The sequence below is a fragment of the Klebsiella sp. Shm-1 genome (assembly GCF_040804525.1).
In the GTDB taxonomy this organism is placed as follows: domain Bacteria; phylum Pseudomonadota; class Gammaproteobacteria; order Enterobacterales; family Enterobacteriaceae; genus Klebsiella; species Klebsiella pneumoniae.
In genome coordinates this window covers 853735-909524 of the sequence record NZ_CP161823.1, presented here as the reverse complement: position 1 = coordinate 909524, position 55790 = coordinate 853735, and the positions used below count along the sequence as shown (strand labels likewise).

55 protein-coding genes and 2 pseudogenes (2 of these 57 only partly in view) are annotated in these 55790 nt (G+C 57.7%); 24 read left to right on the top strand and 33 right to left on the bottom strand.

Features of this window, described 5'->3' with window-relative positions; translation table 11 throughout:
- From recC to rppH, 9 genes are all read right to left on the bottom strand, one after another.
- A protein-coding gene (recC, locus tag AB1E37_RS04520; RefSeq protein WP_004211885.1) for an exodeoxyribonuclease V subunit gamma crosses the window boundary here: on the bottom strand, positions 1-744 show its beginning. It extends 2634 nt beyond the left edge of the window; 744 of the gene's 3378 nt are visible here — the first part of the coding sequence; the start codon lies at positions 742-744; the stop codon falls past the left edge of the window.
- A 12-nt stretch (positions 745-756) separates the two neighbouring features.
- Positions 757-1080 carry a prepilin-type N-terminal cleavage/methylation domain-containing protein gene (locus tag AB1E37_RS04515; RefSeq protein WP_002915888.1) on the bottom strand — a complete coding sequence of 108 codons (324 nt, stop codon included), beginning with the start codon at positions 1078-1080 and terminating at the stop codon, positions 757-759.
- A complete protein-coding gene (locus AB1E37_RS04510; protein WP_004181182.1) occupies positions 1065-1472 on the bottom strand; it encodes a DUF2509 family protein in 408 nt (135 codons plus the stop codon). The genes AB1E37_RS04515 and AB1E37_RS04510 overlap by 16 nt, the downstream gene beginning before the upstream one ends.
- Entirely contained in the window at positions 1469-2026 is a 558-nt protein-coding gene (locus AB1E37_RS04505) for a prepilin peptidase-dependent protein (protein ID WP_004143963.1), read from the bottom strand. The genes AB1E37_RS04510 and AB1E37_RS04505 overlap by 4 nt, the downstream gene beginning before the upstream one ends.
- Positions 2023-2574, bottom strand: coding sequence for a prepilin peptidase-dependent protein (locus tag AB1E37_RS04500; RefSeq protein WP_002915932.1), 552 nt, complete (start codon positions 2572-2574; stop codon positions 2023-2025). Before AB1E37_RS04500 ends, AB1E37_RS04505 begins: the two co-directional genes overlap by 4 nt.
- Before the next feature lie 185 nt (positions 2575-2759).
- Positions 2760-3554 (bottom strand): thymidylate synthase, encoded by a 795-nt coding sequence (thyA, locus tag AB1E37_RS04495; RefSeq protein WP_002915933.1) that lies wholly within the window; start codon positions 3552-3554, stop codon positions 2760-2762.
- 6 nt (positions 3555-3560) lie between these two features.
- Entirely contained in the window at positions 3561-4436 is an 876-nt protein-coding gene (gene lgt, locus AB1E37_RS04490) for a prolipoprotein diacylglyceryl transferase (protein WP_020804182.1), read from the bottom strand.
- 245 nt (positions 4437-4681) lie between these two features.
- The gene (gene ptsP / locus AB1E37_RS04485; RefSeq protein WP_002915935.1) at positions 4682-6928 is read right to left on the bottom strand and encodes a phosphoenolpyruvate--protein phosphotransferase; all 2247 of its coding nucleotides are present in this window, start codon (positions 6926-6928) and stop codon (positions 4682-4684) included.
- Between the two features lie 12 nt (positions 6929-6940).
- Positions 6941-7471: an RNA pyrophosphohydrolase gene (gene rppH / locus AB1E37_RS04480; protein ID WP_002915936.1), complete on the bottom strand. Its 531-nt coding sequence runs from the start codon at positions 7469-7471 to the stop codon at positions 6941-6943.
- 453 nt (positions 7472-7924) lie between these two features.
- Here rppH and AB1E37_RS04475 point away from each other — a divergent pair.
- The 5 genes and pseudogenes from AB1E37_RS04475 to AB1E37_RS04455 form a co-directional block, all read left to right on the top strand.
- Positions 7925-8065, top strand: a pseudogene (locus AB1E37_RS04475) (hypothetical protein); the annotation flags it as partial.
- Between the two features lie 88 nt (positions 8066-8153).
- On the top strand, positions 8154-8849 hold the full coding sequence (gene mutH / locus AB1E37_RS04470; RefSeq protein WP_004143967.1) for a DNA mismatch repair endonuclease MutH: 696 nt from the start codon (positions 8154-8156) through the stop codon (positions 8847-8849).
- Between the two features lie 63 nt (positions 8850-8912).
- Entirely contained in the window at positions 8913-9626 is a 714-nt protein-coding gene (locus AB1E37_RS04465; protein ID WP_002915973.1) for a TerC family protein, read from the top strand.
- 123 nt (positions 9627-9749) lie between these two features.
- Entirely contained in the window at positions 9750-9968 is a 219-nt protein-coding gene (locus AB1E37_RS04460; protein WP_002915974.1) for a YgdI/YgdR family lipoprotein, read from the top strand.
- 220 nt (positions 9969-10188) lie between these two features.
- Complete coding sequence (locus tag AB1E37_RS04455; RefSeq protein ID WP_002915975.1) at positions 10189-11229, top strand: NADP(H)-dependent aldo-keto reductase; 1041 nt, start codon at positions 10189-10191, stop codon at positions 11227-11229.
- 102 nt (positions 11230-11331) lie between these two features.
- Here the strand turns inward: AB1E37_RS04455 and lplT are convergent, their stop codons facing one another.
- The 3 genes and pseudogenes from lplT to AB1E37_RS04440 all read right to left on the bottom strand — a co-directional run bounded on the left by lplT (position 11332) and on the right by AB1E37_RS04440 (position 15205).
- Positions 11332-12525, bottom strand: a complete 1194-nt coding sequence (lplT, locus tag AB1E37_RS04450) for a lysophospholipid transporter LplT (RefSeq protein WP_032448081.1) — start codon at positions 12523-12525, stop codon at positions 11332-11334.
- Positions 12518-14677 carry a bifunctional acyl-ACP--phospholipid O-acyltransferase/long-chain-fatty-acid--ACP ligase gene (gene aas, locus AB1E37_RS04445; protein ID WP_002915977.1) on the bottom strand — a complete coding sequence of 720 codons (2160 nt, stop codon included), beginning with the start codon at positions 14675-14677 and terminating at the stop codon, positions 12518-12520. The genes lplT and aas overlap by 8 nt, the downstream gene beginning before the upstream one ends.
- 263 nt (positions 14678-14940) lie before the next feature.
- Positions 14941-15205 (bottom strand): annotated as a pseudogene (locus AB1E37_RS04440) (hypothetical protein).
- 93 nt (positions 15206-15298) lie between these two features.
- Between AB1E37_RS04440 and galR the strand changes: the two are divergent.
- Entirely contained in the window at positions 15299-16315 is a 1017-nt protein-coding gene (gene galR, locus AB1E37_RS04435; protein ID WP_002915981.1) for an HTH-type transcriptional regulator GalR, read from the top strand.
- On the opposite strand, the gene AB1E37_RS04430 is transcribed toward galR, so the two are convergent.
- The 4 genes from AB1E37_RS04430 to AB1E37_RS04415 all read right to left on the bottom strand — a co-directional run bounded on the left by AB1E37_RS04430 (position 16276) and on the right by AB1E37_RS04415 (position 20365).
- A complete protein-coding gene (locus AB1E37_RS04430) occupies positions 16276-16755 on the bottom strand; it encodes a GNAT family N-acetyltransferase (RefSeq protein WP_004174522.1) in 480 nt (159 codons plus the stop codon). The two genes, galR and AB1E37_RS04430, sit on opposite strands and share 40 nt — an antisense overlap.
- Positions 16752-17525: a GntR family transcriptional regulator gene (locus AB1E37_RS04425; RefSeq protein ID WP_002915985.1), complete on the bottom strand. Its 774-nt coding sequence runs from the start codon at positions 17523-17525 to the stop codon at positions 16752-16754. Before AB1E37_RS04425 ends, AB1E37_RS04430 begins: the two co-directional genes overlap by 4 nt.
- 67 nt (positions 17526-17592) lie before the next feature.
- Positions 17593-19020 (bottom strand): glycoside hydrolase family 1 protein, encoded by a 1428-nt coding sequence (locus tag AB1E37_RS04420; RefSeq protein ID WP_004149636.1) that lies wholly within the window; start codon positions 19018-19020, stop codon positions 17593-17595.
- A 7-nt stretch (positions 19021-19027) separates the two neighbouring features.
- A complete protein-coding gene (locus tag AB1E37_RS04415; protein ID WP_004174520.1) occupies positions 19028-20365 on the bottom strand; it encodes a PTS sugar transporter subunit IIC in 1338 nt (445 codons plus the stop codon).
- Positions 20366-20664: 299 nt separating this feature from the next.
- Between AB1E37_RS04415 and AB1E37_RS04410 the strand changes: the two genes are divergently transcribed.
- Positions 20665-21666, top strand: a complete 1002-nt coding sequence (locus tag AB1E37_RS04410) for a LacI family DNA-binding transcriptional regulator (RefSeq protein WP_004229436.1) — start codon at positions 20665-20667, stop codon at positions 21664-21666.
- Here the strand turns inward: AB1E37_RS04410 and lysA are convergent.
- Complete coding sequence (gene lysA / locus AB1E37_RS04405) at positions 21659-22921, bottom strand: diaminopimelate decarboxylase (RefSeq protein WP_002915990.1); 1263 nt, start codon at positions 22919-22921, stop codon at positions 21659-21661. The two genes, AB1E37_RS04410 and lysA, sit on opposite strands and share 8 nt — an antisense overlap.
- A 136-nt stretch (positions 22922-23057) precedes the next feature.
- Here lysA and AB1E37_RS04400 point away from each other — a divergent pair, with 136 nt between their 5' ends.
- Entirely contained in the window at positions 23058-23984 is a 927-nt protein-coding gene (locus AB1E37_RS04400; protein WP_002915991.1) for a LysR family transcriptional regulator, read from the top strand.
- Here AB1E37_RS04400 and AB1E37_RS04395 read toward each other — a convergent pair.
- A complete protein-coding gene (locus AB1E37_RS04395) occupies positions 23950-24663 on the bottom strand; it encodes an aspartate/glutamate racemase (RefSeq protein ID WP_032448082.1) in 714 nt (237 codons plus the stop codon). The two genes, AB1E37_RS04400 and AB1E37_RS04395, sit on opposite strands and share 35 nt — an antisense overlap.
- 139 nt (positions 24664-24802) lie before the next feature.
- Between AB1E37_RS04395 and AB1E37_RS04390 the strand changes: the two genes are divergently transcribed.
- The 5 genes from AB1E37_RS04390 (at position 24803) to AB1E37_RS04370 (ending at position 29810) form a co-directional block, all read left to right on the top strand.
- Positions 24803-25129: a cupin domain-containing protein gene (locus AB1E37_RS04390; protein WP_002915993.1), complete on the top strand. Its 327-nt coding sequence runs from the start codon at positions 24803-24805 to the stop codon at positions 25127-25129.
- A 452-nt stretch (positions 25130-25581) separates the two neighbouring features.
- Positions 25582-26472 (top strand): carbohydrate ABC transporter permease, encoded by an 891-nt coding sequence (locus AB1E37_RS04385; protein ID WP_002915995.1) that lies wholly within the window; start codon positions 25582-25584, stop codon positions 26470-26472.
- Entirely contained in the window at positions 26465-27367 is a 903-nt protein-coding gene (locus tag AB1E37_RS04380) for a carbohydrate ABC transporter permease (RefSeq protein ID WP_002915996.1), read from the top strand. Before AB1E37_RS04385 ends, AB1E37_RS04380 begins: the two co-directional genes overlap by 8 nt.
- Positions 27368-27379: 12 nt before the next feature.
- On the top strand, positions 27380-28507 hold the full coding sequence (locus AB1E37_RS04375; protein WP_004149643.1) for an ABC transporter ATP-binding protein: 1128 nt from the start codon (positions 27380-27382) through the stop codon (positions 28505-28507).
- Between the two features lie 16 nt (positions 28508-28523).
- Entirely contained in the window at positions 28524-29810 is a 1287-nt protein-coding gene (locus AB1E37_RS04370; RefSeq protein ID WP_002915998.1) for an ABC transporter substrate-binding protein, read from the top strand.
- 59 nt (positions 29811-29869) lie between these two features.
- Here AB1E37_RS04370 and AB1E37_RS04365 read toward each other — a convergent pair whose 3' ends face one another.
- From AB1E37_RS04365 to AB1E37_RS04350, 4 genes are all read right to left on the bottom strand, one after another.
- Positions 29870-31213 carry a carbohydrate porin gene (locus AB1E37_RS04365; protein ID WP_004149644.1) on the bottom strand — a complete coding sequence of 448 codons (1344 nt, stop codon included), beginning with the start codon at positions 31211-31213 and terminating at the stop codon, positions 29870-29872.
- Positions 31214-31334: 121 nt separating this feature from the next.
- Entirely contained in the window at positions 31335-32768 is a 1434-nt protein-coding gene (locus tag AB1E37_RS04360) for a glycoside hydrolase family 32 protein (RefSeq protein ID WP_032448084.1), read from the bottom strand.
- 19 nt (positions 32769-32787) lie between these two features.
- Entirely contained in the window at positions 32788-34029 is a 1242-nt protein-coding gene (locus AB1E37_RS04355) for an MFS transporter (RefSeq protein ID WP_002916000.1), read from the bottom strand.
- Positions 34030-34041: 12 nt separating this feature from the next.
- The gene (locus AB1E37_RS04350; protein WP_004143987.1) at positions 34042-34176 is read right to left on the bottom strand and encodes a hypothetical protein; all 135 of its coding nucleotides are present in this window, start codon (positions 34174-34176) and stop codon (positions 34042-34044) included.
- Positions 34177-34270: 94 nt separating this feature from the next.
- Here AB1E37_RS04350 and AB1E37_RS04345 point away from each other — a divergent pair, with 94 nt between their 5' ends.
- Positions 34271-35266 carry a LacI family DNA-binding transcriptional regulator gene (locus tag AB1E37_RS04345; protein WP_004181200.1) on the top strand — a complete coding sequence of 332 codons (996 nt, stop codon included), beginning with the start codon at positions 34271-34273 and terminating at the stop codon, positions 35264-35266.
- Here the strand turns inward: AB1E37_RS04345 and AB1E37_RS04340 are convergent.
- Together AB1E37_RS04340 and kduD are read right to left on the bottom strand one after the other, a co-directional pair.
- Positions 35263-36684, bottom strand: coding sequence for a sugar porter family MFS transporter (locus tag AB1E37_RS04340; protein ID WP_002916001.1), 1422 nt, complete (start codon positions 36682-36684; stop codon positions 35263-35265). The genes AB1E37_RS04345 and AB1E37_RS04340 overlap by 4 nt on opposite strands.
- 295 nt (positions 36685-36979) lie before the next feature.
- Entirely contained in the window at positions 36980-37741 is a 762-nt protein-coding gene (kduD, locus tag AB1E37_RS04335; protein WP_002916003.1) for a 2-dehydro-3-deoxy-D-gluconate 5-dehydrogenase KduD, read from the bottom strand.
- 210 nt (positions 37742-37951) lie between these two features.
- Here kduD and AB1E37_RS04330 point away from each other — a divergent pair, with 210 nt between their 5' ends.
- On the top strand, positions 37952-38083 hold the full coding sequence (locus AB1E37_RS04330) for a hypothetical protein (RefSeq protein WP_004154563.1): 132 nt from the start codon (positions 37952-37954) through the stop codon (positions 38081-38083).
- A 143-nt stretch (positions 38084-38226) separates the two neighbouring features.
- Positions 38227-39402 (top strand): oligogalacturonate lyase family protein, encoded by a 1176-nt coding sequence (locus tag AB1E37_RS04325; protein ID WP_023287970.1) that lies wholly within the window; start codon positions 38227-38229, stop codon positions 39400-39402.
- A gap of 135 nt (positions 39403-39537) precedes the next feature.
- Here AB1E37_RS04325 and ompK26 read toward each other — a convergent pair whose 3' ends face one another.
- From ompK26 to AB1E37_RS04310, 3 genes are all read right to left on the bottom strand, one after another.
- Positions 39538-40233 carry a KdgM family porin OmpK26 gene (ompK26, locus tag AB1E37_RS04320; protein ID WP_002916050.1) on the bottom strand — a complete coding sequence of 232 codons (696 nt, stop codon included), beginning with the start codon at positions 40231-40233 and terminating at the stop codon, positions 39538-39540.
- 248 nt (positions 40234-40481) lie between these two features.
- Positions 40482-41660 carry an acetyl-CoA C-acetyltransferase gene (locus tag AB1E37_RS04315; protein ID WP_002916052.1) on the bottom strand — a complete coding sequence of 393 codons (1179 nt, stop codon included), beginning with the start codon at positions 41658-41660 and terminating at the stop codon, positions 40482-40484.
- 118 nt (positions 41661-41778) lie between these two features.
- Positions 41779-42648, bottom strand: a complete 870-nt coding sequence (locus AB1E37_RS04310) for a LysR family transcriptional regulator (protein ID WP_032448086.1) — start codon at positions 42646-42648, stop codon at positions 41779-41781.
- 102 nt (positions 42649-42750) lie between these two features.
- Here AB1E37_RS04310 and AB1E37_RS04305 point away from each other — a divergent pair, with 102 nt between their 5' ends.
- The 6 genes from AB1E37_RS04305 (at position 42751) to mkrJ (ending at position 48099) form a co-directional block, all read left to right on the top strand.
- Positions 42751-43212: a multidrug/biocide efflux PACE transporter gene (locus AB1E37_RS04305; RefSeq protein WP_002916056.1), complete on the top strand. Its 462-nt coding sequence runs from the start codon at positions 42751-42753 to the stop codon at positions 43210-43212.
- Positions 43213-43335: 123 nt separating this feature from the next.
- A complete protein-coding gene (locus tag AB1E37_RS04300) occupies positions 43336-44565 on the top strand; it encodes an amino acid permease (protein ID WP_002916058.1) in 1230 nt (409 codons plus the stop codon).
- 118 nt (positions 44566-44683) lie between these two features.
- The gene (locus AB1E37_RS04295) at positions 44684-45562 is read left to right on the top strand and encodes an aldo/keto reductase family oxidoreductase (protein ID WP_032440306.1); all 879 of its coding nucleotides are present in this window, start codon (positions 44684-44686) and stop codon (positions 45560-45562) included.
- A gap of 382 nt (positions 45563-45944) precedes the next feature.
- Complete coding sequence (gene mrkH / locus AB1E37_RS04290; RefSeq protein ID WP_004152886.1) at positions 45945-46649, top strand: transcriptional activator MrkH; 705 nt, start codon at positions 45945-45947, stop codon at positions 46647-46649.
- Positions 46650-46666: 17 nt separating this feature from the next.
- Positions 46667-47239, top strand: coding sequence for a transcriptional regulator MrkI (mrkI, locus tag AB1E37_RS04285; RefSeq protein ID WP_002916079.1), 573 nt, complete (start codon positions 46667-46669; stop codon positions 47237-47239).
- 143 nt (positions 47240-47382) lie between these two features.
- Positions 47383-48099, top strand: coding sequence for a phosphodiesterase MrkJ (mkrJ, locus tag AB1E37_RS04280; protein ID WP_004149658.1), 717 nt, complete (start codon positions 47383-47385; stop codon positions 48097-48099).
- 34 nt (positions 48100-48133) lie between these two features.
- Here mkrJ and mrkF read toward each other — a convergent pair whose 3' ends face one another.
- The 5 genes from mrkF to mrkA all read right to left on the bottom strand — a co-directional run bounded on the left by mrkF (position 48134) and on the right by mrkA (position 53672).
- Positions 48134-48769: a type 3 fimbria minor subunit MrkF gene (gene mrkF, locus AB1E37_RS04275; RefSeq protein ID WP_002916122.1), complete on the bottom strand. Its 636-nt coding sequence runs from the start codon at positions 48767-48769 to the stop codon at positions 48134-48136.
- 13 nt (positions 48770-48782) lie between these two features.
- Positions 48783-49778, bottom strand: a complete 996-nt coding sequence (gene mrkD, locus AB1E37_RS04270) for a type 3 fimbria adhesin subunit MrkD (protein ID WP_002916123.1) — start codon at positions 49776-49778, stop codon at positions 48783-48785.
- Positions 49769-52255, bottom strand: coding sequence for a type 3 fimbria usher protein MrkC (gene mrkC / locus AB1E37_RS04265; protein WP_000813718.1), 2487 nt, complete (start codon positions 52253-52255; stop codon positions 49769-49771). The genes mrkD and mrkC overlap by 10 nt, the downstream gene beginning before the upstream one ends.
- An 11-nt stretch (positions 52256-52266) precedes the next feature.
- Positions 52267-52968, bottom strand: coding sequence for a type 3 fimbria chaperone MrkB (gene mrkB, locus AB1E37_RS04260; protein ID WP_014599251.1), 702 nt, complete (start codon positions 52966-52968; stop codon positions 52267-52269).
- Positions 52969-53063: 95 nt separating this feature from the next.
- On the bottom strand, positions 53064-53672 hold the full coding sequence (gene mrkA, locus AB1E37_RS04255; RefSeq protein ID WP_002916128.1) for a type 3 fimbria major subunit MrkA: 609 nt from the start codon (positions 53670-53672) through the stop codon (positions 53064-53066).
- A gap of 705 nt (positions 53673-54377) precedes the next feature.
- Between mrkA and AB1E37_RS04250 the strand changes: the two genes are divergently transcribed.
- Positions 54378-54587, top strand: coding sequence for a DUF1471 domain-containing protein (locus AB1E37_RS04250; RefSeq protein ID WP_002916131.1), 210 nt, complete (start codon positions 54378-54380; stop codon positions 54585-54587).
- Positions 54588-54682: 95 nt separating this feature from the next.
- Here AB1E37_RS04250 and AB1E37_RS04245 read toward each other — a convergent pair whose 3' ends face one another.
- Entirely contained in the window at positions 54683-55579 is an 897-nt protein-coding gene (locus AB1E37_RS04245) for an EamA family transporter (RefSeq protein ID WP_004900391.1), read from the bottom strand.
- Between the two features lie 81 nt (positions 55580-55660).
- On the opposite strand from AB1E37_RS04245, the gene AB1E37_RS04240 reads away from it, so the two are divergent.
- Positions 55661-55790, top strand: partial view of a MarR family winged helix-turn-helix transcriptional regulator gene (locus AB1E37_RS04240; protein WP_002916184.1) — the 5' end (the start) only. The gene runs 377 nt beyond the window's last position; only the first 130 of its 507 coding nucleotides appear in the window; it begins with the start codon at positions 55661-55663; its stop codon lies beyond the right edge, outside the window.

Genomic DNA, 55790 nt, shown 5'->3' with positions numbered 1-55790 from the left:
CCAGTAGTAGCGGCAGGGGTTGGTAAACAAGACATAGACATCGACATGCTTACCCAGCGCCTGCAGCGCCTGAAGATAGACCGGCGGCAGCGCGGAAATCCCGCAGATGAAGACGCGCGACGGCAGCCCGGCGGGCGGTTCGTCCGCTTTTTCCAGGGTACTGATAAAGCGCTGGTAGAGATTGGCGCGGTGCCACTGCGGCTGCCCCAGCTCGGCGGTATAGCTCACCAGCGCCTGCCACAGCGGCGCCTGCCACTGCTGGGCATCGCCGAGACCTTCCACCCGCTGGCCGGCCTCCCAGCGCATCAGCCACTCCGGGCGATAGACGAGGTACTGGTCATAGAGGTCCGCCACCCGGGCGGCCAGCTGAAACAGCTTGCGCTTGTCGCCGTCATCACTCAGATACTGGCGCAGCAGGATAAAATCGTCTTCCTCCAGGTGCTGCGGCAGGAGGGTCATCAGCTTCCAGCTCATGCTCTGCTTGCTGAAGGCGCTTTCGCCCGGAATATCTTTCAGGACGCGCACGAACATATCCCAGATAAAGCTCGCCGGCAGCGGGAACTCGATATTGGCGGCAATCCCGAAGCGCGCGGCCAGGGTCATCTGCAGCCACTGCGCCATGCCGGTACTCTGCACCAGCACCATTTCGGCCTGAAAAGGGTCATCCAGCCGCTGGCGCTCGACGATAAACTCCATCAACGCCTCGAGAACATCCAGCCGGTTTGAGTGGTATACCCTTAACATAATTGCTCCTGACTACTGGCTGACCGGGCAATGCAGCCGGGTCATCTGCACCCGCTTTGCAACGGGTCTACTGATCGTTACCGTGATGCTGACACATCTTTGCCTCGATGTCTGCATACGGCTTACCTGCCCGCGTGCCGGCGACGGCGGCGCGGAGAGCTGACTATAGCGCCACGCGTCGCGCCACAGTTGACGGGTCTGGTTCAACTGGACAATTCCTTGCGCCATTCCGCGCTGATAGCCGCCCAGCGCGGTGACCGTCAGCACCATCAGCGCCATCGCCAGCACGGTCTCCGGCAGGCTAAACCCCCGCTGACGCTTCAGGGCATTTGACATAAGCTCGCCTCCCTGAGCGGGCAAAAATCGCTCCAGCCGTGGGCGGAAAAACGCACCTGCCCGCCGCGCACCTCGCCGGACTGCCAGACCTGCACCTCGCCGCTGGCGCTGCTGAGCACCAGTGAACCGTCGCCGAAGATACGCAGACAGGCGCGCCAGCCCTGCGGCGCCTGCTCCCGGCAGGCCAGCGCCACCTGCGCCGACCAGACCTGCTGTTTTCCCCACTGCAGCGCGGAATGGGCTATCGCCGTATCGCGGATCGCCTGCGTTTCGCTGGCGGTTTGCGCCAGCAGCGCCCGCTGCTGCAGGTTAAGCCCCTCGAGTAACAGGCTGCCGAGGGTCAGCAACAGGAGCACCATCAGCAGCGACGACATTCCACGCTGGCGGATCACAGGTTATACCCCGTCACCCGCTGCTCAACCTCGCTCGTCAGGCCCGTCTGTTGCGCGGAGCGCGCCGCCAGCGTCACGCTCAGCTCCGGCGCGAAGCCCGGGGTGACCTGACGTTGTACCGAGAAGCGCGTCACCACGATGGCGGCCGGGTTGGTGATTTTCTCCCATCCGCCGCCGCGGCAGTCGCTGGCCCCGCGCAGGGTCTCCAGCGCGCCGTCGCGCAGGCGAAAGCCGGTGCTCTCCGCCGCTGCCGCGGGGGAAGTTTCCCATCTCCCGTTGCTGTTCGCATCCCAGCGCACAATCAGACACTCCCCGCCAGCGGCTAGCTCCAGCCCGGCTCCGCCGCACGCTCCCCGGCAGTACCCGGCGCGCTGGAGATGTTTTCCCACGGCATGCACACGCTGCCACAGCTCGTTCTCCAGGGCCAGCTGTTCGCCCTGGCGCAGAATATGACGCTGCAGGGCAGGCAGAAAGCGGCAGGCCCCCATCAGCAGCAGCGAGCCGATGGCCATGGCGATAAGCGCCTCCGCCAGGGAAAATCCGCGGCGGCTCACTGACACCCTCCTGCGCTGTCGCTGCGGCATAAACGAATCCGCCCCCAGTGTGAGATCACAATGCTCCAGCTGCCGGCCGCGCTCTGCAGCCGCAGATTCCCCGCCCAGGCGGTGCTGCGCAGACCATAAAACCCCAGACCAGGCGTAACGCCAGCCAGCGTGATCCCCGGCCAGCGCGGGCGCAGCGTGAAGGATGTCCCCGAGGCGCAGTCAGGCCCCTCCCCCTCCGCGCTCAGGCACCAGCCCACTTCGTCCTGGCCGACGCGAAGCACGCGATCCCGGTTGTAGGCGTTGGCGTCATCGCGCAGAAAGAGCAGAAAATCCCGCACCTGGACGGCGGTTTGCCACAGTCGTTGCTGCTGCTGCCAGCGCTGCCAGCCGTACAGGCCGCCGACGCTGAGGATCATCATCAGTGTCAGCGTTACCAGGGTTTCCATCAGGGTGTAGCCATGTTCTCTGTTCATGGCGTCGAGTATGCCGCGGCGATTAGCCCTGGCGCGACGACGGAAAATAGCTTTCCCGGCCAGATACGCAAAAAAGCTTTGCATACTCGACAGAAGGACATTTTTTTGCGAACGTCTACCCAACTTCGCCCACCGCAACCACCTGTGGCCTGGGGGGCAGGTGAAAACAACCTTCTCCCGGTGGTAACGGAAAGCGCTCCCATCGGGTGGTGCGAAGGGCATAAAAAAACCGGCGCCATCGGGCGCCGGTTGGTTATCTCTGCTGGGGATTAAATCGCCACCGGCGCTTTAATGCCCGGGTGCGGATCGTAACCTTCAATCTCGAAGTCTTCAAAGCGGTAGTCGAAGATCGACGCCGGCTTGCGTTTGATGACCAGCTTCGGCAGCGGACGCGGTTCGCGGCTTAGCTGCAGGTTGGTCTGCTCAAGATGGTTGCTGTACAGATGGGTGTCTCCGCCGGTCCAGACGAAATCACCGACCTGCAGATCGCACTGCTGCGCCACCATATGCACCAGCAGCGCATAGCTGGCGATATTGAACGGCAGGCCGAGGAACACATCGCAGGAACGCTGATACAGCTGGCAGGAGAGCTTGCCGTCGGCGACGTAGAACTGGAAGAAGGCGTGGCACGGCGCCAGCGCCATTTTATCCAGCTCGCCGACGTTCCATGCCGAGACGATGATCCGGCGGGAGTCCGGGTCGTTTTTCAGTTGGTTCATCACCGTGCTGATCTGGTCGATATGACGACCGTCCGGCGCAGGCCAGGAACGCCACTGTTTGCCGTAGACCGGCCCCAGGTCGCCATTCTCATCCGCCCACTCGTCCCAGATGGTGACGTTGTTCTCGTGCAGATAGGCGATGTTGGTGTCGCCCTGCAGGAACCACAGCAGTTCATGGATGATGGAGCGTAAATGACAGCGCTTGGTGGTCACCAGCGGGAAGCCTTCCTGCAGGTTAAAACGCATCTGATGGCCGAAAATGGAGATCGTGCCAGTGCCGGTGCGGTCATTTTTTGGCGTGCCCTCGGTGAGCACTTTCTGCATCAAATCAAGATACTGTTTCATGGTTCCTCAAGAATTCTGTGGCTGCGGACGGTGGCGGTAAGCCCAAACCATCATAATGATACCCGCAAGCACCATCGGGATCGAAAGAATCTGCCCCATGCTGATGTACTGCACCCAGCCGCCGGTGAACTGGGCGTCGGGCTGGCGGAAGAATTCCACGATGATGCGGAACAGGCCGTAGCCAATCAGGAACAGACCGGAAACGGAGCCGGTCGGGCGCGGTTTACGGATAAACAGGTTGAGGATCAGGAACAGTACCACGCCTTCCAGCGCCAGCTCGTACAGCTGCGACGCGTGACGCGGCAGCGCGCCGTAGGCATCGAACAGCGATTGCCATTCCGGATGCGTCGGCAGCAGCGCCAGGTCTTCGGCACGGGAGCCCGGGAAAATCATCGTGTAGTGGAAGCTCGGGTCTACGCGGCCCCACAGCTCGCCGTTGATAAAGTTGCCCAGACGCCCGGCGCCAAGACCAAACGGGATCAGCGGCGCGATAAAATCGGAGACCTGGAAGAAGGTGCGTTTGGTGCGTCTGGCGAAGATAATCATCACCAGGATCACGCCGATCAGGCCGCCGTGGAACGACATGCCGCCGTCCCAGACGCGGAACAGATACAGCGGATCGGCAAGAAATACCGGCAGGTTGTAAAACAGCACGTAGCCGATACGGCCGCCCAGGAAGACGCCGAGGAAGCCCGCGTAGAGCAGGTTTTCCACTTCATTTTTCGTCCAGCCGCTGCCCGGACGATTCGCCCGACGGGTGGCCAGCCACATCGCAAAGACAAAGCCCACCAGGTACATCAAACCGTACCAGTGGAGGGAGACCGGGCCTAGAGAAAAAATGACCGGATCGAACTCCGGAAAATGCAGGTAGCCACTATTCATCTGTCACCATAAAGACTTGTTATTCCGCCGAAAGTGGACAGCGGTGATGATCCATGCCCGAACAAAACGGGCACGCCGAAGGAGGCGAATCATAGCATAAGCCACAAGAGCGATCCGCGCCGAACGTGTAAAAGATATGTATACGGATGCTAACAGAATGCCGTTTTCCCGGCGGTACCCTATTTTGCCGGAGGGGGCGAGCAGAGGATCCCCGGGTTACGGCTTACGCCTCACCCGGGCTGGCGCTACCGCCCGCCGCGGATCAGGCCGCCGAGACCGCGACGCTCCATAAAGGCCGCCACCTGATGGCGCACCTCGGCGGTCATCTGCGCATCGAGGCTGCGACGCGACAGCTCCTGCGCCTCTTCGATATCAATGCGGCGCAGCAGATACTTCACCCTCGCCACCGAGCGGCCGTTCATCGACAGATGGCGGTAACCGAGGCCGATAAGGATCGTCACGCACATCGGGTCGCCCGCCATCTCGCCGCACAGGCGCAGATCGATGCCAAAGCGCTCCGCGTCATGGGCGATCATCGCCAGCGCCCGCAATACCGCAGGATGCAGGCTGTCATACATGCTGGCGACCCGGGTATTGTTGCGGTCGACGGCCAGCAGGTACTGGGTCAGGTCGTTCGTCCCTACCGAGATAAAATCGATCCGGCTGGCCAGCTGCGGCAGCATAAAGACCATCGACGGGACCTCCAGCATCACCCCCAGGCGCGGACGTGGGATGGCGTAGCCGATCATCTCTTCCACTTCCCGGCTGGCGCGATCGATCAGCCGACGGGCCTCATCCACTTCCTCCAGACTGGTCACCATCGGCAGCAAAATGCTGAGGTTGCCGGTGGCGGCGTTGGCGCGCAGCATCGCCCGCACCTGGATCAAAAAGATCTCCGGCTGATCGAGGGTGATGCGGATCCCGCGCCAGCCGAGGCACGGGTTCTCTTCGCTGATCGGCATATACGGCAGCTGTTTATCCGCGCCGATGTCCAGGGTACGCAGGGTCACCGGTTTGCTGTTAAACATCTGCAGCATGCCCTGATACTGGGCGACCTGCTCCTCTTCTGAGGGGAAGCCGCTCTGCAGCATAAAGGGAATTTCGGTGCGGTAGAGGCCAATGCCGTCAACAAAGCTGCCGAGCTTCTCTTCGTGCTCCGGGCTTAAGCCGGCGTTGAGCATGACTTTCACCCGCTCGCCGCTTTTCAGCTCCGACGCGCGCTGGAGATCGTCCTCCGCCAGGCGGCTGAGTTCGTTCTCTTCGCTGATAAGGCGCTGATACTCCTGCAACAGGACAGGTTCAGGATCCACCAGCAGTTCACCGCGATAGCCATCGACAATCAGCGTATGGCCATGCAGCAGCGAGGGCTGAATATCGGCGCCCATCACCGTTGGGATGCCGAGGGCCCGCACCATAATAGCGGCATGGGAGTTGGCGGCGCCATCGCGCACCACCACGCCGGCCAGGCGATCCTGCGGCACTTCGGCGAGGGTGGTGGCCGACAGCTCGTCCGCCACGAGGATAATGCGCGCCGGCCAGGTGTTGGGCCCCTGAATACTGTCGTCGAGATGGAACAGCAGACGCTGGCCCAGGGTACGCAGATCGCCGGCCCGCTCTTTCAAATAGCCGTCGCTCAGCGCGGCAAACTGTTCGGCGAACTTCTCAATGATCTTTTTGACGGCCCACTCGGCGACGGCGCCTTTGTCAACTTCGGCAAACAGCTCGCGACGCAGGCGGGCGTCAGAGAGCAGGTGCGAGTAGAGATCGAAGATCGCCGCCGTCTCTTTTTGCGCCCCGGCGGCGTAGCGTTTGCTGTAGCGACGAAACTCGTTGGCCGCCTCTTCCAGCGCACCGGTCAGGCGTTCGCGTTCCGAGGCGGTGTCCAGCGTCGAGGCTTCATACACCTGCTCCATCAGCGGCAGGCTGACGTCCATCCAGCCCTCGGCGATCGCCACCCCGGAAGAGGCCGGCAGAGCGCGAATGCGCGTTTGACGATACTGGCCGAACAGGGCGTTCAGCTGGGACTGGGAGAGGATCGCCGCCATCTGGGTGGCGAGGGTGACGAGGAAAGACTCTTCGCTTTCATCAAACTGACGCAGCTCGCGCTGCTGGACCACCAGCACGCCCAGCAGCTGGCGGCGCTGAATGATCGGCACGCCAAGGAAGGCGCGGAAGCGGTCCTCTTTGACGGCGGGGATATATTTGAAGCTGGGGTGTTTTTGCGCATCGGCGAGGTTGATGGGTTCCGCCAGGCGGCCAACCAGCCCCACCAGGCCTTCATCGAACGCCAGCGCAACGGTGCGCCCGCGAGGTTTTTTTAACCCGCGGGTGGCCATCAGGTAATAGCAGCGTCGGTCATTGTCAGCCAGGTAAACCGAGCAGACTTCCGTCTCCATCGCCTGGCAGACATCCGTCACCAGAATATCCAGCGCCTCGTTTAAACGCGGCGCGCTCGCGACCTTCTCGACTATTTCTCGCAACCGAGTGAGCATAATGTGCGTGGCTTAACCTCTTTTACGTCGATAAGCAGGCGCGTTTTGCGGCTTAGGTGCGCTCTCCGCCAGCGACATGGTCACGCTGGCGAACTCTTTCATCACCCGGCGGTAGACGTCGCGCTTAAACGACACCACCTGGCGAACCGGGTACCAGTAACTCACCCAGCGCCAACCATCAAATTCAGGTGTACTGCTGGTTTGCATATTGATGTCCGCATCGTTGCCGATCAACTGCAAAAGAAACCACTTTTGTTTCTGGCCGATACAAACCGGCTTTGTGTCCCAACGCACCAAACGTTTAGGCAACTTGTAACGCAGCCAGTTACGGGTTGAGGCCAGGATCCGCACATCTTTACGGCTTAACCCGACCTCTTCAAACAATTCCCGATACATCGCCTGCTCTGCGGATTCTCCTGGATTAATGCCCCCTTGCGGGAACTGCCACGAGTGCTGACCATAGCGCCGGGCCCACATCACCTGGCCCTGACGATTACAGATTACAATACCGACATTTGGGCGGTAGCCATCGTCATCAATCACCGGACTACCTCAAGATAAGCTTCAATGTGAATGATTGTTTCACACTCGCCGGAAACGGTAAACCACTCTGTTCGCACACTGAGAACGGATAACATTTGAATAACTCACAGTAATTGCCAGAGTTATAAACAATGAAAGCGCGTGACAGCCGATTTTATTCACTTTTTCTGTGGATAGAGTTGTGAAGAAGTACGGAATTAACCCGGGAAAACCCAGAGTAATCCGAACATCGCATCGCTAGCATCTGAAAATAATAGTATAATATTCATAAAGTTAGAATATATTCCTTTCACACATTACAGCATAACGTGACGATCATCACACATGCGATCCGCCGACTGATGAAAGATCGAGCAATGTCGATTTTATCCACAGATTACGCGCAGGCCACCGGCAGATTTTCTCTAAAAATTCGATTTTCGTCGCACGTCAAGGCTGTAAATCGAACCAGTAGTGAGTCTTTTCCCCAGTTATCCCACTTTTCTGTGGATAACATGGTGTAAGATCCTGTTTATTGTCAGTGACCAGTTCTGGAAAACCCGTTTACACCGTTTTCATAAGCCGCATGATGAGTTTAAAAAGCCATATAAATCATGGGATTGGTATAGTTACTCAGAAAACGGTAAACTCTATCCACAACGCGCAAAATTAGCGCTCACTTTTTAACCAAAGGTATTGCCCTATGCCCGCTATCGCTCCGCTCGCCTCACCGCCGCAAAGTCAGGAACAGCTGCTGGCCCAGGCCCGCCAGCTGGCCGGCTATTCGCTGGGCGAGCTGGCGGCGCTGGCGGGGATCCCCATTCCGCGCGATCTGAAGCGCGATAAAGGCTGGACGGGCATTCTGCTGGAGCTGTGGCTGGGCGCCAGCGCAGGCAGTAAACCCGAGCAGGATTTCGCCGCGCTGGGGGTCGAGCTCAAAACGATCCCCATCGACAGCCGGGGACGCCCGCTGGAGACCACCTTCGTCTGCGTCGCCCCGTTAACCGGCAATAGCGGCGTCACCTGGGAGAGCAGCCATGTACGGCATAAGCTGCAGCGCGTCCTGTGGATCCCGGTGGAGGGTGAACGCACCATCCCGCTGGCGGCGCGGCGCGTCGGCGCACCGCTGCTGTGGAGCCCGGATGAAGACGAGGAGCGCCAGCTGCGCATGGACTGGGAAGAGCTGATGGATCTCATTGTTCTCGGTGAGGTCGAGCGCATTACCGCCCGCCACGGCGAGGTGCTGCAGTTAAGACCGAAAGCCGCCAACAGCAAGGCGCTGACCGAAGCCATCGGCGCCCGCGGGGAGACAATCCTCACGCTGCCGCGCGGTTTCTATCTGAAAAAGAATTTTACCGCCGCTCTGCTTGCCCGCCATTTCTTGTTACAACACGATTAATTTTTTGTTCTGCGTTGGGGGTTGCATATAATTGCTGCTTTCTATTTTGCAGGACTTTGAACAATGTTATTTGCATGGATAACCGATCCTAACGCCTGGCTGGCGCTGGGCACATTGACGCTGCTGGAGATCGTGCTCGGGATCGACAATATTATTTTCCTCTCTCTGGTCGTGGCTAAGCTCCCCACCGCCCAGCGCGCCCATGCGCGCCGGATCGGTTTGATGGGCGCGATGGTCATGCGTCTGGCGCTGCTGGCCTCAATCGCCTGGGTCGTTAAGCTTACCAACCCGCTCTTTACCGTTTTCGGTCAGGAGATCTCGTTTCGCGATCTGATCTTGCTGCTCGGCGGGCTATTCCTTATCTGGAAAGCCAGTAAAGAGATCCATGAATCTATCGAAGGTGAAGAGGAGGGGCTGAAGACCAACGTCCACTCCTTCCTCGGCGCCATCGTGCAGATCATGCTGCTGGATATCATCTTTAGCCTCGATTCAGTGATCACCGCCGTCGGCCTGTCGGATCATCTGTTCATCATGATGGCGGCAGTGGTGATCGCGGTGGGGGTGATGATGTTCGCCGCGCGACCCATCGGCGATTTTGTTGACCGTCATCCTTCGGTGAAAATGCTGGCGCTGTCGTTTCTGATCCTCGTCGGCTTTACCCTGATGCTGGAAAGCTTCGACGTCCATGTGCCGAAGGGATACATCTATTTCGCCATGTTCTTCTCTATCGCGGTGGAGAGCCTTAACCTGCTGCGTAATAAGAAAAACCCGCTGTAAACCACAAAATTGCAGCCTGGTCACAGGCTGCAACCCTTTTTCAGACTTTACTGCTTTTTATGTCTCACAAATCAGGCTATTAATAGACGGGTATGGGGTGCAGCTACTGAAGAGGTGTTGACGATGAAGAAATGGGCAGTATTGATTTCCGCCGTAGGACTGGCGTTCTCGGTTTCCGGTTGCAGCAGCGATTACGTCATGGCGACCAAAGATGGGCGAATGATCCTGACCGACGGTAAACCTACCGTGGATGACGATACCGGTTTAATCAGTTACGAAGATCAGCAGGGTAATAAAATGCAGATCAATCGTGACGACGTTTCGCAAATCATTAAGCGTTAATCTTTCCCTGTCGGCCCCAGCTTCTGTTGACGCTGCGCTTACCGACCACCAGTCTTTTGAGAAGAGTCGGGATATACCAGGACGCCGCGGGTTTCACCCACCGCCCCTCCTCGTCACCCGGCTTTTTTGATTTTTTACTTCCTCTTTTTCTCACCCTCTGCCATGTTGATACTCCTTTGTCGGGGAATGCCTGACCTTATAAATAAAAAGGAAGCTGGCTATGCAGTATCACCGTATCCCACACAGTTCTCTTGAAATCAGCACCCTCGGGCTGGGAACCATGACTTTTGGCGAACAGAATAGCGAGGCCGATGCCCACCAGCAGCTCGATTACGCGGTTGCCAACGGCATCAACCTGATCGATGTCGCTGAAATGTACCCGGTCCCGCCGCGCCCGGAAACCCAGGGGCTGACTGAAACCTACGTCGGCAACTGGCTGGCGAAACGCGGCAATCGCGAAAAGCTGGTGCTCGCCTCGAAAGTCAGCGGGCCCGCGCGCAATAACGACAGCAGCATTCGGCCCAATCACGTTCTGGACCGCAAAAATATCCGCGAGGCGCTGCACGCCAGCCTGAAGCGGCTGCAGACCGATTATCTCGATTTATATCAGGTTCACTGGCCGCAGCGGCCAACCAACTGCTTTGGCAAGCTGGGCTATACCTGGGCCGACGCCGCGCCCGCCGTGACGCTGCTGGATACCCTCGAAGCGCTGACCGAGTTCCAGCGCGCCGGGAAGATCCGCTACATCGGGGTGTCGAACGAAACCGCCTTCGGCGTGATGCGTTATCTGCACCTGGCGGATAAGCACGACCTCCCGCGGATCGTGACTATTCAGAATCCTTACAGCCTGCTGAACCGCAGCTTTGAAGTCGGCCTCGCGGAAGTGAGTCAGTTCGAAGGCGTGGAGCTGCTGGCCTACTCTTGCCTGGCTTTCGGCACACTGACCGGCAAGTATCTCAACGGTGCGAAGCCGGCGGGGGCGCGCAATACGCTGTTCAGCCGCTTTACGCGCTACAGCAGCGAGCAGTCGCAGAAAGCGGTAGCGGCCTATGTGGATATCGCCAAACGCCACGGCCTCGATCCGGCGCAAATGGCGCTGGCCTTTGTGCGTCGGCAGCCGTTTGTCGCCAGCACCCTGCTGGGGGCGACGACCATGACGCAGCTGCAGGCCAACGTGGAAAGTTTGCAGCTTGAGCTGAGCGAAGAGGTATTAGCGGAGATTGAGGCGGTGCATCAGGTTTATACCTACCCGGCGCCGTAAGAAAGCAAAGCCCCGGGTAAGGCGTATACGCCTTACCCGGGCTACCGAAGAGCAGATATTGGCGACCCCCTCGCCCAGTCAAGCGCAGCGCAAGCCGGGAGGTTATTTACGCCGCCCCCAGACCCACAGCGCGGCAATGGCCACGGCGAATACCGCGCCAAAGCCTATCCCCACGGCGACCGGTGGAACGCCCACGCTCACCGCCAGGGAATAGAGCCCCAGCATCAGCAGCATCGCCACGTTCTCACCGAGGTTCTGTACTGCAATGGCGTTACCTGCCCCGACCGAATGTTTCCCACGCTCCTGCAGCAGCGCGTTCAGCGGTACGATAAAGAACCCGCCGAACACCCCGAGCAGCAGCAGCAGACCGAACGCCGGCAGCAGCGACTGCTGCACCGCAAAGGCTATCACCGCGATACCGATCAAAATCCCGGCCGGCATACAGCGCGACACCGTCTCCAGGGTCACCAGCTTCGCCGCCGCCCCGGCACCCAGCACAATCCCCACCGCCACCATCGCATTAAGATAGGTGGGCATGGCGTTGCTGGTAATGCCCAGCGCCTCCGGCACCCAGATCACCAGCAGGAAACGCAAGGTCACGCCAGCGCCCCAGAACAGGCTGGTGCCCATCAGCGAAAAGCGGGTTTCGCCGTTGCGCCACAGCGTCCGGCAGGCGCTGAAGAAGCTGTGCGTCATTGGCTTAAAACGCCACGACTGCCCCGGACGCGCCGCCGGCAGCCTGGGTATCCACAGGTTAGCCACTACCGCCCCGCCGTAGACCAGCGCGCAGACGATCAGCGCCGCCAGCACGTGCCAGTCGGCGAGGATCCCGCCGGCCATGGAGCCCAGCAGGATCGCCGCGATGGTCGAGGACTCCATCAGTCCGTTAGCCTTCACTAACTTATCGCCGGTGGTGAGTTCGCCGAGAATGCCATACTTGGCCGGCGAATAGGCGGCGGCGCCAATCCCCACCAGCGTATAGCCGATAAACGGATTGACGCCGAAGCAGATGCAGCCGGCGCCGAGCAGTTTCAGGCCGTTGGCCACCATCATCACCCGGCCTTTGGCAAAGCTATCGGCGAACTGGCCGACAAAGGGGGCAAAGAGGATGTAAGCGCCCACAAACAACATCTGCAAGACCGGCTGGCTCCACTCCGGATAATAGAGCTGCTTCATCAGCGCCAGGGTGGCGAAGAGAAGCGCATTGTCGCCGAAGGCCGACAGGAACTGGGCGCAGATCACCGCCACCATCCCTTTGGAGTACAGCGAAGGGTTAGTATGTACTGACTCACTCATGGGTTGTTTCCGCCTCGTCGACCATATTTTTCAGGGTGACATAGTCTGGCTTGCCGCTGCCGAGCACCGGTAGCTGTTTCAGCCAGCGTATATCTCGCGGCACCGCCAGCTCCGGTACGCCGTGCTGGCGAGCGTAGCGCAGCAGGGCTTCACGAGTCAGTTCATTATCGGTGGTAAACAGCACCAACGCCTCGCCTTTGCTGGCGTCCTGTTTAATCGCCGTGGCGTGCATTTTGTCCGGCGACGCGCCGAGGGCCACCTGCTCCACCATCTCGAGGGAGATCATCTCGCCGGCGATTTTGGCGAAGCGCTTCGCGCGGCCCTGAATGCGGACATAGCCCTGCTCGTCGAAGGTAACGATATCCCCGGTGTCATACCAGCCCGCTTCCATCTCGCCGTGCTGGTTTTCCGCCGCAGGCGCTTCCAGCACGCCGGGGTTTTCCACCCGCAGGTAGCCTTTCATGATGTTCGGCCCTTTCAGCTGCAGCCGCCCCCCTTGATCAATGCCTGGCATCGCCAGCAGGCGGGCGTCCATTCCCGGCAGGATGCGGCCCACGGTGCCGACCTTCGCCGCCATCGGCACGTTAATCGAGACCACAGGTGCGCACTCGGTCACGCCATAGCCTTCGAGAATGCGCAGGCCGAATTTATCCTGCCACAGCTGTTTGGTGCTCTCCTGCAGCTTCTCCGCCCCGGCGACCACGTAGCGCAGGCGGTAGAAATCGTACGGATTGGCGAAACGGGCATAGTTGGCGAGGAAGGTCGAAGTGCCGAACAGCACCGTACAGTTGCGATCGTAGACCAGCTCCGGCACCACGCGATAGTGCAGCGGGCTGGGATAGAGAAACACTTCCGCCCCGGTAAGCAGCGGCGTCAGCAGGCCGACGGTGAGGCCAAAAGAGTGGAACAGCGGCAGCGCCGACATAAAGCGGTCATTGGCGGTAAAGTCGGCGATAGTTTTGATCTGCTCGACGTTGGACAGCAGACTCTTATGGCTGTGCACCACCCCTTTCGGATTGCCCTCGGAACCGGAGGTGAAGAGGATCATCGCCGCGTCTTCCGGCTGCTGCTTAACCTGCGCCAGACGCGGCGCCAGCAGATGAGCAAAAATCCACAGTTTGTCAGCGAGGGTGATATCGCCTTTAAGATCTTCCAGGAATACCCAGCGCACCTGGGTCAGCTGCTCCGGCAGGTGCCAGAGTTTGCCTTTATCGAGGAAGGTGCGCGAGGTGAAAATGGTGTTGAGCTCCGCGGCGGCTATCGCGCTGCTGAGCCCTTTCACCCCGGCGGTATAGTTCATCATCGCCGGAATACGCCCGCGGGCGATAGCGCCGAAAATCACCGCCGCGCTGATGCCGGCGTTAGGCAGCATCAGGCCGATCTTCTCGCCCGGCTGGCTGTATTTTTCCAGAATGCGGGCGACAAACAGGGTTTTGGTCAGCAGCTTGCGATAGGTATCCGGCTGGAAGTTGATATCCTCCACGCAGGGTTTGCGCGCGCCGAAGCGGTCCTGCGCCGCCAGCAGCGACTCATACAGGGTTTCCCGCGGGCGCACCGCCATCCGGGCTTCCATCATGATCTGGTGCAGCATCTCCCCGGCGATCTTCCGCCGGTCGCGGGCGCGCGGCGCCTCGGGCATCGGCAGATGGGTGGGCGGCAGGAGATGCAGCTGAATACGCGGGAACAGGCGACGTTTCACCAGCCCCTTCAGCCGGCTGAAGGGTGTCAGTTCGGCGCCTTCAATACGCAGCGGCACAATGGTCGCCTGCGATTTGGCGGCGACAAAGGCGGCGCCGTCATAAATTTTCATCAGCGAGCCGCTGACCGAAATTCGCCCTTCCGGGAAAATAACCACCGGCCGCCCCTGCTCAATCAGGCGCACCAGATGTTTGATCGACATCGGCTTGGTCGGGTCCAGCGGCACAAAATCGATAATCGGCGTCAGCGCGCGCATAAACCAGCGCTGGCTGATTGAGGTATAGACCGCAAAAACCGGTCGGACCGGCAAAAACAGCGCCAGCAGAATGCCGTCGAGGAAAGAGACGTGGTTCGGGGTGATTAAGACCTTTTGCTGGTATAAAGCCTGCGTGTCGCCGGTCAGTCTGACCCGGTATAACCCCTTGAACAGCAGTCTGAAAAATCCCAAAAGCATAACAACTCCATGTGACCGGTTGATGAGTCAAAGCAGGTTACACGAGAAGGCATGGGAAAGCAGTGCAGCGGGGGGATTTTCGGAATAAAAAAAACCTGCGCATCCGCGCAGGTCGGTGTAAGACGTTCAGTACGAAGAGCGTACCTGAGAAACTCACCTATCAATACCTCTGGGATCTCGATTGTCACGTTTTTTGGCCGTAACGGGCCAGCGGGAAAACGCAAGGGAGTGAGCCTAAGTGCAACGAGGTATTACGATTTTCGCTATCTGTAACAACGCCGATAGCGGGCAAAAAAAAACCTGCGCATCTGCGCAGGCTGGTGTAAGTAAAGTGGTCAACGTGACGTTGACTCCACCTATCAATACCTCTGGGATAGCCAGAATATCAACCGGATCCGCGAACAAACCAGCGAACATTCGCAACAGCGCATCGCAAAGTGTAAGCAAAGGTTTGTATTTTCCTGCGCCGGTTTCAATTACCGATCGCGTCAATGTAAACAGGTCACCGATAAGCCCGCGCTGAATCACATTTGCGCCATTCCTTCGCCGCCGCGCCTTGAATCTGCCGCTCTTTCCCGTAACATAGCAGTATGTAAACGCTTACCCTAGAAAAGGCATGGTATGGCGACTATTAAGGATGTAGCCCGACTCGCAGGAGTCTCCGTCGCTACCGTCTCCCGCGTCATCAACAACTCTCCCAAAGCCAGCGAAGCTTCGCGTCAGTCCGTGGGCGCGGCGATGGAAACCCTGAACTATCACCCCAACGCGAACGCCCGGGCGCTAGCCCAGCAGTCAACGGAAACCGTCGGTCTGGTGGTGGGCGATGTCTCCGACCCCTTCTTCGGCGCAATGGTCAAAGCCGTCGAACAGGTGGCCTACCGCACCGGCAACTTTTTGCTGATTGGCAATGGCTACCACAACGTGCAGAAGGAGCGCCAGGCGATAGAGCAGCTGATCCGCCATCGCTGCGCGGCGTTGGTGGTGCACGCCAAAATGATCCCCGATGAGGAACTCGCCGGGCTGATGAAACAGATCCCGGGTATGGTGCTGATCAACCGCATCCTGCCCGGATATGAAACCCGCTGCGTCGCGCTGGACGACCGCTACGGCGCCTGGCTGGCGACCCGCCATTTGATCCAGCAGGGGCACACGCGTATCGGCTATCTGTGCTCAAACCACGATATCTCCGATGCGGAAGATCGGCTGCAGGGGTACTACGCGGCGCTGGAGGAGAGCGGCCTGCCGTGCAACGACCGGCTGGTCACGTTTGCCGAGCCGGATGAAAGCGGCGGCGAACAGGCGATGACCGAACTGCTTGGCCGCGGTCGCCACTTTAGCGCCGTCGCCTGCTATAACGACTCGATGGCCGCCGGCGCGATGGGGGTGCTGAATGACAACGGCATCGACGTTCCGCGGGAGATTTCGCTGATTGGCTTCGACGATGTCCTGATTTCGCGCTATGTCCGCCCGCGGTTGACTACCGTCCGCTATCCGATCGTCACGATGGCGACCCAGGCGGCCGAGCTGGCTTTAGCCCTGGCGGAGCAGCGGCCGGCGCCGGAGATCACCCATCTGTTCAGCCCGACGCTGGTCCGTCGTCACTCGGTGGTCGCCCCGCAGGAAGGCGATAAGTCATAGCGATAGAGGTGCACGGCGGTGGCCGGGTAATCCAGCCCCTCGCCGATGTAGCGCCAGCCGAAGCGTTCATAGAAATCCCGGCAGGCGGAGTAGAGATAGAGCTCCCGAAAGCCCGCGCGGCGGGCATAATCGATCACATGCCGCTGCAGTTTTCCGGCCAGCCCCTGACCGCGGGCGGCGGGCGCGACGAACAGCGCCGCCAGCCAGGGAAACAGATCCTGGCGGCTGATCAAATCGCAGCGCCAGAGGCCAATCGTGCCGAGCAACTGCTCGCCTTCCACCGCAATAAAGGTCAACGGCAGCGCCTCCGCCGTCTGGCTATGCTGCACGATGCTGGCGAAGAATTGCCGCGGCAGCGTCTCGCCGCCAAAGGCCTGCCACAGCCAGTCGGTCACCTGCGGGGCGAACTGCGGCGCAGCGTACAGCGGCAGGATCGTCATACCAGCTTCCCCTGAAAAATCGGCACTGAGTCGAACAGATAGCCGTCAAAGTCGGGGGCGTCCTCATCGGACAGCTCCAGCAGGCTGTTTTTGACGTTTTCCAGATGCTGCCACATCGCCTGCCAGGCGCCCATCACATCGCGACGCCGCAGCGCGGCGAGCAGAGTCTGCCGGTCGCCGAGCCATTTCAGCCGCCAGGCGCGGCTGGCAATATGCACATTGAACTGCTGCCACAGCGGGCTGCTGTCCATCTGCAGCCAGATCCGCTCTACCGTCGCCAACAGCATCTGGTTCTGCGTCGCCCCGGCGAGCACCAGATGGAACAGACGAGCGTTATCCTGCGCGGTGTCGTTGAGAGCGATTGCCCGCTGCTCCTGTTCAATAATCCGCTTCAGATTGTCGATATCGGCGCGGGTGGCCATTTTCGCGGCAAAGGCGGCGATGTTGCTCTCCAGCAGCTGGCGCGCCTGGAGAATTTCAAACGGGCCGACGTCGCTGCTGAGCAGCTGCTCCTCTTCGCTGTCGTTCTCGTGGGGAATGCGCATGACATACACCCCGGATCCCTGACGAATATCCACCGTCCCCTGCAGCTCCAGCATCAGCAGCGCTTCGCGCACGATGGTCCGGCTGACGCCATAGGTTTCGGCAATATGGCGTTCCGGCGGCAAACGCGACCCGACCGGGTAGCGCCCCTGCGCGATCTGGGCGCGCAGGTCATCACCAATCTCCTGATAGGGCTTCTTTTCCGGCGGAACTATCGCTTTTTCCACAAAATCACCTGTGCGTTACATGCCTGCGAGTCAAATACGCCGCTATCTTAGCAAATATTGCCCCCGGCTAGCGGTATTCATCATCGATATCCAGCACCAGTTCACGCCGTTCGCCCAGTTGACGAAACCAGTGCGCCGAGGCTTTGGCTCGCCGGGCGCGATGGTTTTGCAGATCGATTTCGATAAGCCCGTAGCGGTTTTTAAAGGCGTTCATCGGCGATACATTGTCGGTAAACGCCCACAGCATATAGCCCTGGCAGTTGGCCCCTGCCTCGCGGGCGCGCAGGGTGTGCCACAGATGTTCGCTGATAAAACGAATGCGGTAGCTGTCATCGATGACGCCTTCGCGGTTACGGAACTGGCCTTCGTTTTCCACCCCCATCCCGCTCTCCGCCACGAACCACGGGATGTTGCGATAGTCATTTTTTATCCGCATCGCCATATCAAAGATGATTTGCGGGTAGATTTCCCAGCCGCGGGAGGCGTTCATCCGCCGGCCGGGCAGCTCAAACGGCTCATAATACCAGGCCGGATGGAACGGGGTGTGCGGATGCCAGGCCCGCGACGGGGCTTTGACCCGGTGCGGGTAGTAAAGATTAATCCCCAGCTCATCGACGGTGTGCTCGCGGATAACCGCCAGATCCTCCTCGCTGGTCTCCCACGTCACCTGATGCTGCTCAAGCAGCGCGAGAAGCTCCGGCGGCCAGACGCCGTGCACCAGCGGGTCGAGGAACATGCGGTTGTAGAACAGATCGTAGATCTCCGCCGCGCGCAGGTCATGGGGGGCGCGTGAGCGTGGGTAGGTCACCTCCGGATTGAGGATGCAGCCGACGGTCCCGGGATAGCCGAGCTCGCGAAACCGCTTCACGACGCTGGCGGTCGCCAGCACCTTATGATAGTTCCACTGCATCCAGGTGCTGGTGTTCTGCTCATAGGGCCAGCGCAGAGCATCCAGATAGACCCGAGTCTGCACCACAATTGGCTCATTAAAGGTAAACCAGCGCGTCACCTTCGGGTGGTAGCGGGCAAACACCTTCTCCGCGTAGCGCACAAACAGCTCAACCACCGTTTTCGACCCCCAGCCGCCATACTTTTCCAGCAGATAGCCGGGCAATTCATAATGCTCAAGGCAGATCATCGGCGTGATGCCGTTAGCCAGCAGCGCATCGAACAGCTGGTCGTAATAGGCCGCATACTCCTCATCCACCGTGACGTTTTCATAGTCGGTCAGAAAGCGCGACCAGTTGATTGAGGTGCGGTAGTGGGTCAGCCCGGCCAGCTTCATCAGCTGCACATCTTCCTGAAAGCGGTTGATAAAATCGGTGGCCACCGCCGGGCCATAGCCGTTATGCCAGACGTGGCGATCGTTTTTGTACCAGAGATCGGGCCAGGAGTCCTGCCCTGGTTTTTTCCCGCTCCAGCCTTCGGTCTGCCAGGCGGAAGCCGCCGCGCCAAGGATAAAATCATCGGGAATGGTCATCCGTACGGTAGTCATAGGCTCCTCAGACAGGGTTGGCGGTTTGTTGATTGTCTACCTGACGCTGCGCGGCATCGGCACGGCGGGAGGCGATTTTGACGAAAGGCAGATAGATAAGCACCGCGACGACGATGCAGATAAGCTGGGTCACCACCGCCCCCATCGAGCCGGCGGTGGAGAGCCAGGCGTTGATCAGCGGCGGCGTGGTCCAGGGCACCATCACCACCGCCTTGCCGGCGAAGCCGGTCAGGGTGGCGAAATAGCCGATGCTGCCGGTCACCAGCGGGGTGATGATAAACGGGATGGCGAGGATCGGGTTGAGCATGATCGGCATCCCGAAGATCACCGGCTCGTTAATATTGAACAGCCCCGGGCCTATCGACAGCTTGGCGATCTCTTTCATCTCTTTGCGCCTGGTGGCGATCATCACCGCAATCAGCAGGCCGATGGTCAGCCCCGAGCCGCCGATGCTCATGTAGACATCCCAGAAGGGCATCGTGATGATGTTCGGTACCTCTTTCCCCTGCTCAAAAGCGCTCATATTGACAGTGATCGCTCCCAGCAGCAGCGGCTCGCGGATCGGCTTGATCATCTGGTTGCCGTGAATGCCGATCACCCAGAACAGCTGGGCGACGAACATCAGCAGCAGGATCCCCGGCAGGCTCTGCACCACCCGCTCCAGCGGCTGCTGCACCACCTGGTAGACCGCATCGTAGAGATACATTCCCGTCAGCTGGTGAAAGAGAAAACCAAAGGTGGCGATCGCGGTGGTGGTGATGATCGCCGGGATCAGCGCGGAAAAAGAGGCAGAGACGTTCGGCGGCACGGTATCCGGCATTTTGATCTTCAGTCCCTTGCGCCCCTCCAGCCAGCAGTAAATCTCCACTGACAGAATGGCGATGAACATCCCAAGGAACAGACTTCGGGTATCGGAAAACTGGCGCAGCAGGACATCTTTCACCACGTGCATCTGGCCATCGACCATCATCTCCACCGTGGTCGGCGTGACGCAGATAAAGCAGATCACCGCCAACAGGCCGGGAAACAGGCTTTTGATGCCGTTGATCCGCCCCAGCTCAATACCGATCAGAAACACGGCGCCGATATTGAGGAAGTTGAGCGTAGCGTAGTTAAGCGCGCTGGTGATCGGCTTCAGCGCCGCAAGAAAGGAGAGCGAGGAAAAGCTGGCGAGCCCATTCTTCGGATCCAGCACCATATTGGAGATCAGCACCGAAAAGGCCCCGACGATGATCACCGGCATCAGGGTAATAAACGCCGATTTGATCGCCATAATGTAGCGATAGCTGTTGAATGTCGTCGCGAAACGCCCCAGCGCGTCGATCAGTTTGTCCTGTAATGCCATAAAAGAGTACCTCAGAGTAAAGGGCTTATTGCGGCCAGGTGAACAGCCAGAGACTTTTGGCATACCAAAACATAGTCGCCAGGCAAAAATAGTTCTGTGACAGCGCTCGCAACGCGCACAGTGGTATCCCAAATATCCGATAAAATCGACATTGGCATACCAGAGTCTGTCGGCTCGTCAGTTCCTGCCAAAAGCGTGATCGCGATGGTTTTTCCGCCCCGCCCCGTCGATATGTCCCTTTTCGGTCTGTGATAAACTGCGCTTTACCACGTGAAATCAGGAATCGATGAATGGCTACAATGCTGGATGTCTCAATTCGCGCAGGCGTCTCGAAAGCGACGGTTTCCCGCGTGTTGAACGGCACAGGTCAGGTGAAAGAGAGCACCCGCCAACAGGTCTTTAAAGCGATGGAAGAGCTGGGCTACCGGCCCAATTTCCTTGCCCGCTCGCTGGCCAATCAGACCAGCAATAGTATCGGGCTGGTCGTCTCCACCTTTGACGGCTTTTACTTTGGCCGTCTGCTGCAGCAGGCGTCACGCCAGACCGAAGCCTGGGGAAAGCAGCTTATCGTCACCGACGGCCATGATACGCCGGAGCGCGAAGAGGAAGCGGTGCAGATGCTCGCCGACCGGCAGTGCGATGCGATCATCCTCTATACCCGGCACATGAGCGAGAAGGCGATCATGTCGCTGATTAACTCGATCGCCATGCCGCTGGTGGTGATTAACCGCGATGTGGCGCAGGCCCGCGAACGCTGCGTGTTCTTCGAACAGCAGGAAGCCGCCTTCCAGGCCGTGGAGTATCTGATTACCCAGGGCCACCGCGATATCGCCTGCATCACCGTCCCGATGCATACCCCTACCGGCCAGGCTCGCCTGCAGGGCTACCGCAACGCGCTGATAAAACATGGTATTGAGTGGGATCCGAGCCGGGTGAAGTATGGGGACTCGACGATGACCCGCGGCTACGAACTGTGCCGGGAACTGCTGGACGAGAAAGCCCGCTTCAGCGCGCTGTTTTCCTGTAACGATGATATGGCGCTGGGGGCGTCAAAGGCGCTGCATCAGGCGGGGCTGCGTATTCCACAGGATGTGTCGCTGTTTGGCTTCGACGATGCGCCAAGCGCGAAATGGCTGGAGCCGGGGCTGTCGACGGTTTATCTGCCGATCGACAACATGATCACTACGGCTATCGACCAGGCGATCAAGCTTGCCAATCAGCAGCCGATAGAAACGATCCCGCCGTTTACCGGCACGCTGGTGCTTCGCGAGTCGGTGACGACGGGACCTTTTTTTAAATAAGCTCTAAGGCCAGCAGCTCCTGGATGGTCTGGCGACGGCGGATCAGCCGCGCCTTGCCGCCATCAAACAGCACCTCCGGCAGCAGCGGACGGCTGTTATAGTTGGACGACATCGAAGCCCCGTAGGCGCCGGTGTCATGGAGCACCAGATAATCCCCAGGCGCCACCGCCGGCAGCAGGCGGGTCTCGACTTTGCCCCCCTCCTGCTGGGTAAACACATCCCCGGATTCGCACAGCGGCCCGGCCACCACGGTTTCGACCTGCGGCGCGGCGCTGAGATCCCGGCCATCCCCCGCCAGAGCGGTGATATGGTGGTAGCTACCGTACATTGCCGGGCGCATCAGGTCGTTAAAGCCGGCGTCAATCAGCACGAAGTGACGGCTGCCCATCTCTTTCACGCTGCGCACCTGCGACACCAGCACGCCGGACTCGGCCACCAGGAAGCGTCCTGGCTCAATCTCCAGTTTCACCGGGTGCCCCAGATGGGCCGCGATCTGCTCCCGGGCGCGGTTCCACAGGCCATAATAGTGGGCGGTGTCGATGGCCTCTTCACCTTCGCGGTAAGGAATCGACAGACCGCCGCCGGCGGAGATGGCCTGCAGATCCTGGCCAAAGTCGACGACCTGGCGCACCATCGCGCCGCACACCTGCTCCAGGTGACCATAGTCAACGCCAGAGCCGATATGCATATGGATCCCGACCAGCTGCAGCTGATAGCGACGCATCACTTCCAGCGCCGCCGGCAGGTGGCTGTACCAGATGCCATGCTTGCTATTCTCACCGCCGGTATTGGTTTTCTGGCTGTGGCCGTGACCAAATCCCGGGTTGACGCGCAGCCAGACGCGATGGCCCGGCGACACCTCGCCCAGCTGGCTCAGCATGTCGATCGAGCCGGCGTTCACCGGGATCTGTAACGCCTTCACCCGATCGAGGGTGGCGTCGTCGATCAGATCGGCGGTAAAGACGATATCCTCTGGATTCTGCTGCGGATCGTAGCCTGCCGCCAGCGCCCGCTCGATCTCCCCCAGCGACACCGAGTCCACCTTCACCCCCTGCTCACGCATCAGACGCAGAATATGAATGTTAGAGCAGGCTTTTTGCGCAAAACGCACCACGTCGAACTGGCTGAGCTGGGCTATCTGGCGGCGAATAATCTGCGCATCATAGACCCAGACCGGGCAGCCAAATTCCGCCGGCAGGCGCAGCAGGTTGTCCGCGGTCAGGTCAGTATCGGTGGCGTAAAGCGAGTGTGGCATAAGAACTCCGGTGCAGTGCGTGTGTTGGTCGCTGTTTTTTCTGATTACGCCACAGTGACAGACGAATAAAAAATATCGTTTTATCGCGACTCTATGCAAAAATGATATGGTTCCAGCCGAGCCTCACGGAGACCGCATGCCAGCCGTCAATTTGCGTCATATCGAAATCTTTCACGCGGTGATGACCACCGGCAACCTGACCGAAGCGGCGCGGATGCTGCACACCTCGCAACCCACGGTCAGTCGCGAGCTGGCGCGCTTTGAGAAGGTGCTCGGCCTGCAACTGTTTGAGCGGACCCGCGGTCGCCTGCAGCCGACGGTGCAGGGCCTGCGTTTGTTTGAGGAGGTTCAGCGCTCCTGGTATGGCCTGGACCGTATCGTCAGCGCCGCCGAGAGCCTGCGCGAGTTCCGCCAGGGCGAGCTGTCGATCGCCTGTCTGCCGGTGTTTTCCCAGTCCTTTCTGCCGCTGCTGTTGCCGCCGTTTCTCGCTCGCTACCCGGAGGTCAGCCTGCAGATCGTCCCCCAGGAGTCGCCGCTGCTGGAGGAGTGGCTCTCCGCCCAGCGCCATGACCTTGGCCTGACGGAGACCCTGCATACCCCCGCGGGCACCGAACGCACCCCGCTGCTGACGCTGAATGAAGTCTGCGTGCTGCCCGCCGGCCATCCGCTGGCGGCGCAGGCGACGCTGACCCCCGCCGATTTTCAGGGCGAAAACTACATCAGCCTGTCGCGCACCGACAGCTATCGCCAGCTGCTCGACGCCCTGTTCCTTGAGCATCAGGTTAAACGGCGGATGGTGGTCGAAACCCACAGCGCGGCCTCGATCTGCGCCATGGTGCGCGCCGGCGCCGGGATCTCGGTGGTGAATCCGTTAACCGCCCTGGACTATGCCGATAGCGGCGTGGTGGTGCGCCGCTTCAGCGTCGAGGTGCCGTTTACCGTCAGCCTGATCCGCCCTCTCCACCGCCCGCGCTCGGCGCTGGTCGACGCCTTTGTTGCCCACCTGCAGCAGAGTCTGCCGCAGATCCTCACGCCGCTGGCGTCGGTCCTGCAGAGAGCATAAAGTTGACCGCGTCTTCCGCGTGGATCGCCGCGGTGTCAAAGACCGGCAGCGGGCTGAGCTCGGCAGGCACCAGCAGGCCAATCTCCGTACAGCCGAAAATAACCCCTTCCGCCCCCTGCTCCGCCAGGGCGGCGATCGTCTGCAGATAATAATCCCGCGACGCCTCGCTGAAGGTGCCGAGACAAAGTTCGTCGAAGATGATCTGATTGATCTGCGCCCGATCGTCAGCCTCAGGGATCAGCGTCTCGATGGCAAACTGCTCCTGCAGACGACCGCGGTAAAAGGTCTGCTCCATGGTATAGCGGGTGCCCAGCAGCGCGACCCGGCGCTGACCTTTGGCGGCAATCGCCCGTCCGGTGGCATCGGCAATATGCAGGAAGGGAACCTGGCAGCGGGCGGCGATGGCATCTGCGACTTTATGCATAGTGTTGGTGCACAGGACAATGCCTTCGGCCCCCGCCTGCTGCAGCCCGACCGCGGCCTCAGCAAGGATCTCCCCGGCGCGATCCCAGTCGCCGGCGGACTGGCAGGCTTCGATGTCGTGAAAATCGACGCTGTGCAGCACCAGGTTGGCAGAGTGCAGGCCGCCCAGTCGCGCCTTAACGCCCTCATTGATCAACCGATAATAGGGGATCGTGGACTCCCAGCTCATGCCGCCTAACAGGCCAATGGTTTTCATCTTCTGCTCCTTATGTCGTTTCTGCCAGTGAAGCAAACTTGTGATCAACTTTCCACTTCTCTGGCCGCGTATTTCTTTTTCATGAAGAGTGGGATAAGTTAAATGAAACAATATTTCACTTTAACAACAGGATCGCCCGATGTTTATTTTTCATAAAGACACCACCCTTGAAGACCTCGGCAATGGCGTAACCCGCCGCATTCTGGCCCACGACGGCAAAATGATGGCCGTGGAGGTGAATTTTGCCGCCGGCGCCGTCGGCCCGATGCATAACCATCCTCACGAACAGCTCACCTATGTGCTTTCCGGCGAGTTCGAGTTCACCATCGGCGAGGAGACGCGCGTCGTCAGCGCCGGCGATACGTTGTATAAGCGGCCGGGGATTATGCACGGTTGCGTCTGCCTGCAGCCCGGCACGCTGCTCGATACCTTTACTCCCATTCGCGAAGATTTTCTTGAAGGCTAATCCATAACGGGGGCGTTCGCCGTCCCCGGTTACTGCCCGGCGCCCTTCAATAAAAAGATGCTGTCACAATCATTATCCTGGTAATAATATTTCCCGCTCAGTTAAGCCTAATTTTTCATTCCTTTCAGGCGCCCTTTACGGCCAAAATGCTTACCACCTCACCTTTTTGAAACATCGTTTCGACTTTGATCACATTTCCATCCTGATCTGCATGACGCAGAAACAAATCGCAATAAAATGAAATTAAAACGGTGTTTTATAAAAAACAGTTCAGCATAAAAAAAGGGGCTGACAGCCCTTACCTGCTAGACCAGTTAAAGAATAACCCATTAATTAACAAGGACATGTTAAGCAGAGGAAGCGTTCAGACATTTTTGCGTTGTCAGGCGTAAAAGGCCGACAGCGCGGTGTCACCGGATCCGTATTACAACTCGTAAGCCAGGTAGGTATGTATGAATGAAAACAAGCTGCTGGGATTGGCATGGATATCGCCCTATATCATCGGGCTGATCGTCTTTACCGCTTTTCCCTTTGTTTCATCTTTCTTTCTCAGTTTTACCGAGTACGACTTGATGAGCCCGCCGGTATTTAACGGCATCGAAAACTATCGCTATATGTTGACCGAGGATAGCCTGTTCTGGAAATCGATGGGGGTGACCTTTGCCTACGTCTTTTTAACCATCCCCTTAAAACTGGCTTTCGCCCTCGGCATTGCTTTTGTGCTCAATTTCAAACTGCGCGGCATCGGCTTTTTCCGCACCGCCTACTACATTCCGTCGATCCTCGGCAGCTCGGTGGCGATTGCCGTGCTGTGGCGCGCCCTGTTCGCCATTGACGGCCTGCTGAACAGTTTTCTCGCCGTCTTTGGCATCGATGCCATCAACTGGCTGGGGGAACCCTCCCTGGCGCTGATGTCGGTCACCCTGCTGCGCGTCTGGCAGTTTGGCTCCGCGATGGTCATCTTCCTCGCCGCGCTGCAGAACGTTCCGCAGTCGCAGTATGAGGCGGCAATGATTGACGGCGCCTCAAAGTGGCAGATGTTCATGAAGGTCACCGTGCCGCTGATCACCCCGGTGATTTTCTTCAACTTTATTATGCAGACCACCCAGGCGTTCCAGGAGTTTACCGGCCCGTACGTGATAACCGGCGGCGGTCCGACCTATTACACCTACCTCTTCTCACTCTATATCTACGATACCGCCTTTAAGTACTTCGACATGGGCTATGGCGCCGCGCTGGCGTGGGTGCTGTTCCTCGTCGTGGCGGTCTTTGCGTCGATCGCCTTTAAGTCATCGAAATACTGGGTCTTCTACTCCGCCGATAAGGGAGGCAAAAATGGCTGATATTCAACAGATGGCGCCGGTGATGAGCGACGCCGATCGTGAGGTCGCCCGTACGCTGCGCCGGGAAAAGGTGAGCCGGGTGGTGCGCTACGTCGTGCTGATATTCGTCGGCCTGCTGATGCTCTACCCGCTGGCGTGGATGTTCTCCGCCTCGTTCAAGCCGAACCATGAGATCTTCACCACCCTCGGGCTGTGGCCTGCCCACGCCACCTGGGACGGGTTTATCAACGGCTGGAAGACCGGCACCGAATACCATTTCGGCCACTATATGCTGAACACCTTTAAGTATGTGATCCCGAAAGTGGTGTTAACGATCATTTCCTCCACCATCGTGGCGTACGGCTTCGCACGCTTTGAGATCCCGTGGAAGAAGTTCTGGTTCGCAACGCTTATCACCACCATGTTGCTGCCGAGCACCGTCCTGCTGATCCCGCAGTACCTGATGTTCCGCGAAATGGGGATGCTGAACAGCTATCTGCCGCTGTACTTGCCGCTGGCCTTCGCCACCCAGGGATTCTTCGTCTTCATGCTGATCCAGTTTCTGCGCGGCGTGCCGCGCGATATGGAAGAGGCGGCGCAGATCGACGGCTGCAACTCCATCCAGGTGCTGTGGTATGTGGTGGTGCCGATCCTCAAGCCGGCCATTATCTCGGTGGCGCTGTTCCAGTTTATGTGGTCGATGAACGACTTTATCGGTCCGCTGATCTACGTCTACAGCGTCGATAAGTATCCCATCGCGCTGGCGCTAAAAATGTCTATCGACGTCACGGAAGGCGCGCCGTGGAACGAAATTCTGGCAATGGCGAGCATCTCCATTCTGCCGTCCATCATTGTCTTCTTCCTGGCTCAACGCTACTTCGTGCAGGGCGTGACCAGCAGCGGAATCAAAGGTTAAGAGGGAAATATCATGGCTGAAGTGATTTTCAACAAACTGGAAAAAGTCTACTCCAACGGGTTTAAAGCGGTGCATGGTATCGACCTGAAGATTGCCGATGGCGAATTTATGGTGATCGTCGGCCCCTCCGGCTGCGCCAAATCGACCACCCTGCGCATGCTGGCGGGCCTGGAGACCATCAGCGGCGGCGAGGTGCGGATTGGGGACAAAATCGTCAACAACCTGGCGCCTAAATCCCGTGGCATCGCGATGGTGTTCCAGAACTACGCCCTCTATCCGCATATGACGGTGCGCGAAAACCTCGCCTTCGGCCTGAAGCTGAGCAAGCTGCCGAAAGCGCAAATCGACAGACAGGTGGAAGAAGCGGCGAAAATTCTCGAACTGGAAGAACTGCTCGATCGCCTGCCGCGCCAGCTCTCCGGTGGCCAGGCGCAGCGCGTGGCGGTGGGCCGGGCGATCGTCAAAAAACCGGACGTCTTCCTGTTCGACGAACCGCTCTCCAACCTTGACGCCAAGTTGCGCGCCTCGATGCGGATCCGCATTTCCGATCTGCATAAGCAGTTGAAAAAATCTGGCAAACCGGCGACCACCGTCTACGTCACCCACGATCAGACGGAAGCGATGACCATGGGCGACCGCATCTGCGTGATGAAGCTCGGCCACATTATGCAGGTTGATACCCCGGACAATCTCTACCACCAGCCGAAAAATATGTTTGTCGCCGGGTTTATCGGCGCGCCGGAGATGAATATTCGTCCCAGCCAGTTGGTTGAGCACGGTGGTCGCCTGCATTTGACGCTGGGCGATCAGCGGCTGCCGCTCAACGATCGGCTGCAAAGCAAAGTTGAAACCCATAAGAATCAGCAGGTGTTCTTTGGCGTGCGCCCGGAGTTTGTCTCTCTCTCCGATGAACCGTTTGCCGAAGGTTCCTGCGCGGGTGAAATGGTACGCGTAGAAAACATGGGACATGAATTCTTTGTTTATCTCAGGGTTGCTGATTATGAGCTGACCGCCCGCGTGCCGTCGGACGATGCGAAGCCGATGATTGCCAAGGGACTGAATCGCAAAGTCTATTTCACCTTTGATCTCAACAAGTGTCACATCTTTGACGCCAAAACCGAACAGAACCTCTCTCTGTGAACCCTGGAGCATAACAATGAAAAACGTGCTGATAAGCGCCACCCTCTCCGCCACCCTGGGCCTTAGCGCCTTCTCTTCGCTAGCGCAGGATGTCGACCTGCGTATGTCCTGGTGGGGGGGCAACGGCCGCCATCAGGTCACCCTCAAGGCGCTGGAGGAATTCCACAAACAAAACCCAGACATCAACGTCAAAGCAGAATACACCGGCTGGGACGGCCATCTTTCACGCCTGACCACCCAGATTGCCGGCGGTACCGAGCCTGACGTGATGCAGACCAACTGGAACTGGCTGCCGATCTTTTCGAAAAATGGCGATGGCTTTTACGATCTGAATACCCTGAAAGACGAGATCGACCTCAGCCAGTTCGACGCCAAAGAACTGCAGTCCACCACGGTCAACGGCAAGCTTAACGGTATTCCAATTTCCGTCACCGCCCGCGTCTTCTACTTTAACGACGAAGCATGGAAAAAGGCGGGCATCCCCTTCCCGAAAACCTGGGATGAACTCATGGCGGCGGGAAAAACTTTCGAAAGCAAGCTCGGGAAACAGTACTACCCGGTGGTGCTCGAACACCAGGACGTGCTGGCCCTGCTCAACTCTTATATGGTGCAAAAATACAATCAGCCGGCCATCGATGAGAAAGGGCGAAAATTCTCCTACAGCAAAGCGCAGTGGGCGGATTTCTTCGGTATGTATAAGAAGCTTATCGACAGCCATGTGATGCCGGACACCCGCTACTATGCCTCCTTCGGCAAGAGCAACATGTACGAAATGAAGCCGTGGATCCAGGGCGAATGGGGCGGGACCTACATGTGGAACTCCACCATCAACAAATATTCCGATAACCTGAAGCCGCCGGCGAAGCTGGTGCTGGGGGAATACCCGATGCTGCCGGGCGCCACCGATGCCGGACTGTTCTTCAAGCCCGCGCAAATGTTGTCGATTGGCAAATCGACGAAAAACCCGCAGGCGGCGGCGAAAGTGATTAACTTCCTGCTGAACAGCAAAGAAGGGGTGGATATTCTTGGACTGGAGCGCGGCGTGCCGCTGAGTAAAGCGGCGGTCACCTACCTGACCGAGGATGGGGTAATCAAAGCCGACGATCCGGCGGTGTCCGGCCTGAAGCTGGCGCAATCCCTGCCCACCGCTCTGCCGGTCTCCCCGTACTTCGACGATCCGCAGATCGTCGCCCAGTTCGGCACCACCCTGCAGTACATCGACTACGGTAAAAAGTCGGTGGAAGAAGCGGCCGAGGACTTCCAGCGCCAGACCGACCGCATTCTGCGCCGCGCGATGCGCTAACCTGCCCGTCTGAACTCTCCCGCGGCGCACGCCGCGGGAGGGTCTGCCAGACGGCCCTGTCAGAAGAAATATTTAAAGCGCACCCGGGCGCCGTAGCGTTCATCGGGATTCCCGCTCTTCGCTGCCGTGGAATCGAGCCACGAGGCATAGGCGCCAAGGTAAATATTGAAGTTCGGCATCGCCATGATATTCGGCAACTGCCAGGAGGTGTGCAGGGTATGGATGTCATAGCGCCCCGGCGCCAGGATAGCGCAATCGCCATCGCATTCGCTGGTCACCCCGGCCATATTGAACTGGTCGATTTTATTGTGCGCATAGATATAGCCCAGCTCCACGCGATGCCAAAGGGCGTTGATCCCGGCGCTGAAGTCGGTTTCGTCCGCCGCGTCCAGCAGGGCGGTACTCAGATTAACCACCGCCCCATCCTGCGGATCGCTTTTCAGGGTGTTCCAGCTCATGGTCAGCCCGTAGCCGGTGCGGTTTGACTGGTCGACCCAGCGTCCGCTCTGGCTCTGATAGCCGTAAGCGTTGTTGACGAGATTGCTCTCTATCGCCGCGGCCGCCGACCAGGCGCCGGACTGCCACGCCGCCACCGGCCGCACGTACACCACATTTTTGCGGTTTTCCAGCGCGTTACCATGATAGTTCTGATCGACAAACAGCGAACTGCCGTCCTCCACCAGGGTGTTAACTTCGAAATACCAGTTATCCACCGTTTTGCTAAACAGAAGGTTACCGCCGCTGCTGCTGCGCCCGCGCCCCTCTTTCATCATGTAAATATAGCCATAGCCATCGGAATAGAGATCGTTGGCGGTATTACCTGAATATTCAATAAAAGTATCCTGATTCAGCGGGAACATATCCCATGCTTCAAAGCGGCCTATTTTTATTTTCCAGTCATCCTGCTGGCCGAAGAAAAATACCGCATCATCAAGATTCATTTTGCCATCCATATCCGCCAGAGGCTGCACGCTGAATCCGGCATATTGCCCGTCGGCGCCATTCCGTCTGCCATCGAAACCCAGCAGAATACGACCGTTAATATCCCAGCGCTCTTTATCGCCGGGCGCCCAGCTTTTATTCGCGCTGGTTTTGACCGACGTCAGACTGCCGGTGCGACTGGCGCCATCGAGGTTAAATTCGACGTCGCCATAAAATTTTAATTCGCCATTGTCATTTAGCTGCAAACGCGGCGAAGCAGGCGCCGCGCGGGCGACCGTCGCGGCCTGCTGCTGGCCTTTCAGCGTCTTAATTTCCGCCTCTGCGCTGGCGGCGCGCGCCTCCGTCGCCTTTAGCCGCTGCTCCATTTGCGCCAGTCGCTCCTCCAGCGATAACGGCGCCTGCGCCATAACGGATGGCAGATACAGAGACGTCAGAAAACACCCGACCCAGATTTTATTCATCGGTAAACCCTTTTATTATGGAATGAACTGAATTTTTTATTAATGGGTAACGCACGACGATGCAGGCAATAATAACCCGCCCATCGTCAAAGACGGGTTATTAACGACAACAGCCTTATTATTATTCGAGCTGCCAGGCGCCGGCTTCGGTTAATGCCGCCGAGCCGCTCCAGGCAAATAACGCTAATTCACGGTGGGGAGCCTGCGGATAGATACGGCTGCTCAGGCAGGCTTCGCCGTCATTGACAAAAACCTCCACCGAAGAGCTATCGAAAAATATTCGCAGGTTGAGATCCGCCCCGGCGGTCAACGGCACGCTGCGCGTCCCGCACAGGCCATACTGCGGATAATGCCGCTCCAGCACCAGACGCTGCTGTTGGGCATCCACGTAGATGCGCAGGCCATCGCCAAAGCGCAGACCATACTGCTCGGCGCTGCTGCGGGCGCAGTCCCAGCGCAGATTCACCTCCATCGCCTCGCAGTTGTCGACCATCGTCGTCTGCTGGTTGTTCAGGGTGCTGACCGGCCACGGGAACCAGGCGCCGCGCAGGCTCTCCACTTCTTTCGCCGGGCGCATCTGCAGGCGGTCATCCGCGCTCAGGCTCAGCTCGCGCGGCAGGGAGAGCATGCCCGCCCAGCCGTCCTGCTGCTCCGGCAGCGGCGATTCCCACATATCCAGCCAGCCAATCACGATCCGCCGGCCATCGGGGGTGGCGAAGCTTTGCGGGGCATAGAAATCGTGGCCGTTATCCATCTCCCGGAATTCGCCATGGCGAATAAAATGCTGGCCTGGCTGCCACTCGCCGATCAGATAGCCGCTCTGGAACAGATTGCGGTTGCTGAAACCCGCGGCCTGCATCCCCTGTGGGGAAAACATCAGAACGCGTTTGCCGTTGAGGGTGAAGAAGTCCGGGCACTCCCACATATAGCCCATGGTGCTTTCCGCTTCATCCAGCACCCCCGCGTCCTGCCACTGGCGCAGATCGGCTGAACGGTACAGCCGCACCTGGCCGGTATCGCCTTCGCGCGCGCCGACGATCATGTACCAGCTATCTCCCTCACGCCAGACCTTCGGGTCACGGAAGTGGTGCATACCCGGCGGGGTGTCGACCACCATCCCCTGACGCTCAAAGTGGATCCCGTCGCGGCTGGTGGCCAGACACTGCACCTGATACAGATTGGCTTCGTCGCCAGGATCGCCGTGGAACTTATGCCCGGTGTAAATCAGCGCCAGGGTATCGCCATCGACCACCGCCGAGCCGGAAAAGCAGCCGTCTTTATCCTCCGGGCCCTCCGGCGCCAGGGCTACCGGCAAATGCTCCCAGTGCACCAGATCCTTACTGCGCGCGTGCCCCCAGTGCATCGGTCCCCACTGGGTGGAGTACGGGTGATGTTGATAAAAGGCATGGTACCAGCCGTCGAACCACACCAGACCGTTTGGGTCGTTGATCCACCCGGCGCGGGCCGCCAGGTGATAGTGCGGATACCAGCGCAGATTCAGCGCCTGGCGTTGTGTCTGGAGAACCTGTTCAGCCCGGGAGATTGTGTAAGTCATCATTTTCACTCTTTTTGATTCAGATAGCGGTAGGTTGCGACACCAGCGGATCGGCGGAGGATTTGCCGGAGCGCAACAAGAAGATGGAAATAAAGGTGGTGCAGAACACCAGCAGGCCCATGATCAGGTAGGACTGGGCGAAGCCATATTTTTCATAGCTGTAGCCCGCCAGCGGCGACAATACGCTGGCGATAATCGAGCTGGTGCAGGCGAAGCCCACCAGATAGAGGGTGGAGGAGAGACGTTTATCGAAGTTGAGGCTGTTGTACTTAAAGATAGCCACCAGCAGTATCGGCAACTCCACCGCGTGCAGCAGTTTGGTGATGGAGATCAGCAGCGGCCCCTCCACCAGACCGGAGGCCACCATGCGCATCGCCATCACCATGCCGGCGAAAATCAGACCGTTTTTGGCGCCGATGCGGTTCACCAGCCACGGCGCGCAGAACATGCCGGCCGCCTCGAGGAACACCTGGAAGGAGTTGAGGTAGCCATACATCTCATTGCCTTCCTGCAGGGTCGCGAACTGCGATGAGAAATAGACCGGGAACTGCTGGTCATAGACGCCGTAAATGCAGGTGCCGATGACGAAGAAGACCAGCGCCCAAAAGCGCGGCAGCGTCAGCAGGCGCAGCGCATCTTCGAGGGTCACCTTACCGCCCGATACCGCCTCCTGCATCGCATGCGGCGCCGAGGAGACCCGCAGACGCGCCAGCAGGATAAAGAACACCAGCCCGGAACAGCTGGCGACGAGGAAGTTAAGCTGCGGATTGATGTTAAACAGCAGGCCGGCGAAAAAGGTGGCCACCGCCCAGCCCAGCGAGCCCCACATCCGCGCCCTGCCGAATTCAAACTGGCTCTGACGCGCCACGCGCTCGGTGTAGGATTCCAGCACGCCAATGCCGCCGTTAAAGGTCAAACCGATATAGATCCCGCCGAAGATGCTGCCCAGCAGGACGTTGATTTTCAGCAGGTGGCCGAACAGCAGATACGCCGGACCAGAGAGGATCAGCAGCGCGGTGATATACCAGAGCAGATGTTTGCGCAGCCCCAGCTTGTCCTGGATAAATCCATAGCAAACTTGCGCAAACAGCGCGGAAACCGACAGTACGGCATAGATAATACCGGTATCGCCTGCCTTCAGCCCAACCTCCTGGTGAAGCCAAATAGAGAGCAAGGAGCCGGATGACGACCAGGTCACGAAAAAGAAAAACAGTAAGGCACTGAGCAACGGGTAGCTGTGTGAGTGAGGCGCTTTCATCATGACATTCTCGTGTTAGAGGAATGCAATTATGGTAACGTTAACAAAAAACAAAACGCAGGTGGATTCGCTGCGATATATGATGTTAATCACAAAAGTTAACGTTAACATAATGAAGATGCGATCGCGATCAAAAATCAACCGCAACATAGCTCACGACGGCGATAGCAGAAAATCGTTTCACTCTTTTACATCAGCGACTTAGTTGTATAGCCTGTACTCTGCGGCAATGGCGGAGGAAAAAATGGCGTCCCTGAAAGATGTAGCAAAACTGGCGAATGTATCTCTGATGACCGTCTCACGGGCGCTGAACACCCCGGAGCGGCTGAAGCCTGAGACGCTGGCCCGCGTGCAGGCCGCCATCGCCGAAACCAACTACGTCCCCGACCTGTCGGCGAAGAAGATCCGCGGGGCGCGCGCAACCCCCAGCACCATCGGCGTGCTGGCGCTGGATACCGTGACCACGCCCTTTTCGGTGGAGATCACCCTCTCGATCGAAGAGACGGCCCGCGCCCACGGCTGGAACAGCTTTGTGGTCAATATGTTTTCTGACGATCGTCCGGAAGCGGTGGTCGACCTGCTCCTCTCCCATCGTCCGGACGGCATTATCTTTACCACCATGGGCCTGCGCCAGGTACCACTGCCGGAAAAACTGCTGACTCTGCCCTGCGTGCTGGCCAACTGCGAAAGCCTCAGCCAGCCGGTGGCCAGCTATATCCCGGACGATGAACAGGGGCAGTACGACGCGGTGAAAGCCCTGCTTGCCGCTGGCTATCGTCGTCCGCTGTGCCTGCACTTACCCGCCAGCCAGCCGGCGACGATCCGCCGCCGCCTGGGGCTGGAGCGCGCCTGCCGGGAGGCCGGTATCGAACCGGACCATCTGAGCCATTCGTATATGGGCCAGGGCGATGAGCATTACCACGATATCCCGGCGGTGGTGCTGGCGCATATCCGCGAGGGTAAACCTGGCTTTGACTCAGTGATCTGCGGCAACGATCGCATCGCGTTTATGGTCTATCAGACGCTGCTGGGCCAGGGGTTACGCATTCCACAGGACGTGGCGGTCGTGGGATACGACAACATGGTGGGCATTGGCGATCTGTTTCTACCGCCGCTCTCCACAGTGCAACTGCCGCATTATGACATCGGGCGCCTGAGCGCCCTGCATATCATTCACGGCGACAACCATCGGGAGACGCGCAAAGTCGCCAGCCCGTGGTTGCCGCGCGCCTCACATTAACGATTACCGATGTTGCGCAGCTTCTCGCCCGCCATCAGGTTGCGCTCAATGTGCTCGAGGGTGACATTCTTGGTTTCCGGGATCAGCCAGAAGGTGATGCCGATAAAGGCCACGTTGAGCGCCGTGTAGAGCCAGAAGGTGCCGGCGGCGCCAATCGCGTCAAGCAGCGTCAGGAAAGTGGCGCCGATGATCATGTTCGACACCCAGTTGGTGGTGGTCGAGCAGGTGATACCGAAGTCGCGGCATTTTAGCGGCTGGATCTCGGAGCAGAGGATCCACACCACCGGCGCCGCGCTCATCGCATACCCGGCAATACACATCATGGTCATGCCGACGGAGAGCCAGGAGAGGCCGCTGGATGCGGTGCCATTGTCGAACTGCATCAGGCAGTAGCCCAGCACCAGAGTGCCCAGCGCCATCACGCTAAAGCCGATTTTCAGCGCTGGCTTGCGGCCCGCTTTATCCACTGTGAACACCGCAATAAAGGTGGCAAACATAAAGGTCAGGCCCACCACCAGGGTGGCGATCATCTGCTGTTCAGTAGTGGTAAAGCCCGCCATTTTAAAGATACGCGGCGCATAGTACATGATGATGTTCATGCCGGTGAACTGCTGCATCGCCTGCAGCAGCATGCCCAGGAACACCGCCCGGCGCACGTTACGATTGACCTTAAACAACGCCCAACCGCCCTGCTTCAGCTTGAGGCTCTCACGGATCTCGTTAAGCTCGTCGCGCGCCTTTTCCGAGGTATCGCGCAGCATCCGCAGCACTTCTTCCGCTTCGATATGGCGTCCCTTCTCCGCCAGCCAGCGCGGGCTGTTCGGCAAAAAGACGACCAGAATGATCAGGATCACCGCCGGCAGCGCCAGCACGCCCAGCATGGCGCGCCAGTTACCGCTGTAGCTAAAGGCGGTATCGGAAAGAAACGCCAGCACAATGCCAAGGGTGACCATCAGCTGATACATACTGATCATTTTCCCGCGCACGTTCTCGCTGGCCATCTCGGAGAGGTACAGCGGCGCGGTATAAGAGGCAATCCCGACTGCCACGCCCAACACCACGCGGGCCACCAGCAGCACCTCCACGCTGGCGGCAAAAGCGGATCCGATAGAGCCGGCCACAAAGAGTACGGCCCCCGCCATCAGGCTGTATTTACGGCCAAGGCGGAACGACAGCCAGCCGTTAAACAGCGCGCCTATCGCCGCCCCCAACATCATGCTGCTAACCACCCACTCCTGAAGCTGGCTGGATAAGGTGAAATGGTCGGTTATAAAGGGCAACGCTCCGGATATCACGCCGATATCCAGGCCAAAAAGCAAGCCCGCCACCGCCGCGGCGATGGAAACAAACCAGTTCATCCGCCGGGTATCACGTTGCGTCCGCGGCGATAATGTAGAGTCGTTACTGATTGAAGTCATTTTTTTCCTGCCACACAGAGTAAGACATAAGACGAAAGTACGTGACTGGTGGATGAATGGGTCAGGCAGGATAAGCCAAAGATATGGACTATATTGCTGGCAGGATGGGTTTTGTGATGGACATTAAACTTTCAAAGTAACAAAAAATGCGTTTCCAATAGTTAATAACCCTGTTTATACAGAGCGGTAACATTATACCCGTATTCCGGAGTATGGACGATCCGCACTTTTGCGTATGGACAATAATTGCTCAGATGGCCGGAGCGATACGACAGACCCCGGCCATCGCGGACGGTTAGCGCGCCAGCCAGCCGCCGTCCACCGCCACCGTGTAGCCATTGATGTAATCGGAGGCTGAGGAGGCAAGGAACACGACTGGCCCCATCAGATCGGCCGGTAGCCCCCAGCGCCCGGCGGGAATGCGATCGAGGATTTCGCTGCTACGCTGCTCGTCGGCGCGCAGCTGCTGGGTGTTGTTGGTCGCCATATACCCCGGGGCGATGGCGTTGACGTTGATGTTGTGTTTGGCCCACTCGTTGGCCAGCAGGCGGGTGACGCCCATCACCGCGCTTTTGGATGCGGTATACGACGGCACGCGGATCCCCCCCTGGAACGACAGCATGGAGGCGATGTTAATGATCTTCCCGCCGCTGCCCTGGGCGATAAAGTGTTTCGCCGCCGCCTGGGACATAAAAAATACGCTCTTGATGTTGAGGTTCATCACGTCGTCCCAGTCTTTTTCGCTGAACGCCAGCGCGTCCTCGCGGCGAATCAGGCCGGCATTGTTGACCAGAATATCAATATGGCCGAACTCCGCCACCGCCCGCTCCAGAAGCTGAGGAATACCGTCGATCTGGCGCAGGTCGGCGGTCAGGCTAAGAAAACGGCGTCCCAGCGCGGTTACCCGCTCGATAGTCTCCACCGGTTCGACGATATTGATACCGACAATATCGCAGCCCGCTTCCGCCAGCCCGAGGGCCATCCCCTGACCTAAACCGGTATCGCATCCGCTCACGACGGCCACTTTTCCCTGCAGGGAGAATGCATCAAGAATCATATTATGTTCCTTAGTCGTTCAGAGCCTGCTGTTTGCAGGCAAGGTTCTCTCGGCCCGGTCCGCGCCGGCGGCGCGACTGAGCGTGGGGCGAACTCTCGGGCATAGCCCACCATAATGAAAATAAAACAGAGTTCCGTTTTGCTGATGGGTGCCATCTTAGCCCCGCCCCCAGCCATTTTCAATATTATTTAAAACGATGTTTCATTTTTTATGATGATGATTACAAAAAAAGAAAAAGCAAAGGAGCCTCCCGGCACGCGCCAGGCCGGAAAAGGTTTTGAAAAGATGAAGATTCAACCGATTGTCTGCAGAGGTGCCGAAGCGAAGCCAGCAGCCCGCTGAAAACGCGGGAATTACGCTGAACTGCGTGAGCCATCACAAATAATGAAACAATGTTTTGATAAATTAATACCCGTCTTTTAAAACATATCACTCAGCGACACGCCTCTGGTCCAGCGGCATCGCAGGAAAGAAAGGAGCACTACATGGCTAAAGGCATGCGGGTCAAACTGAATTATCACGTCAGCCACGATCCGGATACCGGGGCGGAAGTCACCCGCTTAACCCCCCCGGAGGTCACCTGTCATCGCAACTACTTCTATCAGAAGTGCTTTTTTAACGATGGCAGCCATTTACTGTTCGCCGGCGAGTTTGACGGCCACTGGAACTACTATCTGCTGAATATCGCCAGCGCCGAGGCCGTCCAGCTAACCGAAGGCGCCGGGGATAACACCTTCGGCGGCTTCCTCTCCCCGGACGATAAGTCGCTTTATTACGTGAAAAATGACCGCACCCTGCTGGAGGTGAATCTGACCACCCTCGTTGAGCGCGAAGTTTATCGCGTCAGCGATGACTGGGTCGGCTACGGCACCTGGGTGGCAAACAGCGATTGCAGCAAACTGGTGGGCATTGAGATTGCCAAAAGCGACTGGACGCCACTCAACGACTGGCAGATTTTCCATGATTTCTTCCATAAAGGACCGCACTGCCGCCTGCTGCGCGTCGACCTGCGCAGCGGTGAGAGCCAGGTGATCCATGAGGAAAAAATCTGGCTGGGACACCCGATCTATCGTCCCTTCGACGACCATACCGTCGCCTTCTGCCATGAAGGGCCGCACGATCTGGTGGACGCCCGCATGTGGCTGGTCAACGAGGATGGCAGCCATGTTCGCAAAGTCAAAGCGCATGCTCCAGGCGAAAGCTGTACTCATGAATTTTGGGTGCCGGACGGTTCGGCGCTGATCTACGTCTCCTATCTGAAAGGCCAGCAGGGGCGGACGATCTATCGCTTTGATCCCGAAAGCGGCGTCAACGAGGCCCTGATGACGATGCCGGCCTGCTCGCATCTGATGAGCAATTTCGATGGCACGCTGCTGGTAGGCGATGGCTCAGGTACACCGGTGGATGTCAAGGATACCGGCGGCTACTCCATTGATAACGATCCCTGGCTGTATGTCTTTAACGTGGCGGAAAAGCGCTACTTCCGCGTCGCGCGCCATGATACCTCGTGGGCGACGGTGGCCAACAGCCGCCAGGTAACGCACCCGCACCCCTCATTTACCCCGGACGATAGCGCCATTCTGTTCAGCTCCGATAAAGACGGTAAACCGGCCATCTATATCGCGAAATTACCCGCGCACCCGTCAATGCTGAGCGCCTGATCCACGCCACACTTCTTTCTGTAACTGGCCTTGCCCTCCTTCATGGAGGGCTTTTTTTGTCCCTTCTCTTTCCCCCATAAAAAAACCCCGGCTGACGGCGCCGGGGAAAACAAACGATGAGGGATGAATGGTCGGTCAGAACGAGTAAGCCACCCCAACGCGGAAGCGGGTCTGACGATCGCTGCGGTCATTGACCCCGACGTTGCCAATTTCGCCATACGGCGACCAGTTATTATCCAGCTTATAGGCCACCTTCACGTTATATTCCTGCGAGTAGGGTTTATTGTCGTTGCGGCTGACCCCTTCCGAGCTGCGGGCATAGACATAGTTCAGCTCTGTACGCCAGTCGCCGAGGACAAATCCGGCCCACGCGTCGCCGCGGTTAACTTTGTCATCATCTTTGCCGGCGTTGTTCGGATAGCGGGTGTATTCATAGCGATAGCGAGCGGCGACATAGAAGCCGTTGTCGAAGCTGTACTGCGCGTGCAGGTGCGGCTTGTAGATGGAGCGGCTGTCGTTGCTCTCAATGGTAAACCCGGGGGTGAGGAAAAAGTTCGACGTTGCTTTCCAGCGCCAGCTGATGGTGTCTTCATGACCATTGCCCACCACGTCCGAATAGGGTTGCGAACCGTTGTCGCCACCCGAACGCCATTTGGCCTCGACGGTAAAGCCTAAGCCGTTGGCAAAGCGGTGAGAAACGGAGACGCGGTCAGCATTACTTTTATCACTCTTTCCGCCATCAATAAATTCATGACGTAAATCTATCGTTACCGCGGTTGCCGCAAAAGACATACCGCAGAGGGCGGCGAGAACCAGAGATCGTTTTAACATAGGGTACCCTTACAATAAATAAAATGACATTTCGTTTTTATGAAACATCATTTTATTTTTTAGACACCATAGTTTTAGTGACCAGGATCGTAGTTATTTGTTTCAAAAAAGGTGGCACAACAAGACGTGACGAAGCTCAATAATTTCGCCGGGGAGAGTGAAAGAGGGAGGGGAAAAATAAGGGTTCGGCAAAGCACGGCGCATAAAAAAGGCCTCCCGCAGGAGGCCATGGAAATCGAGGTATAGCGCTATGCGCGTTCTACCGCCAGCGCCACGCCCTGACCGCCGCCAATGCACAGCGTCGCCAGACCTTTGCGGGCATCGCGCTTGATCATTTCATGCACCAGCGACACCAGAATCCGGCAGCCGGAGGCGCCGATGGGGTGGCCGAGGGCGATCGCGCCGCCGTTGACGTTGACCCGGCGCTCATCCCACTCCAGTACCCGGCCAACCGAGATCGCCTGAGCGGCAAAGGCCTCATTGGCTTCGATCAGATCGACGTCGTCCAACCGCCAGCCGGCCCGCTCCAGACAGCGACGGGTGGCATGCACCGGGGCAATGCCCATCAGCGCCGGATCGACGCCGACGCTGGCGAAGGCGCGGATCCGCGCAAGGATCGGCAGCCCCAGCTCCAGCGCTTTAGCCTCGCTCATCATCATTACCGCCGCCGCGCCGTCATTGATGCTTGAGGCGTTGCCGGCGGTTACCGATCCAAGGCGATCGAAGGTGGGCTGCAGGCTGGCCAGCCCTTCCGCGCTGGCATCCACCCGCGGTTGTTCATCGGTATCCACGGTGCGCGCCGCGCCGTTATGCTCGGTGACAACCGGGACGATCTCATCGCGAAAGCGACCGGAATCAATCGCCTTGCGCGCCTTATGCTGTGAGCTGAGCGCCCAGGCGTCCTGCAGCTCGCGACTGATGCCAAATTCCCGGGCCAGGTTTTCCGCCGTGACGCCCATATGATAATCGTTGAAAGCATCCCACAGCCCATCATGCACCAGACTGTCAATCAGCTGGCTGTTGCCCAGCTGGGCGCCGGTGCGGCTGTCGGTAAGCACATGCGGAGCGCGGCTCATATTCTCCTGGCCGCCAGCGATCACCACGTCCGCTTCCCCGCACTGGATCGCCTGGGTAGCGAGGTGCAGAGCCTTCAGGCCGGAACCGCAGACATCGTTAATTGTGATAGCCGATACGGTGTTAGGCAGCCCACCGCGAATAGCGGACTGACGCGCCGGATTTTGTCCGGTCCCCGCGGTCAGCACCTGGCCGAGGATCACCTCATCCACGCTGTGCGGATCGATTCCCGTCTTCTCCACCAGCGCCTTCACCACCACGCTCCCCAGCTCGACGGCTGAATGGCGCGATAATGCGCCCTGAAAGCAGCCAATCGGCGTTCGCAGCGCGCCGACGATCACGACATCCTTCATCCTCTACCCCTGCCCATGCATTTGCGCAAAGAAACAGCGATATACTAGATAATTGTTATCAAAAAACTTTGTAATTGTTTAAAAAAAGTGAAGCCAATCACAAAGAAATAGCTATTCGTTAACGTTCACGCCGCTGCAGATGCTGACGCAGCCAGCTGCCGGCCGCTCCCGGCGGCGCTTTCTTATTCCACAGCAGATCGACTGAAATTGCCCGCGGCCAGCCGGGGATATCGAGCGCCACCAGCCCGCCCTGCGGCGCAAACTCCGCCACCAGCGCGCTGGGCAGAATGCACCAGCCGAACCCCTGCGCCGCCATGCTGAGCAGCAGCAGGTAGTTTGGCGCCGACCAGACCTGGCCTGCGGCAGGTTCGGTGGCGCTGGCCAGAAAGGTGCTCAAACGCAGCTCGCGCCAGCTGCGCAGCTCATCCCAGGCGACCTTACCCTGCGCCGCCAGCGGATGGTCAGGGGCTACATAAATGCCCATCGCCGTCTGCAGCGGCAGGCGGGTGCTGCCGATATCGGTGGGGTAGCGCTCCCTCGCCTCAATCAGCCCCACCTGGGCGCGGGATTTTTGCAGGAGATCGATCACATCCTCGTCTTCGCCAATCAAACACTCAAACTCGGTATGAGGAAAGCGGCGGTCAAACTGCACCAGCAGATCTTCCAGCACGTCCGGGTGCAGAGTATCGGAGAGCACGAAGGTCAGCCGCGGCTCCGTCTCGCCGGACAGCGACACAGCCAGTTCGTCCAGCCGCTCGCTGGCGGCAAGAATCGCTTTGACATAGCTCAGCACCTGCTCCCCCTGCGGGGTCAGCGTCGGTTGCCGCGTTGCCCTGTCAAAGAGGATTACGCCGAGATCGGCCTCCAGATTGGCGATGGCGGTACTGATCGTCGACTGACTTTTCCGCAGGCGGCGGGCGGCGGCGGAGAACGATCCGCTGTCGACCGCCTCGACAAAGGCGGTTAAGGCTTCCGGTGAATAACGCATGATGTATCTACAATATCGATGGTTCCTATCTTTTGTTTATCATATTTTTCCATAAACTGCCGGGTAATTTCCTGTTCAGGCTAAAACTGGAGGTAGCTCGCCATGCAACAGACCCCACATCAGCGCAAGACGCTCACCGAACGCGTTATCCACGCCATCACCTTCGAAGGACTGGCGACGCTGATCCTCGCCCCTACCGCCGCCTGGCTGATGCAGCGCTCGGTAGTGGAGATGGGCGGACTGAGCATTCTGCTCGCCACCCTGGCGATGGTATGGAACATTATCTATAACGCGGCGTTCGATCGCCTGTGGCCGGTCTCCCGCTTCCCCCGCCAGCTGAAAGTACGCGCCCTGCACGCGCTCGGTTTCGAAACCGGATTCGTCATCATTGGCGTCACCATGGTGGCGATCGTGCTGGGCGTCTCGCTGCTGCAGGCGTTTATGCTGGAGATCGGTTTCATGCTTTTCTTCCTGCCCTACACCATGGCCTTTAACTGGGTATGGGACACCCTGCGCGAGCGCGTTATTCGTCACCGCCGCCCGCGCCAGACGGCGCGCGGTTAATCCCGGCGCGGATCTTCGACGATCCGCCGCGACTTTATCACCAAAAACTATCGCAACAGACGAACCATAAATATGGTAAATTGCACTCCTTTTTTTTGGTTTGACGGTTGATAAAGTCGCATAATGTCTAAAATTTGGTCTAAAGAAGAAACTCTATGGAGTTTTGCCTTATATGGCACTGCAGTAGGCGCTGGGACGCTATTTCTACCGATCCAGCTGGGTTCGGCTGGCGCCATTGTGCTGTTCATCACCGCGCTGGTCGCCTGGCCGCTCACTTACTGGCCCCACAAAGCGCTGAGCCAGTTTATTCTCTCGGCCAATATCGCGCCGGGAACCGGGATCACCGGCGCAGTTAATCACTACTATGGTAAGAAAATTGGCAACCTGATCACCGGCCTCTATTTCCTTGCCTTCTTTGTGGTGGTGCTCATCTACGCCGTGGCCATCACCAACTCGCTGGCCGAACAGGTGGCGCATCGCACGCCGATGACCCCAGGGCTGCGTGCGCTGCTGAGTCTGGGGGTCGTGCTGGTCCTCAACCTGATCTTTCTCATGGGACGGCAGGTCACCATCAAGGTGATGGGCTTTCTGGTCTTCCCGCTTATCGCCTGTTTCCTGTTTCTCTCCCTCTATTTAATCCGCGACTGGCATCCGGAGCATCTCACCAGCCAGATGCAGTTCAGCCCGCAGACGCTCCACCAGGTCTGGATCTCTATTCCCGTGATGGTTTTCGCTTTTAGCCATACGCCGATCATCTCGACTTTTGCTATCGATCAGCAGGAGAAACACGGCGACCTGGCCATGGGTAAATGCAAAAAAATCATGAAGGTGGCCTACACCATCATCTGCGCCAGCGTGCTGTTTTTTGTCTTCAGTTGTCTGCTGGCGATCCCGGCAACCTATATAGAGACCGCCCGCGATCAGGGGGTGACTATCCTCTCCGCCCTGTCGATGGTGCCAGGCGCGCCGGGATGGCTGGCGGTGACCGGCATCATCGTCGCCGTCGTCGCTATGTCGAAATCGTTTCTCGGAACCTACTTCGGAGTGATTGAAGGCGCCAGCGAAATCGTCAAAAGCTCGCTGGGCCTGCTGGGCGTGCGTAAGAGCCGCGCTTTCAACCGCGCGATGTCGATCCTGCTGGTCTCCGCCTTCACTTTTGCGGTGTGCTTTATCAACCCGAATGCGATCTCAATGATCTACGCTATCAGCGGACCGCTTATCGCCATGATCCTGTTTATTATGCCCACGCTGTCGACATGGCTCATTCCGGCGCTGAAGCCGTACCGCTCGGTGGGTAACGCCATTACGCTGGTGGTTGGCCTGCTCTGCGTGTCGGTGATGTTCTTCGGCTAATCCCCTCTGGCGACAGCGGCTGCCTGAGCTGCTGTCGCACATTCTGACAATATTCTCCCCCTTGCCTTCCTTGTGAGCGGATTACACTTACGGCTTAGCCACCGTGAGGAGAGTTCTTATGTCCAGTGTCACCTTATCCGGTCGCGGCACGCTCGGCGATCGCCAGGTCTATCGCTTAGGTTACGGCGCGATGCAGCTGGCCGGCCCCGGTGTTTTCGGCCCGCCCAAAGATCCCGAAGAGGCGGTGCGCGTCCTGCAGGCCGCCGTCGAGGCCGGGGTAAACCATATCGATACCTCTGATTTTTACGGTCCGCATGTGACCAATCAATTGATCCGCAAAGCGCTCCATCCCTATCCTGACGATCTGTGCATTGTCACCAAGGTCAGCGCCCGCCGTGACGAGAAAGGCAACTGGCTACCGGCCATGTCGCCCGCCGAACTGACCCAGGCCGTTGAAGACAATTTGCGTCACCTGGGGCTTGAGGTACTGGAAGTGGTTAATCTGCGCAGTATGCTGAGCCCGCACGGCCCGGTGGAGGGTTCGCTGGAGGCGCCACTCGCCACCCTGCTGGAACTGAAAGAGCGAGGATTAATCCGCCATATCGGCCTCAGCAACGTGACGGCAAAGCAGGTCGCGGATGCGCAGAAAATGACACCCATCGTCTGCGTGCAAAACCTTTATAACGTTGCCCATCGCGCCGACGACGCGCTGGTGGATGCGCTGGCCGCCCAGCACATCGCCTGGGTGCCCTTTTTCCCGCTGGGCGGTTTTACGCCGTTGCAGGCGCAGGAGTTGAACGAGGTCGCGGCTTCGCTTGAGGCGACGCCGATGCAGGTCGCCCTCGCCTGGCTGCTCCAGCGAGCGCCAAATATTCTGCTGATCCCCGGCACCTCCTCCCGCACGCACCTCGCGGAAAATATTGCCGCTGCCGAGCTGGTCCTGCCCGCGGAAGCGCTGCGCACCCTCGATAATATCGCCACCGCCGCGCGCCGCTGACCTGCCAGACAAAATGGAGGGAACCCTATCCCTCCTCAATATTTGCCTGGAAAAACCTCACCGCTACTGGCACTATAGATCCTACAAATGGGGCGTGATCGACGATCGTTCTCTCATTATCCCCGTTAATTAAACTTAATTTTTTATCCTTCGACCGGTCTCCAGCTTGGAGGCCGTTGTCGTTTTTGTCATGACCAAAATTCGAAACTCGTGATTACAGGAAATACAATATCAAATTCCAAGTTTATACATATCAATCTGGCTGCAAAGATAGTCAATAACATCAAACGCTCATAAAAACATCTGATTAACCCAATCAGAATGTTGCTATTGCTATAAGAAAAATCAAACGCCTCACGACAACTATTTACAAGGGATGCATATGACAGAGGGAACGATAAAGACCAGTAAGTATGAAATTATTGCTATTTTCAGAGAGGAGTTGCGCAAACGTACTGAAATTGAAATATTTTTTAACAACACCAGTATCATAACCCAACTGACGCGCGTGGACTTTGCCGAGTTTCATATTCAGACCCATCGCAAAATCCCGTCCGGGCATAAAATTCGCTTTCTCCTGCATAGCGATTCAGGGAAAATAGAGTTTAATGCGGCCCTGACAAAACATGACAATAGCGGTGTCGATAAAGGTATCCGCTACGCTTTTTCATTGCCTGAATGCCTGCAGGTAGTGCAGCGTCGCCGCGATCCCCGCTTTCGTTTACGCCATGAGCATGACTTTTATTGCCGCGGCCGCCATAAAAACGGCGAAAACTATCTTTTCGATATCAAAGACATTTCAGATGGCGGTTGCGCATTGATGACCAAAACGCCGAATCTTAAATTTCTCAGCCACAACGCCTTACTGAAAAACGCCGTACTTATGCTTGCAGAATATGGCGAGATCACCATCGACCTGGTGGTCAAAAATGTCATTGTTATCACCCTGGATAACGCTAATGAAGAGAGTGAGAGCTACTATCAGATATCCTGCCAGTTTAAGTTCCGCCATCTCGATGACCAGCGCAGAATAGAGAAGATACTGCTGGACCTGATCTTAGAAGCCAAGCGCAAAAAGAGAATCTGACAACCTTGGACAGTATATTGCTGTACACCAATGACAATCTCATTGGTCACTCAATCTATCACTACCTTATTGATAGCCATGAAAATGCCACCCGTCTGAGTTATGCCGATGTCATCCATGAGAAACATCTGCCACTGGCCCAGACGATTATTTTCAATTTAATTAATAAGGATATTTCTGCCATCAGGATCGTCGATCTGCTGAATGCGCTCCGCCTTTCCCTGCTGCGCTGCCAGCAGCCGGTGCTAATGGTGAAAAGCGACATTGTCGGGCTGTGCAGAGAGTTGATAAACTTTGACAACGCTATGATTATTAGTGAGAAATCTCCGCTAACTCTTTTTTCATCTATCGTCCAACGCGCCAAAGGCGTCAGCGAACTGCCGCCGCGAGGATTGCGCAAACAGCTTTCACCACGGGAGTGTCAGATCCTCGAACTGCTCATTGCCAACAATAATAATAAGCGTATTGCCGCCCTGCTCGGCATTGCTCATAAAACGGTTCATAGCCACCGCATCCATATCATGCAAAAACTGGGTATTGATAATTCCCGCACTATGAATCAGCGTATTGCCGCTCTCCATCAATGCTAAATGTTCTCCCGGTAAATCAGTAGCGGATAAAGCGTACTTATTCGCTGTTGATTTACATTTCCCGCCATTCCCATTAATCATCAGGTAGCCTATAATTAATGTATCCTCTGCCTATTGTCTGACTAACCTCGTGAAGAGGGATAATGAACACTAAAATATTCGAAGACAACATTTTATCTCGTAATGATATCGCTGTACGCTACGTCTTTCAGAAAATGTTTTCCCCACAAGGTACTCTGGTCGCGGTGGAATGCTTAAGCCGCTTTGATAATCTTTCTATTTCCCCCGAAGATTTTTTCCGCCATGCTACCGCCGCCGTTCGTGAACGTATTTTTCTCGAACAACTGGCACTGATTGAAAAGCATAAAGCCTGGTTTTTACGTAACCATATTTCCGCAACAATTAACGTTGATGACCATATCCTTAACCTGTTGCGCCAGAAGGATATAAAAGCCAAAATCGCCGCCCTGACCTGCGTCCATTTCGAGGTAACCGAAAACGCCGAGAATCTGCTGCATAATTCTCTTGCCGCCTGGCAGAGCCCACAGGATACCTCACTGTGGCTCGACGACTTCGGCTCCGGCTACGCGGGAATTAACGCTATTCGCGGTTATCACTTTGACTATGTGAAAATTGATAAGGATTTTTTCTGGCACCTGATGCGCAAAGAGTCCGGCCGCCAGCTGATGGATGCGCTGGTGACCTTTTTATCGCGCAACCATCATAATGTGATTATTGAAGGTGTCGAAAGCGAAGCCCATAAAGAATGGCTGCAGGGAATGGAGTGGTTTGCTATCCAGGGACATTACTGGCGGGAAGTCAGTATTGAACAACTGGTCGCCGATGATATTGCCATGTAAAAAAAGCCGGGAATTCCCGGCTTTTTAACGTCACTTAATTATAAACTAATTCCCACGTTGCCCAGCTGGTAATCGGCCCGCTGGTGGCGCTTTTCGGCGTTGGCGAAACATAGCCAACGTAATAGGTGAACAGGCCGCCGCTGACCGCGCTTTCCTGCAAACGCACCTGATTTTGCTGCGGGTCCGCCGGGACAATTTTATTACTCTTATCCAGCGTATTATTATCGTTAGTCGATAGCGCCAGATAAATATTCTGCGCTCCATCCGGCAAGGTATTGGCCAGATACCCGGCGTTTTCGTTACCGACCGCCGTCAGTAAAAAACCATCGACCCAGCGCACGCTGACCCGACGCACCTCATCCTGCGAGGCTGCCCCACCATCATGGCGCAGCTGGCAGTTTGACAGTGCCAGGGTAAACGGCTGCGGTTTCATAAACGCCCCGGCCCCGCGATCGTGGACTTCCGCCAGGCTGACCGGCGCCAGCCAGACATTACCGCTGCCGGCATGCTGGCCGCCGTTTAGCGCGACGCTACAGGAAATATCCGTCACCCGCCCGGCAAAATCGACCCGTCCGCGATCGTAATTGGTCTCAAAACCCCACGCCGAGGGGGCGGCGAGGCTGCCGCAAAATAGCAGCCACGCGATAGTGTTTTTCGGCAATCCCTTCATTCCCCCTCCCGTATTAATCGTACGTCAGGTTAAAGATCATATGCGACTCCACCTCGCCGGTGCTGGTCGTCGGGCCATACTGATAAAAACGCGCGTGCAGCGGTATGGTGATGTAGCGGGTCTCCTGATTATTCAAGCGGCCGACGGTGTATTTCTTATTAAACTGCAGCGGGGAGCCATCCTTCAGCACCTGGATGCCAATGCCTTTCGCCATCCCGCTGCCGGCTTTTTCATTCAGCAAGGCGCCCATGGTAGCGGTAGTGCTGGTGGCCAGGGTACCGGAGAACGAGGTGCTAATGTTGGCATATCCCGTTTCACTCAGGCCGCCGCTGCACTGCAGGTCGATATTAAAATCCTTCCCGCCGGCGGTGGTGCCGACCCCTTTCAGGTCGGTGCGCCGGATGGAACCCACATCGACATTCATATTTTTCCCGCTCAGCACCGAACAGGAGGGCGAGACCACGGTGATGGCGTTGGCGCTCAGATAGGTTTCGAGGATCGGGTTACCGCCGCTCTCCCAGTCGTAGGAGGTGTACTTACCCGCCGCCAGGGTGCCGCTGCCGGTGGTTGCCGCGGTTTTGATAATCTGCAGCGTAAAGCGCGACCCTTCGAGGGAATAGTTGGTGGTGTTATATACCCGGGACGAAAAGACGTCGGGATAGACGATATTTACCGTTGCGCCGCCGCGGCTGAAACGCATGCCGATTCCCGGCACGTTGGTGGAGTAGATTTTATTTCCAAGGTCCGTGGCCCCTGGCGACACGATCTTCGCCGCAAAGCGGTTGGTGCCGGAAGTACAGCGATAGCTTGCCCCGCCGGGAGCGCTCATCGTCCAGTCGCGGGTAAGGATCACCGAGCCCACCGGCAGATCCGGGGGCACCACCACCCTGCCCACCACCATGTCCAGCATCACCGTTGGCGATGAGAGACGCGTACAGGAGGCCCAGGACGAGGTGGTTCCCAGCGCCATTAAGACGATAAAAAGCGTTAGTAATTTCCTCAGCGACATACGCTATCCTTTGTTGTTTGCTGTCCCAGATCCACCGAACACTGCCCGCCGCTCCACTTCACAATCGCGCGTTTGGCGTTCGCATCGCTGATAAACATCATGCTGCCCTGGCCGACAACGCCGATCTCCTTGCCGTCGGGGGAGAAAATACTTGCCGCAAACGGCAACGGCTCATGGTTCGCCTGGCGCGCCTGCAGGGTGAGGTTGTTCTGCACCTTAGTGCCGAACGCGACCTTAACCACGCTGCCTTCCCACGGCACAACCTGCGCCACGGTGCGATCGAAGGCCACGTCGTCATGACTGCCTTTCGGGTCGATTTCCACGGCGTTAATCCGGTACGGGCGCAGATACGGCAGGATGGCGTAACCATTGCTGTCCACACGGGTGCCCGGCGATCCCGGAAGCATCGCCCCGGCCGCGTCTTTGGCTTCAATCAGGGCCATCGTCGAGCCGCTTTCCGGTGAGAGCACCACGCCGCCGCTGTGGGCGATCATCGTCCCGCTGGCGCCAATGCCGCTCTGACGATAGCCTTCGCCCTGGCTGTAGCTGCCGTTGAGGGTGGTCCATGGCGTACGGTAGCTGCCGTTGAGCGCCACATCATGCTGACCGCCGGTGGCGGTGGTGGTCGACACGCCGTAGTTAAGGTTGTTTTCACTGTCCAGCGAACCGTTGATACCAATCTGCGAGCTGGCAAAGCGCGAGTTATTGAACGAGGTGTTCGACGTCAGGTTGGCGGTGCGGTTATCGCCAAACCACAGCGGGTAGCTGAAGTTGAGTGAAATACGATCGTCGCGACGATGACCGGAGCTGTCTGGCGTATAGACGCGCTGCGCGCTCGCTGACCAGGAGAGACGACCAAATGAATTGTTGTAGCTGACCTGATACTGCTTCTCGGTCCCGGAGCGGTTCCAGTAATCGGAGATACGGCCGCTGAGATAAAACCCGCCCCAGCCGTCCGGCAGGTTCTGGTTCACCGTGAAGGTCATGCCGTTTTTTTGCCGCCACAGGGTGTAGTTGCTGCGACTATTTTTTTCCTGATCGACGGCGTACAGCGCGTCGTTGAGGTTGTAATAACCTTTCGTCGAGTAGCGATACGCCGCCAACACGATGCTGGTCTGGGTATCGGTAAACATGCGGTTAAAGGTCGCGCGATAGCTCTGACCCGAGTCATCATGGGCATCGCTCTTCAACCGCGAATGGGTGACGTCAAAAGAGAGCGCGCCGATGCCGGTGTTCATCCCGGTCCCCACCAGGAAGGCCTGATAGTCGTCAAAACCGGTGACCCCGGTGTAGCCGGTCAACAGGTTGTTGATCCCGTGCTGCCAGGTCGCCTGATAGAGCATCGGCTTGTTGCGCAGCGCGCTGTCGTCCACTTTACCGGCGGAGAGCGCGTAGCGGGTCATTCCCGGACGCAGCAGCTGGGCGACGGAAGCGTAAGGCACGCTAAACACTTCTACCGAGCCATCCGCTTCTTTCACCGAGACCTCAAGATCGCTGCCATAGCCGGAAGGATAGACATCCTGCAGGGTAAACGGTCCGGGCGGAACGGTGGTCTGATAGATAATATTGCTGCCCTGACGCACGGTGACGAGGGCGTTGCTCTGCGCCACGCCGCGAATTTCCGGAGCATACGAGCGCATGCCGTCCGGGAACATATTGTCATCGGTGGAAAGATTAACCCCGCGCAGACCGATGGTGTCGAAAAATTCACCATTGGTGAAAATCTGCCCGCCGCTGACGATGGAGTTGAGCTGTGGGATAGGGCGCTGGAGATAGGTCTGGTTGCTGTTCCAGTGCGCTTTACCCTGCTGCTGCTGCCAGTTCAGGTTGCCGATGTGCTTCAGCAGCCAGCCGTCCCACGACAGACCGGCGTTGACGCCCAGATAGGCGCTGCTGTTATCCGACCCGCCTACCGAAGAGGTATGGCTGTTCCAGGCGTTCGCCATCCAGCCAAGATTGAGCGCGGTAATACCTTTGTCCCAGAACTCCGGGCTGACATAGTTTTTCAGGCGTTGATCTTCATAGATCTGCGGTACCGAAATGTTCAACCGCAGGGAGGACTGGACCAGGTTGTCTTTGACGTTTTCTTCGTTGCGCCAGGATTTGAGGCTACCGCAGTAGCCCTCCTGCTCGCTCAGCTGCGGATTGAGCTTTTCCGCCGCGATGCCATATTGGGCCAGCATCGCTTTGGTGTAGCAGACGCCCAGCCGACCATCTTTATCGCGCGCGATGCGTAAATCGTAGCGCCCTTTCCACTCGTCGTTGGTGTAGACGTCAAGGGAGTAAGTGCCTTCGGTAATCGCGCTGGTCGAAAAGCGCGACAGATCGACCTTTTCGCGACTGCCGACAATAAAGCCGTCGTTAAACTGATATACCGTTCCCGGGTTTTCCTGTCCGCTGGAAAATGGCGGAAAGCAGCACAGCGCGATGGCGATCGCGGTGCTTAATCTTCCCGGGCAGAATGACCTCTGCTTCATTAGCTTTTCCCTTATTTAACGGCCACTTTCACTGCGACATCGGCGCCATAGTCATTAATGTTGTTAACGGTCAGGGTTTCGCCGCGGTTGACGGCGGAGGAGAGCGCCACCGTTTGCCTGGACTGCGGCGCCAGCATCACGGTTTTGCTGTTCAGGGCTTTACCGCCGTCGCGGGAAATACGGCTGACGGTAATGTAGAACGGCGTCGGGTTGTTGATGGCGAGACCACTGCCGCTGGCGGTCAGGGTCAGCTTCTCGGCCGCCGCATCGCGGTTGCCCAGTCCGGCAGGACGATAAATAAATTTAAAGCGCGAACGGATCGCCAGCTGCAGCACGTTCTGGCCTTCATTTTTCTGATTGGCCACCACCGGCGGAATTTCCAGCAGATTCAGCCACCACAGCGTCTCTTTGTCTTTCGCCAGACCGGCGCTGCTGCCGAGCTTAATACGCAGCGTCTGGCCGCTCTTGGCGTCAACGCGCGAAATCGGCGGGGTGATAATAAACGGGGTGGTAATGGTATCCGGTGTGGCATCGGCATCGCCGTTATCCAGCCAGGCCTGCGCCAGCGCCGGACGGTCGGCGTTATTTGAAAGCTGTACCGTTATTTCTTTTTCATTTCCTGGATAAATAAAGCGGGTACCGTTAACAATAATATTGTTGGCATGGGCCGCAAAACTAAAAATGAAACAGAAAAAAAGGGCAATACGCTTCATGCTGACCTCAGAATAAAAATACAAGCGGCGGACATTGCCGCTTTATTATTGTTATTAACTGCCCCATCGCGGGGCAGTTTTATTTTCTGACGGAATTACTGGTAAGTAATTTCGTAAGTCGCGTAGCTGTTAACCACACCGGTGGTTACCGTGGTCGGCGCGCTGGTGGCGTAGCCTACGTAGTAGGTGAAACGCGCGCCATCAGCTACAGCGGAAGCGTCGCCTTTCGCTTTCGGCTGAGTGCTGTCACCCGGGATGATTTTGTTGGTCAGCGCGGTAGCGTTGTCAGTAGACAGCACCAGCTGGATGTTCTGAGCACCGGAAGCTTCGGTGTTCGCCAGGTAGCCCTGTTGTTTGCTGGTTGCGCCAGCCAGCAGGTTACCGCCGGTCCAGTTCACGCCCAGTTTGCTTACGTCATCCTGTTTAGTGCCATCAGCAGCCTGGCAGTTAGAGACGTCAATGGTGAAAGATTTCGGTTTCAGGTAAGTATCCGCTGCTGCCGCTTTAACTTCAGTCAGGGTTACCGGAGACAGGTAAACGTTCGCATCGCTGCCCTGGCCGTTAACGGAAACAGTACAGGATACATCGGTAACTTTACCGAAGAAATTAACCTGGCCGCCGCCAACAGTGGTATCAGCTGCATGGGCAGCAGTCATGCCAAAAAACGCGGTTGCCATTGCTGCAGAGAGAAGAACCTTTTTCATTGCCATTTCCTTGTCAGAGTGAATTACGAATCAATGAGCACACTGTGAATTCGCATAGAACCAGAAACATCAGGCGATGCTGATTTATGCCACTGCTAATAGAATCTTCGACTGACCGGGAGCCGCAATATTTAAGGCGTCAGGTAACGAACCTAAAAATATAAGTTCGCTGGTGCTATCGGCGTCAAAGAATGCTATTTATTCGCCGACAAATATACATTTGTTCACGTTTCATTAAGTTATATAACAGATAACCATCGACTATTAATAAACAGTCATTGATAGATGAAAACGCGAGGGTGGTTGTTTACAGCGCAGCAAGCCTAACGCCAGAGCGAGAGAAAGTGACCGCAACAGCATGCAGAAAAAGCCCTCGGAAGGCCATCGCGATAAGTCTGAATCTGCCTTTGCGGTGGTGAAAACAGCACCAAACCATTCACACAACGAATGATGAAAGCATGAATGAGGCGCATTCCTCTCCCTGAACAAGGGCAGCCCATGTGATCCCCCCTTTCAGAAACAAATCATTAATTCATTGTTTTTAAATTAAAAAATAGATAAACGATCATGTTTACGCCATCAAACCGCCATAAAAATGTGATCTAAATCGCACTTTTTGCCACGCACGTTATAGTTAGCAGGCTTATTATAAGTCCATCGAAAGCAAACATGCTTTCCACCATAAAAGTTAAAAGGACAAACACCATGAAAAACGTAAAATTACTCGCCGCTGCCGGTATGCTCTCCCTGGTCTCTTTCGCTAGCTTCGCTCATCCGGTGAGCGTGACAGCAGACACCCTGGACAGCGCAGAAGCGAAAATCGCAACCATTGCGAAAGAACAAGGCGCTTCCTATCACATTACCGAAGCGTACACCGGCAACCAGGTCCATATGACCGCCGAGCTGTCTAAATAAGCGAATGGTTGCAGAGGGAGCTGCCGGACAGGCCGCCTGCGGGTGGCTGGTCTGGCTCCCGCCGCCCACCCCGCACGCAGCAATGTCGAGCCCCGTTACGGGGCTTTTTTCGTTTTTGCTCCCGCCGCCTGACGCGCCAGCGCGAGCTGGATAGACAGCACGCTCGCCAGCACCACGATCAATCCCATCAGCGCCATCCCCTGGATCTTTTGTCCGAGGAATATCCATCCCAGTACCACGGCGGTCACCGGGCTCAGCAGACTCATCGCCGACACGGCCACCGGTGAGAGGCGGCCAATCCCCCGAAACCACAGGCCATAGGCCAGCATGGCGCCCGCCAGGCACAGCCACAGATAGCCGGCCGCCTGCAGCACTGTTACCTGATGCAAAGGAGGGTCAACGATCAGCGCCACCGGGGCCAGCACCACCCCACCGATCGTCAGCTGCCAGCCGGTCAGCGCGACGATCGGCAGGGAGAGCGCCCAGCGCCGGGAAAGCCAGGTGCCCAGCGCCATACTGATCGCCCCGAGAAACGCCGCGCCGATGCCCAGCGGGTCGAGGACGGTGTGCGGCGACAGCAGCAGCATGGCCATACCGAGTATGCCGGCGATGGCGGAGAACACCGCCAGCCAGGGCGAGCGCTGCCGGTCGACACACCAGGCGAGGAGCATCACCAGCAGCGGCTGGATCGCGCCGATCACCGCCGCCAGCCCGCCGGGTAAGCGATAGGCGGCGATAAACAACAGCGCCTGAAACGCGCCGATATTTAAGATGCCGGTAACGATCAGCTTTGCCCATTCGCCGCGTTGCGGAAAACGACGGCTCCAGATCAGCAGGGCGATACCTGCCGGCAGCACCCTCAGCAGCGCAGCAATAAATGGGCGGTCAGGGGGCAGAAACTGGGAGGTGACAATGTAGGTCGTCCCCCAGATAGCGGGCGCCAGCGCGGTGAGCAGCAGGTCGAGAATCAGATTACGTGAGAGAAAAGCCATGATTTTATCTTCACTTCAAGGTAAATTAGTGAGTGAAGTATGTACCGCCAAGTATCTTGATATCAAGACAAGTGAGCACTAATGGACAAATCACCGCCGATCGACGCCGTGGATCGCATCCTCGCCCAGTGGCAGCGGGAGCGGCCAGACCTCGACTGCAGCCCCATGGGGCCGATAGGTCGCCTGAAACGATGCGCTATGCTGCTGGAGC

Excerpts from the sequence above, each read along its gene's own strand:
- AB1E37_RS04515 (WP_002915888.1), bottom strand. The coding sequence starts at position 1,080 with ATGTCAAATGCCCTGAAGCGTCAGCGGGGGTTTAGCCTGCCGGAGACC.
- AB1E37_RS04500 (WP_002915932.1), bottom strand. The coding sequence starts at position 2,574 with ATGCAAAGCTTTTTTGCGTATCTGGCCGGGAAAGCTATTTTCCGTCGT.
- thyA (WP_002915933.1), bottom strand. The coding sequence starts at position 3,554 with ATGAAACAGTATCTTGATTTGATGCAGAAAGTGCTCACCGAGGGCACG.
- lgt (WP_020804182.1), bottom strand. The coding sequence starts at position 4,436 with ATGAATAGTGGCTACCTGCATTTTCCGGAGTTCGATCCGGTCATTTTT.
- ptsP (WP_002915935.1), bottom strand. The coding sequence starts at position 6,928 with ATGCTCACTCGGTTGCGAGAAATAGTCGAGAAGGTCGCGAGCGCGCCG.
- mutH (WP_004143967.1), top strand. The coding sequence starts at position 8,154 with ATGCCCGCTATCGCTCCGCTCGCCTCACCGCCGCAAAGTCAGGAACAG.
- AB1E37_RS04465 (WP_002915973.1), top strand. The coding sequence starts at position 8,913 with ATGTTATTTGCATGGATAACCGATCCTAACGCCTGGCTGGCGCTGGGC.
- AB1E37_RS04460 (WP_002915974.1), top strand. The coding sequence starts at position 9,750 with ATGAAGAAATGGGCAGTATTGATTTCCGCCGTAGGACTGGCGTTCTCG.
- AB1E37_RS04455 (WP_002915975.1), top strand. The coding sequence starts at position 10,189 with ATGCAGTATCACCGTATCCCACACAGTTCTCTTGAAATCAGCACCCTC.
- lplT (WP_032448081.1), bottom strand. The coding sequence starts at position 12,525 with ATGAGTGAGTCAGTACATACTAACCCTTCGCTGTACTCCAAAGGGATG.
- aas (WP_002915977.1), bottom strand. The coding sequence starts at position 14,677 with ATGCTTTTGGGATTTTTCAGACTGCTGTTCAAGGGGTTATACCGGGTC.
- galR (WP_002915981.1), top strand. The coding sequence starts at position 15,299 with ATGGCGACTATTAAGGATGTAGCCCGACTCGCAGGAGTCTCCGTCGCT.
- AB1E37_RS04430 (WP_004174522.1), bottom strand. The coding sequence starts at position 16,755 with ATGACGATCCTGCCGCTGTACGCTGCGCCGCAGTTCGCCCCGCAGGTG.
- AB1E37_RS04420 (WP_004149636.1), bottom strand. The coding sequence starts at position 19,020 with ATGACTACCGTACGGATGACCATTCCCGATGATTTTATCCTTGGCGCG.
- AB1E37_RS04415 (WP_004174520.1), bottom strand. The coding sequence starts at position 20,365 with ATGGCATTACAGGACAAACTGATCGACGCGCTGGGGCGTTTCGCGACG.
- AB1E37_RS04410 (WP_004229436.1), top strand. The coding sequence starts at position 20,665 with ATGCTGGATGTCTCAATTCGCGCAGGCGTCTCGAAAGCGACGGTTTCC.
- lysA (WP_002915990.1), bottom strand. The coding sequence starts at position 22,921 with ATGCCACACTCGCTTTACGCCACCGATACTGACCTGACCGCGGACAAC.
- AB1E37_RS04400 (WP_002915991.1), top strand. The coding sequence starts at position 23,058 with ATGCCAGCCGTCAATTTGCGTCATATCGAAATCTTTCACGCGGTGATG.
- AB1E37_RS04395 (WP_032448082.1), bottom strand. The coding sequence starts at position 24,663 with ATGAAAACCATTGGCCTGTTAGGCGGCATGAGCTGGGAGTCCACGATC.
- AB1E37_RS04390 (WP_002915993.1), top strand. The coding sequence starts at position 24,803 with ATGTTTATTTTTCATAAAGACACCACCCTTGAAGACCTCGGCAATGGC.
- AB1E37_RS04385 (WP_002915995.1), top strand. The coding sequence starts at position 25,582 with ATGAATGAAAACAAGCTGCTGGGATTGGCATGGATATCGCCCTATATC.
- AB1E37_RS04380 (WP_002915996.1), top strand. The coding sequence starts at position 26,465 with ATGGCTGATATTCAACAGATGGCGCCGGTGATGAGCGACGCCGATCGT.
- AB1E37_RS04375 (WP_004149643.1), top strand. The coding sequence starts at position 27,380 with ATGGCTGAAGTGATTTTCAACAAACTGGAAAAAGTCTACTCCAACGGG.
- AB1E37_RS04370 (WP_002915998.1), top strand. The coding sequence starts at position 28,524 with ATGAAAAACGTGCTGATAAGCGCCACCCTCTCCGCCACCCTGGGCCTT.
- AB1E37_RS04365 (WP_004149644.1), bottom strand. The coding sequence starts at position 31,213 with ATGAATAAAATCTGGGTCGGGTGTTTTCTGACGTCTCTGTATCTGCCA.
- AB1E37_RS04360 (WP_032448084.1), bottom strand. The coding sequence starts at position 32,768 with ATGACTTACACAATCTCCCGGGCTGAACAGGTTCTCCAGACACAACGC.
- AB1E37_RS04355 (WP_002916000.1), bottom strand. The coding sequence starts at position 34,029 with ATGATGAAAGCGCCTCACTCACACAGCTACCCGTTGCTCAGTGCCTTA.
- AB1E37_RS04350 (WP_004143987.1), bottom strand. The coding sequence starts at position 34,176 with ATGTTGCGGTTGATTTTTGATCGCGATCGCATCTTCATTATGTTAACG.
- AB1E37_RS04345 (WP_004181200.1), top strand. The coding sequence starts at position 34,271 with ATGGCGTCCCTGAAAGATGTAGCAAAACTGGCGAATGTATCTCTGATG.
- AB1E37_RS04340 (WP_002916001.1), bottom strand. The coding sequence starts at position 36,684 with ATGACTTCAATCAGTAACGACTCTACATTATCGCCGCGGACGCAACGT.
- kduD (WP_002916003.1), bottom strand. The coding sequence starts at position 37,741 with ATGATTCTTGATGCATTCTCCCTGCAGGGAAAAGTGGCCGTCGTGAGC.
- AB1E37_RS04330 (WP_004154563.1), top strand. The coding sequence starts at position 37,952 with ATGATGATGATTACAAAAAAAGAAAAAGCAAAGGAGCCTCCCGGCACG.
- AB1E37_RS04325 (WP_023287970.1), top strand. The coding sequence starts at position 38,227 with ATGGCTAAAGGCATGCGGGTCAAACTGAATTATCACGTCAGCCACGAT.
- ompK26 (WP_002916050.1), bottom strand. The coding sequence starts at position 40,233 with ATGTTAAAACGATCTCTGGTTCTCGCCGCCCTCTGCGGTATGTCTTTT.
- AB1E37_RS04315 (WP_002916052.1), bottom strand. The coding sequence starts at position 41,660 with ATGAAGGATGTCGTGATCGTCGGCGCGCTGCGAACGCCGATTGGCTGC.
- AB1E37_RS04310 (WP_032448086.1), bottom strand. The coding sequence starts at position 42,648 with ATGCGTTATTCACCGGAAGCCTTAACCGCCTTTGTCGAGGCGGTCGAC.
- AB1E37_RS04305 (WP_002916056.1), top strand. The coding sequence starts at position 42,751 with ATGCAACAGACCCCACATCAGCGCAAGACGCTCACCGAACGCGTTATC.
- AB1E37_RS04300 (WP_002916058.1), top strand. The coding sequence starts at position 43,336 with ATGTCTAAAATTTGGTCTAAAGAAGAAACTCTATGGAGTTTTGCCTTA.
- AB1E37_RS04295 (WP_032440306.1), top strand. The coding sequence starts at position 44,684 with ATGTCCAGTGTCACCTTATCCGGTCGCGGCACGCTCGGCGATCGCCAG.
- mrkH (WP_004152886.1), top strand. The coding sequence starts at position 45,945 with ATGACAGAGGGAACGATAAAGACCAGTAAGTATGAAATTATTGCTATT.
- mkrJ (WP_004149658.1), top strand. The coding sequence starts at position 47,383 with ATGAACACTAAAATATTCGAAGACAACATTTTATCTCGTAATGATATC.
- mrkF (WP_002916122.1), bottom strand. The coding sequence starts at position 48,769 with ATGAAGGGATTGCCGAAAAACACTATCGCGTGGCTGCTATTTTGCGGC.
- mrkD (WP_002916123.1), bottom strand. The coding sequence starts at position 49,778 with ATGTCGCTGAGGAAATTACTAACGCTTTTTATCGTCTTAATGGCGCTG.
- mrkC (WP_000813718.1), bottom strand. The coding sequence starts at position 52,255 with ATGAAGCAGAGGTCATTCTGCCCGGGAAGATTAAGCACCGCGATCGCC.
- mrkB (WP_014599251.1), bottom strand. The coding sequence starts at position 52,968 with ATGAAGCGTATTGCCCTTTTTTTCTGTTTCATTTTTAGTTTTGCGGCC.
- mrkA (WP_002916128.1), bottom strand. The coding sequence starts at position 53,672 with ATGAAAAAGGTTCTTCTCTCTGCAGCAATGGCAACCGCGTTTTTTGGC.
- AB1E37_RS04250 (WP_002916131.1), top strand. The coding sequence starts at position 54,378 with ATGAAAAACGTAAAATTACTCGCCGCTGCCGGTATGCTCTCCCTGGTC.
- AB1E37_RS04245 (WP_004900391.1), bottom strand. The coding sequence starts at position 55,579 with ATGGCTTTTCTCTCACGTAATCTGATTCTCGACCTGCTGCTCACCGCG.